Raw genomic sequence first — 56,254 nt, forward strand, 5'->3', positions numbered from 1 at the left:
GTCGCAATCCACACCGAACCCGGAAGGCCCTCACCCGTTCAAGACGCCTCAGCCGAGACCTGCATCACCCGTCCACAACCTCCCGGGGCAATACACCTAGGCCGGGTCCGCGGGGCCCGCGGCCGGGCCCCGGGAGGTCCCGGCCGCGAGGCCTAGCGGGGGCCGCCCCAGTGGAAGAGGGTCATCGCGACGCTGGTGGCCAGGTTGTAGCTGGACACCTGCGGCCGCATGGGCAGGGACACCAGGTGATCGGCGCGGGCGCGCAGCTCGGGCGAGATGCCGTGGCGTTCCGAGCCGAAGGCGAGCAGGGCGTCGTCCGGGAGGGTGAGGGCACGGATGTCCTCGCCCTCCGGGTCGAGCGCGTACAGCGGGCCGGGCGGCAGCGTGTCCAGGGTGACCCGGTCCACGGTGGTGGCGTAGTGCAGCCCGGCGCCGGCGCGGACCACGTTGGGGTGCCAGGGGTCGAGGTCGCCCCGGGTCACCACGCCGGTCGCGCCGAAGCCGGCGGCGAGACGGACGACGGCGCCGACATTGCCGAGGTTGCGCGGGTTGTCGAGCACCACGACCGGCGAGGTGCGGGGCATCCGCTCCAGCGCCGCCCGCGCGGCCTCCGGGTCGGGGCGTACGGCGAGGGCCGCGACCCCGGTGGGGTGCACCCGGGGCAGCAGCACCTTCAGGTCGCCCGGGAGGAGCAGCCGGGCGAGGGCCTCCTCGACGTCCGGGGCCAGCTCGGCGGCGAGCGCGCGGACGCGCGCGGGGTCGTCGGCGGCCACGATCGTCACGTCCGCACCGAACCGCAGGGCGTGCTTGATCGCGTGGAAGCCGTCCAGCAGCACCAGGCCGCCCTGTTCGGCGCTCTCGCGCCAGCGCCGTACTGTCTCGGCCACCGCCCGGTCCGCATCGCTCATGCGGACGACCCTATGCCGTCTCCGCGGCCGGCTCCTTGGGGGAGCCCACGGCGGGGGACACCGGGCCGGGGCGGGTCCGGGGGCGGGGGATGCCCGGCAGGGCGCGCCGCGGGGCCGCCGCCCGCGCGCCCAGCCACAGCAGGAACGCCGTGGGCAGGAACACCGCGTCGGCCACGATCATCGCCAGTGAGAAGAACGGCAGCCCGAGCAGCACCGCAATGCCCGCGTGCTCCAGCATCATCACGGCGAGCAGGACGTTCTTCACCCGCCGGTTCAGCAGCGTGAACGGGAAGGCGACCTGCACCACCACCGTGCCGTACGAGAGCAGCATCACCAGCGTCCCGCTGCCCGCCAGCAGCGCCGACAGCCCGGGCCACGGCGTGAAGTAGTCCAGCCCCAGCGGGTAGTACAGCGCGGTGCCGTCCTGCCAGCGCGAGCCCTGGATCTTGTACCAGCCCGCCGTCGCGTAGATCAGGCAGACCTCCACCATGATCACCAGCAGTCCGGCGTTGTGGACCACGTTCGCGAGCACGTCCAGGACGGCCCGGCCCTCGCCGTCCGGGTCCTGGCGCTCCACCGCCCACCACAGCCCCTGCACCACCCACAGCGCGGCGAGGAAGGCCAGCCAGCCCGCGGTCAGCAGCCCCGCCATACCCGCGTAGGACAGGACGAGCCCCAGGACGGCCCACAGCACCGGCCCGGCGGCCCCGGTGGCCGCGGAGCCGGTCCGGGCGGCCCGCCGCGCGTCCAGCGACCACACCCGCGCGCACCGGGTGAGGACCAGGTAGAGCGCCATCAGGTGGATGACGTTGTCCCCGCCGTCGCCCATGAAGACGCTGCGGTTCTGCAGTGCCAGCACGCCCACCATGAACAGCACCGACGTCGCCCGGGTCCGCCACCCCAGCAGGAGCAGGACCGCGGCGGTCACCGCGAGCCCGTAGACGATCTCGAACCACAGCGTCGAGTCCGACCACATCAGGACGGTGAAGGCGTTGTTCGTCGCGACGAGCCGCTCGGCGAGGTCGAAGCCCCAGGGGCTGTCCGGCCCGTACAGCTCGCGGCGGTGCGGGAACTCGCGCAGCAGGAAGAACAGCCAGGTCCCGGCGATGCCGATGCGGACCACGGCGCTCTGGTACGGGCCCAGCACCTGCCCGGTGACGCGCGCCAGGCCGCGTGCGGCCGAGGCCCTCACACCGTCCACCACGGAAGCTCCCGGTAGTAGGTCTCGGTGTCGGTCTCCTCGGTGCTCCAGGCGGGGGCCGGCACCGCCGTCGTCGCCGAGCGCAGCTGGACGCGCACCAGGACGTCGCCCGGGGCGCCGGGCGCGAGCCGGCGCACCGCGATCCGCTGCAGGTAGGCCTCCGACAGCGCGCCGCGCTCGCCGTCGGCCTTGTTGTCCTCGTCGTGGGAGCCGGTGAAGAAGTCCCAGGCGCGGCGCAGCTCGTTCTGCTGGGTGTGGCTGGGCAGCGGGTTGTGGCGGATGGCCGCGGCGTCCTCGGCGGAGAGGTCGCGCCAGCCGGTCGTGATCAGGTCGCCACCCGCGGTGCGCACCTGGGCGCGCGCCTGGACGGCGATGTTCTGCTGGAGCGGGTTGGGGGCGAAGAGCTTCCAGTTCTGTTCGAACTCGGGGTAGATCCAGTCGTCCACAGCCTGTGCGTGCCGCTTGCCGATCGTGTTGGACGGCGCGACGTGCAGGAACACCATGCCCAGGTGCCAGCAGGCGGCGACCGCCACAGCACCCAGCGCCAGGGCCGTGACCACGCGGTACGGGGTGGACAGACCGGCAATCCCGGGGGTCCGGGGGCCCGGGACCGCCCCCTCGTGCTCGTTCGAATCCATCGCGCCCCGCTCATCGGCGATCCACAGAGGTTGACACCCTACGGGCCGCCGTCTCACCATTGAAGAGCATGAACCGAACGATCGGTCGGTCGGGCGGATAAGGAACCTCGTCATCGGCAAGGGGGCCGGGATGGTGGCAGTGACCCCGGAAGCGGGGCAGGACAGGGCCCTGGAGGCCGCCTTCGAGGCCGCCGTGGCGGCCGACGAGCGCGTGGAGCCCCGGGACTGGATGCCCGAGGAGTACCGCGCCTCGCTGGTCCGCCAGATGGCACAGCACGCCCACTCCGAGATCATCGGCATGCAGCCCGAGGCGAACTGGATCACGCGCGCGCCCAGCCTGCGCCGCAAGGCGATCCTGATGGCCAAGGTGCAGGACGAGGCCGGCCACGGCCTGTACCTGTACAGCGCGGCCGAGACCCTCGGCACCAGCCGGGACGAGCTGCTCGACAAGCTCCACTCCGGCAAGCAGAAGTACTCCTCGATCTTCAACTACCCCACGCTGACCTGGGCCGACGTCGGCGCGATCGGCTGGCTCGTGGACGGCGCGGCGATCACCAACCAGGTGCCGATCTGCCGCTGCTCCTACGGCCCCTACGCCCGCGCCATGGTCCGGATCTGCAAGGAGGAGTCCTTCCACCAGCGCCAGGGCTTCGAGCTGCTGATGGCCCTGTCCAAGGGCACCGAGGCCCAGCACGCGATGGCGCAGGACGCCGTGGACCGCTGGTGGTGGCCCTCGCTGATGATGTTCGGCCCGCCGGACGACGAGTCGGCCCACTCGGCGCAGTCGATGGCCTGGCGGATCAAGCGGCACTCCAACGACGAGCTGCGCCAGCGGTTCGTGGACATCGCCGTCCCGCAGGCCGAGGCACTGGGTCTGACCCTGCCCGACCCGGACATCCGGTGGAACGAGGAGCGCGGGCACCACGACTTCGGCGCCATCGACTGGACCGAGTTCTGGGACGTCCTCAAGGGCAACGGGCCCTGCAACGAACAGCGGATCACCCAGCGCCGCCGTGCCCACGAGGACGGCGCCTGGGTGCGCGACGCGGCCGCGGCCTACGCGGACAAGCACAGCGCGGACAGGCACAGCGCGGAGAAGCACAGCAGCACGACCGGCGAGGAGGCACGGGGATGACGCAGAACTGGCCACTGTGGGAGGTCTTCGTGCGCTCGCGCCGCGGCCTCTCGCACACCCACGCGGGCAGCCTGCACGCCCCCGACGCCGAGATGGCCCTGCGCAACGCCCGCGACCTCTACACGCGGCGCAACGAGGGCGTGTCCATCTGGGTGGTGCCCTCCACCGAGATCACCGCGTCCTCCCCGGACGAGCGGGACCCGTTCTTCGCCCCGTCCGCCGACAAGCCCTACCGGCACCCGACGTTCTACGAGATCCCCGAGGGGGTGCGGCACCTGTGACCGCCACGGTTCCCACCGCCGCCGCCCTCGCCCTCGGCGACGACGCGCTGATCCTCTCCCACCGCCTCGGCGAATGGGCCGGCCACGCTCCGGTCCTGGAGGAGGAGGTGGCGCTGGCCAACATCGCCCTGGACCTGCTGGGCCAGGCCCGCCTGCTGCTGTCCATGGCCGGCGACGAGGACGAGCTCGCGTTCCTGCGCGAGGAGCGCGCCTTCCGCAACCTCCAGCTGGTCGAGCAGCCGAACGGCGACTTCGCCCACACCATCGCCCGCCAGCTCTACTTCTCCCTCCACCAGCACCTGCTGTGGACGGAGCTGGCCGCCGGCGACGGCCCGTTCGCGCCCCTGGCGGCCAAGGCCGTCAAGGAGACCGACTACCACCGCGACCACGCCGTCCAGTGGACGCTGCGCCTGGGCGACGGCACCGAGGAGAGCACCCGCCGGATGCGGGCCGCGCTGGACGCCCTGTGGAAGTTCACCGGCGAGATGTTCCAGCCGGTCGAGGGCGTCGACGTGGACTGGGCGGGGCTGGAGAAGACCTGGCTCGCCGACCTGACCGGCGTCCTGGAGCGCGCGGGCCTGGAGCTGCCCCAGGGGCCGCGCACCGGCGCCTGGGCGGCCGGAGCCGGCCGGCAGGGCCTGCACACCGAACCGTTCGGGCGGATGCTCGCCGAGATGCAGCACCTGCACCGCAGCCACCCGGGGGCGTCATGGTGACCACCACCCGCCTGGAGGAGGAGCTGGCCGCGCTCGCGGGCTCGGTTCCCGACCCCGAGCTGCCCGTGCTCAGCCTGACCGAGCTCGGCGTGCTGCGCGGCGTACGGATGGGCGAGGACGGCGGGGTCGACGTCGACCTCACCCCCACCTACACCGGCTGCCCGGCCATCGAGGCCATGTCCGCCGACATCGAGCGGATCCTGACCGACCACGGCATACCCCGGGTGACCGTGCACACCGTGCTGGCCCCGGCCTGGTCCACCGACGACATCAGCGCCGAGGGCCGCCGCAAGCTGGCCGAGTTCGGCATCGCCCCGCCGCGTCCGCACGCGGCCGGCGGACCGGTCCCGCTCACCCTGTCGGTGCGCTGCCCGCACTGCGGCTCCACCGACACCGAGCTGCTCAGCCGCTTCTCCTCCACCGCGTGCAAGGCGCTGCGCCGCTGCGTGGCCTGCCGCGAACCGTTCGACCACTTCAAGGAGCTGTAGATGGCCGCAGCCCGCCACGGCGCGTTCCACCCGCTGACGGTGGCTGCCGTCGACCGGCTCACCGACGACTCCGTCGCACTGACCCTGGCCGTGCCGCCGGAGCTGCGCGAGGAGTACCGGCACGCCGCCGGCCAGCACCTGACCCTGCGCCGGATCACCCCCGAGGGCGCCGAGATCCGCCGCACCTACTCGATCTGCTCGCCCGCGCCGGACTCCGGCGGCCCCGGGCCCGCGCACCTGCGGGTCGGCGTGCGGATGGTGGAGGGCGGGGAGTTCTCCACCTTCGCGCACAAGGAGGTCGCGGCCGGGGACGTCCTGGACGTGATGGTCCCGGCCGGCCGTTTCGTCCTGGAGCCGGCCGCCGCGGCGCCCCGCGCGCACTACGCGGCGATCGTGGGCGGCAGCGGCATCACCCCGCTGCTGTCCATCGCCGCGACCCTGCTCGCGGCCCGCGCCGACACCCGGTTCTGCCTGGTGCGCAGCGACCGCAGCGCGGCCTCGACGATGTTCCTGGAGGAGGTCGCCGACCTCAAGGACCGCTATCCCGACCGGTTCCAGCTGGTCACGGTGCTCTCCCGGGAGGAGCAGGAGGCCGGGCTGCCGACCGGGCGCCTGGACCAGGAGCGGCTGACGGCGCTGCTGCCCTCGCTGCTGCCGGTGACGGACGTGGCGGGCTGGTTCCTGTGCGGGCCCCATGGGCTGGTGCAGGGCGCCGAGCGGGCGCTGCGCGGCCTGGACGTGCCGCGCACGCGGATCCACGAGGAGATCTTCCACGTCGAGGACACCCCGCGACCGGCGCCCGGCCCCGGTGCGGCCGTCGCCGCGCACGGCCGGGTCACCGCACGCCTGGACGGCCGTTCGGGCACCTGGCCGGTGCAGGACGGGGAGTCGCTGCTCGACGCGGTGCTGCGGGGCCGCGCGGACGCGCCGTATGCCTGCAAGGGCGGCGTCTGCGGCACCTGCCGGGCCTTCGTGGTGTCGGGCGAGGTCCGGATGGACCGCAACTTCGCGCTGGAGGCGGAGGAGACCGAGGCCGGGTTCGTCCTGGCCTGCCAGTCGCACCCGGTGACGGAGGAGGTCGAGCTGGACTTCGACCGGTAGCCGGCCCGTCCGGCTCGTGCCGGCGCCCGGCCCCTGTCAAATTTCCAGAACCTGTTCTATCTTGACGCACCGTCAGACCACGGACGTGGCCGGTGCGCGCGGAAGGACAGGCAGTGGACTTCACCTTCACCGAGGAGCAGCAGGCCGCCGTCGAGGCGGCCAGGGCGGTCTTCGCCGGCGTCGCGCCCGACGGCGTGCCCAGTCCCGCGCTCACGCCGGGGGCCGTCGCCGACGACTTCGACCGCCCGCTGTGGGCCAGGCTCGCCGCCGGCGACCTGCTGAGCCTGGTGCTGGCCCCCGAGCACGGCGGCGCGGGCCTGGACGCCATCGCCCTGTGCCTGGTGCTGCGCGAGTCGGCCAAGGTACTGGCCCGGGTGCCGCTGCTGGAGCACTGCGCTACCGCCATGGCCGTCCAGGCGCACGGCGGTAACGCGCTGGCCGCCGAACTGCTGCCGGCCGCCGGCCGCGGCGCCCTCGTCCTGACGGCGGCCGCCCACGGCCGCACCGGCCACGACCCGGCCGAACTGGCCGTCACCGCCCGCCGCGCCCCCGGCACGAGCAGGAGCACAAACACCGGCACCGGCACCGGCACCGGCGGCTGGGTCCTGGACGGTGTGCAGACCGCCGTTCCCTGGGCCCACAGCGCCGACTGGGTCGCCGTACCCGCGCACACCGGCGAGGACGGTTCCGGCGCCGTTCTGGCCCTGGTCCCCCGCACCGCCGAAGGGCTCACGCTCGCCGAGCAGTACTCCACCAGCGGCGAGCGGCTCGCCGAACTGACCCTGGACGCCGTACGCGTGCCCGCGCACCGCCTGATCGAGGCCCCCGGCGCCTGGGAGGGCCTGCGCCGTCTCCTCGCGACCGGCACCTGCGCGCTCGCGCTGGGCCTGGGCGAGGGCGTGCTCACCATGACCAGCCAGTACACGTCCAAGCGCGAGCAGTTCGGCTTCCCCGTCGCCACCTTCCAGGCGGTCGCCGTCCAGGCCGCCGACCGCTACATCGACCTGCGCGCCATGGAGGTCACCCTCTGGCAGGCCGCCTGGCGCCTGGAGCACCCCGGCTCCGGCGGACCGCTGCCGGCCGCCGGTGATGTCGCGGTGGCCAAGATCTGGGCCGCCGAGGGGGTGCGCCGGGTCGTCCAGACCGCGCAGCACCTGCACGGCGGCTTCGGTGCCGACACCGACTACCCGCTGCACCGCTACCACGCCTGGGCCAAGCAGCTGGAGCTCCAGCTCGGCCCGGCCGCGGCCCATGAGGAGGCCCTGGGCGACCTGCTGGCCGCCCACCCCCTCACCTAGGCCGTCGACCGGGGGTCACAGCACGAAGGCCGGGTTCCCGCTGTCCGTCACCATCGGGCGCCCGGCGCCGTCCCAGGCCTGCATCCCGCCGTCGACGTTCACCGCGTCGATGCCGTTGCGCACCAGGTACTGCGTGACCTGCGCCGACCGTCCGCCGACCCGGCACATCACGTGCACGCGGCGGCCGTCCTCGGCCGCCTCCGTCAGCTCGCCGAAGCGCGCCACGAAATCGCTCATCGGAATGTGCAGCGCACCCTCGACATGGCCGGCCGCCCATTCGTCGTCCTCACGGACGTCCAGGACGAAGCCTTCGGAGGGCACTGCGGTGGCGGCCACCGAGGGCAGCGGTCCGAAGTTCATACGTTTCGCCTTCTCTCGTACGTAACAGGTGCGACCGAACCTATCCGACCGGCCCGCCCGTGTACGCCGCCAGCTCCGACTCGCGCTCCTCGACCTGCGCGAGCAGCTGCTCGGCGATCTCCTCCAGCAGCCGGTCCGGGTCGTCCGGAGCCATCCGAAGCATCGACCCGATCGCCGATTCCTCCAGCTCACGGGCGACCACCGAGAGCAGCTCCTTGCGCCGCGACAGCCACTCCAGGCGGGCGTAGAGCTCCTCGCTCTCGCTGGGCCGGGCCTCCGGCGATACGGGCCCCGCGGCCCACTCCCGCCCCAGCTCGCGCAGCAGCGCCTCGTCGCCGCGCCCGTAGGCCGCGTTCACCTTCGCGATGAAGTCGTCGCGGCGGGCGCGCTCGGCCTCGTCCTGCGCGAGGTCGGGGTGCGCCCGGCGGACCAGCTCGCGGTAGAGCCGGCGGACCTCCTCGCTGGGGCGCACGCGCTCCGGCGGCCGCACCGGACGGTCGGTGAGCATCGCCCCGGCGTCGTCGGAGATGCCGTCCGAACCCAGCCAGTCGTGGAACAGCTCGTCCACCCCGGGCATCGGCATGACCAGCGCCCGGGCGTCCTGGGCCCGCCGCAGGTCCTCGGGGTCGCCGGTGCGCGCGGCCCGCGCCTCCGCGATCAGCGCGTCCAGCTCGTCCAGGCGCGCGTACATCGGCCCGAGCTTCTGGTGGTGCAGCCGGGAGAAGTTCTCGACCTCGACCCGGAAGGTCTCCACCGCGATCTCGAACTCGATCAGCGCCTGCTCGGCCGCCCGCACGGCCCGCTCCAGCCGCGCGACACCCTCGTCGGCACCGCCCGGGCCGGCAACGCCCGCGTCAGCGGCGCCGCCCGCGTCGGCGACGCCCGCGGCGCCCGTGGCCTGGTCGGTGGGGGCTGAGGGGTCCCCGGCAGTCTGCTCGCTCACCCGTCCACCCTACGGCGCCACCGGTCCCCCGCCTACACGCCTTCCTCAGCCGCGATCCGGCCCGCCCGCACCGCCGCCACCAGGTCCGCGTGATCGGCCTCGGTACGGTCCGCGTAGGCAACCGCGAACGACGCCACCGCCTCGTCCAGCTCCTCGTTCTTGCCGCAGTAGCCGGCCAGCAGCCGCGGATCGGCACTGTGCGCGTGGGCCCGCGCCAGCAGCGCGCCCGTCATCCGCCCGTAGTCGTCGATCTGGTCGGCGGTCAGCGCCGCCGGGTCCACACTGCCCTTGCGGTTGCGGAACTGCCGTACCTGGAACGGCCGGCCCTGCACCGTCGTCCAGCCCAGCAGGATGTCCGAGACGACCTGCATCCGCTTCTGCCCGGCCACCACCCGGCGCCCCTCGTGCTCCTCCTCCGGCGGCTGGAAGCCCACCGCCGGCAGGTGCGGGATCAGCACCGAGGGACGGGCCTCCTTCACCTGGAGCACCAGCGCCTCGCCCCGGTGGTCCAGCAGCAGCACCACGTACGAGCGGGTGCCGACGCTTCCGGTGCCGACCACGCGGAACGCCACGTCGTGGATCGCGTACCGGCCCAGCAGCGGCAGCCGGTCGCCCTGCAGCGTCCCCAGGTACGGGCCGAGCGAGGCCGCGACGGCCGCCGCCTCCTCGTCCCCGACCCTGCGCAGCACGGGCAGCGCGTCGACGAAGCGCCGCCCGCCCTCGCCGTCGGCCACGGTGGACTTCGCCGCGAACCGGGCACTGGTGTTGTTGCGGGCCTTCTCCGAGACCCGCTCCAGCGTGCCCAGCAGGTCACGGGCGTCGGTGTGGGAGACCAGCTCCTCGTCGGCGATCGCGTTCCACGCGTCCAGCGCGGGCAGCTTCGCCAGCAGCCGCACGGTGCGCCGGTAGGCGCCGACCGCGTCCCGCGCCGCCGCCCGGCAGGTGTCCTCGTCCGCGCCCGCGACCCGGCCGGCCAGCACCAGCGACGTCGCCAGCCGCTTGACGTCCCACTCCCAGGGGCCGAAGACGGTCTCGTCGAAGTCGTTGAGGTCGATCACCAGACCGCCGCGCGCGTCCCCGTACAGGCCGAAGTTGGCCGCGTGCGCGTCACCGCAGATCTGCGCGCCCACGCCGGTCACCGGAGTGCCCGCCAGGTCGTACGCCATCAGCCCGGCCGCCCCGCGCAGGAACGCGAACGGGTTGGCGGCCATCCGCCCCACCCGTATCGGCGTCAGCTCCGCCACCCGCCCCGCGTTGGACTCCTCCACCGCGCGCACCGCGTCCGGCCGCCCCGGCAGGTACGTCAGGAGCGCGTGCGAGGACCGCGGCACGAACGTGCGCAGCGCCTTGCCCTCGTCCTTCGGCGACCCCTGGCTCCCGCGCGGCGCGAAGCCCGCGACCGCCGGTATCCGCTCCGCTGCCATGCGCCCGCCCCCGTATCGATCTTTGTTCGGAGGCACGACCGTACCGACCGGACACCGCCCCCGTCACCCCACCCCCACCGGGGCCGCGGCAGCGGCCCGACCTACAGCCCCGCGTCCCTGGCCAGCAGCGCCGCCTGCACCCGGTTGTCGCACTCCAGCTTCGCCAGGATCCGGCTCACGTACGTCTTCACGGTCGCCTCGCTCATGTGCAGCCGGCGGCCCGCCTCCGCGTTCGACAGGCCCTCCCCGAGCAGCGCCAGCACGCCCCGCTCCCGCTCGCTCAGCGCGTCCACCCGCCGGCGCGCGTCCTCGCCGCGCGCCACCGCCTGCCCCGAGGTCAGCTGGTCCACCACGTGCCGGGTCGCGCCGGGCGACAGGTACGCGTCACCCGCCGCGGCCGCCCGGACCGCCCCGATCAGCTCGCCCGGCGCCGTGTCCTTGAGCAGGAAGCCCGCCCCGCCCTCCGCCAGCGCCCGCATGACGTTCTCCCGCTCCCCGAACGTCGTCAGGATCAGCGCCCGCGCCTGCGGGGCCGCCCGGCGCAGCTCCGCCAGCGCGCTCAGCCCGTCCAGCACCGGCATCTGGATGTCCAGCAGCACCACGTCCGGGTGGTGGGCGCGCGCCAGCTCGACCGCCTGCCGCCCGTCGGGCGCCTCCGCGACCACCTCGATCCCCGGATCGGAGGTCAGGATCATCCGGATCCCGGCACGGATCAGCGGCTCGTCGTCGGCGATCACCACCTTGATGACCTTGCTCGTCACGCGACCGGCTCCCACTTCACTCTGATCGGCCTTCAGTTCTGACCGGCTAGCCCTGATCGACCTGGTACGCCTGCTTCTCGACGAGCTTGCCGTCGCGGAAGCAGAACCGGAAAACCCGGTCCGAGGTCAGATTGTCCGGCTGATCGGTGGCCAGCAGCGCCAGGCACTGCGCGCCGGCCGGCTTCGGGGGTCCCTTGCGGTCCAGCCCCCCGGTCATGACCGAGTCCCCGCTGGGCAGCGCCCCGCGCACCTCCGCCTCGGACTGCCCCACGCTCACGCGGTCGTACTCCTCCTGGCTCAGGAACGCGTTGTCCGCCGAGCCCGCCACCAGCGCCACCATCGCCACCACCACGATCAGCAGCAGCACCACCGCCGCGAACGCGATCCCGCAGCCCAGCGCCACGCCGCCGGCCGGCCCCGACCGCCGCACGCCGGCGGCCAGCTCCCGGTCCACCGCCGCCCAGTCCATCGGCGCCGTCGCGCCCGACGGCCGCGCGGCCAGCTGCCCGAAGTCGTCGCCCGGTCCGCGCCCCGGCGCCCCGGCCGGCTCCGCGTCGTACGGGAGCACGCCCGCCACCCGGAACCCGCCGCCCTCGGCCGGGCCCGCGTGCACCATCCCGCCGACCAGCCGGGCCCGCTCGCGCAGCCCCGTCAGGCCCTGCCCGCCGGAGACCACGTCGCCGGGCCCGGGGCCCGCCGCGGGCCCGTTGGCGATCTCCACGACCAGCGAATCGTCCTCGTAGCGCAGCTCCACGGTGATCGCCGCGCCCGGCGCGTGCTTGTACGCGTTCGTCAGCGCCTCCTGCACGATCCGGTACGCCGCGTGGTCGCAGGCCGGGGCCAGCGGCCGCGGCTGCCCCGCCGCCGTCAGCGCCACCCGCGTCCCGGCCGCCCGTGCCGCGTCCACCACCGCGCCGATCCCGGCCACCCCGCGCGCCGACGGCTGCGCGGACTCCTCCACCGAGACGGGCGCCTCCACCCCGTCGCGCAGGATCCCGACGACCTCGCGCAGCTCGTGCATCGCGCCCACGGACGCCTGCCGCAGCACGCCGACCACCTCGCGCTGACGGTCGGTCAGAACAGGGTCGACCTCCAGCGCCCCGGTGTGCACCGAGATCAGCGCCAGCTGGTGGCCCAGGCTGTCGTGCATGTCCTGTGCGATCCGCTGGCGCTCGCGCAGCCGCGCCTGACCGGCGATCATCACCCGTTCCCGCAGCAGCTGCGCATTGCGCTCCTGGAGGGCGTGCAGCAGCGTCCGGCGCTGGTACCAGTACCGGCTGGCCAGGCCGGGCATCAGCGTCGTGGCCAGGAACACCAGCGTGACGAAGACCGCCACCCACAGCGGCCGCGTGGTCGACCACTCGCTGGCCACCACGACCCCGACCTCCAGGGCGAACGCCAGCGTGAACGCGACCACGGCCCGGGTCACCCCGACGATCCGGCGGCCCGCCGACCAGGCCAGCAGGAGCGTCACAAGGAAGGCGCCCGCCAGCACTCCGGTGATCGCCGCCCCCGCGACCAGCGTCGTCGCCGGCAGCCGGCGCCGCAGGAGTGTGAGCAGTACCACGGCCGTGACGGACAGCACGTGCAGCCACCACGCCCCGTTCTCCAGCTCCTGCAGGGGCGTGCCCAGCAGCGCGAGCACGGCGGCCATGGCGCAGTCCTTGACCAGGGCGGCACGGGTCCACCGCTCCGGCCCCTTCAGCCACTCCCAGCCCGCACGCACCCGCGAAGTCACATCCACGGCTCCGACCCTAGACACCGCCGCGCCTCCGCGGCTGCCCTCTTTCGTCGCACCCCGCCCGACGAAAGTCGCCCCGCGCCGCAACCGGAACCGGAACCGGAACCGTTCGGGCACGACGCACACGCAACGACACGACGGCACAACGAAAGAAGCCCCGCGGATCATTGATCCGCGGGGCTTCTCACTGTGGGCGAGGGGGGATTTGAACCCCCACGTCCCGAAGGACACTGGCACCTGAAGCCAGCGCGTCTGCCGTTCCGCCACTCGCCCGAGCGGCGCCCCAGTGGTCTTCCCTTTCGGGCCGTTCCCCTGGCGACATCGGAACATTAGCACGTCAGAAGGGGCGGGTTGAAATCGCTTTTCCCCACGCACCGATCTCCGTCCCGACTGCCCCTCCCGCAGTGCCCGCCCGGTGCGGGACACTGTCCCTCGGCCACCCCTACGATCCCTTGTGAGGACCAACACTCCTCACCACCGGGACGTAGGGGAACCAGCCGAATCCCCCACGCGTGGATACGATCAGTAAGCAGTACAGGGCGACAACGACGGAGGAGGTGCCCCATGGGAGTCCTGAAGCGTTTCGAGCAGCGACTCGAAGGTCTGGTGAACGGCACCTTCGCCAAGGTGTTCAAGTCCGAGGTCCAGCCGGTCGAGATCGCGGGCGCGCTGCAGCGCGAGTGCGACAACAACGCGACCATCTGGAACCGCGAGCGCACCGTCGTCCCCAACGACTTCATCGTCGAGCTCTCCGCCGGCGACTACGAGCGTCTGAGCCCGTACTCCGGCCAGCTCGGCGACGAGCTCGCGGGCCTGGTCCGCGACTACGCCAAGCAGCAGCGGTACACCTTCATGGGGCCGATCAAGGTCCACCTGGAGAAGGCCGACGACCTCGACACCGGCCTGTACCGGGTGCGCAGCCGCACCCTGGCCTCCAGCACCTCCCAGCCGCAGGCGGGGCCGGGCCAGCAGGGCCAGCAGGGCCAGCAGGGCCAGCAGGGACAGCAGCGCCAGGGCGGGTACGGCTACCCGCCGGTCGCCGCCCCGCCCATGCCCAGCGGCCCGCCGCCCGGCGGCCAGCGCCAGCCGGCACCCGGCGGCCACGTGGCCCCCGTACCCGGCCGCGGCGGCTCCGCCACGCGCCACTGGATCGAGATCAACGGCACCCGCCACCAGATCTCGCGCCCCACCCTCGTCCTCGGTCGCAGCACCGAGGCCGACGTAAGGATCGACGACCCCGGCGTCTCGCGCCGGCACTGTGAGATCCGGACCGGAACGCCCTCGACGATCCAGGATCTCGGGTCCACCAACGGCATCGTGGTGGACGGGCAGCACACCACCCGCGCTACGCTCCGCGACGGCTCGCGGATCGTCGTGGGCAGCACCACCATCATTTACCGGCAAGCCGAAGGGTGAAGCGGGGGCAATGTCAGAGCTGACCCTGACGGTCATGCGGCTGGGTTTCCTGGCCGTTCTGTGGCTGTTCGTCATCGTGGCCGTCCAGGTCATCCGCAGCGACCTGTTCGGCACCAGAGTCACCCAGCGCGGCTCCCGCCGGGGCGGGAACTCCGGCCAGCCGGCGCAGGGCGGCGGCGGGCGCCAGGCCGCGCCCCCGCAGCAGCGCCAGCGCCGCGGTGCGCCCACCAAGCTGGTGGTCTCCGAGGGCACCCTCACCGGCACCACGGTCGCCCTCCAGGGCCAGACCATCACGCTCGGCCGCGCCCACGACTCCACGATCGTGCTGGACGACGACTACGCCTCCAGCCGGCATGCCAGGATCTATCCCGACCGGGACGGCCAGTGGATCGTCGAGGATCTCGGGTCCACCAACGGCACGTATCTGGACCGGACCCGTCTGACCACCCCGACGCCCATTCCGCCGGGCGCCCCGATCCGCATCGGCAAGACCGTCATCGAGCTGCGGAAGTAGTACGAGAATGAGCGAGCGGAGCGAGCGAGCCGTGTCGGCCCGTCCCATCCAGGGCACGGACCCGAGCACGCTCCCGACCGGAGGGTGGGCAGTGTGGCTCGAGACCGGTTGTACCCGGAAGGCTTGTCGACAGGGCAGGTGCGCATGAGTCTGTCCCTGCGGTTCGCCGCCGGATCGCACAAGGGCATGATCCGCGAGGGCAACGAGGATTCCGGCTACGCCGGTCCCCGCCTCCTCGCCGTCGCGGACGGCATGGGCGGCCAGGCAGCCGGCGAGGTCGCCAGCTCCGAGGTCATCTCCTCCCTCGTCCAGCTCGACGACGACGTCCCCGGCTCCGACATCCTCACCGCGCTCGGCATCGCCGTGCAGCGGGCCAACGACCAGCTGCGCGTCATGGTCGAGGAGGACGCCCAGCTCGAAGGCATGGGCACCACCCTCACCGCGCTGCTGTGGACCGGCCAGCGCCTGGGCCTGGTGCACGTCGGCGACAGCCGCGCGTACCTGCTGCGCGACGGCGCCCTGACGCAGATCACCCAGGACCACACCTGGGTGCAGCGCCTGGTCGACGAGGGCCGGATCACCGAAGAGGAAGCCACCACCCACCCGCAGCGCTCCCTGCTCATGCGCGCGCTGGGCAGCGGCGAGCACGTCGATCCCGACCTCTCCATCCGCGAGGTCCGGGCCGGCGACCGCTACCTCATCTGCTCCGACGGGCTCTCCGGCGTCGTCTCCCACCAGACCCTGGAGGAGACCCTCGCCGACTACCACGGCCCGCACGAGACGGTCCAGGCGCTCATCCAGCTCGCGCTGCGCGGCGGCGGCCCGGACAACATCACCTGCATCGTCGCCGACGTCCTCGACACCGACAGCGGCGACACCCTCGCCGCCCAGGTCAACGACTCCCCGGTCGTGGTCGGCGCCGTCGCCGAGAACCCGCACCAGCTCTTCGACCCCAGCGGCGCCATGCAGACCCCGGCCGGCCGGGCCTCGGGCCTGGGCCGCCAGGCCCAGCCCCCGCACGGCGCCTTCGGCCCCCCCGGCAGCGGTGAGGCCCCGGGCTACGGCGCGGCCCCCGACGGCGGCTACGGCGGCGGTGGCTACGGCACCTTCGGCGAGCCCGAGGCGTACGACGGCGCTCACCCGGGCGACACGTACGACTCGTACGACCACCCCCGCAGGCGCCGTGGCAAAGGGCGCAAGTGGATCGGACGTACCCTGACCCTGCTCGTCGTCGCCGGTGTCATCGGCGGCGGCCTCTACGCCGGCCACCGGTGGACGCAGACGCAGTACTTCGTCGGGGTCAAGGACCAGCACATCGCCCTCTACCGGGGGATCAGCCAGGACCTGGGCCCGATCAAGCTCTCCACGGTCGAGACGGACTTCCCCGACTTCGAACTGAAGTACCTGCCGCCCTTCAAGCGCAAGCAGGTCGAGGGCAGTATCAGCGAAGGCAGCCTCGCCGGCGCCAAGGAGAAGATCGACGAGCTCGGCCTGCAGGTCACCGCCTGCAAGAAGGACGAAGCCCGCCGCAGTGCCGAGGCCAACAACCAGACGCCGCCCGCAGACACCGCGCTGACCGCCGAGGAGCAGAAGCTCGTCGGCCTGTGCGGGAAGCAGTAGCAGTACACGCAGTAGCACGCGGGCACAGGGGGCCTGCCACACCATGAGCGTTGTCACCAATACGACCACCATCGGCGCCATCGAGCTGCCGAGCCGGCGCAACACCGAGCTGATGCTGCTCGGTTTCGCCGTGGTCATCCCGATCTTCGCCTACGCCAACGTCGGGCTCGCCATCCACGGCAAGCTGCCCCCCGGCATGGTCGTCTACGGCCTCGGCCTGGCCGTCATGGCCGGCGTGGCCCACCTCGTCGTGCGCCGCTTCGCCAAGTACGCCGACCCGCTGCTGCTGCCCCTGGGCACCCTCCTGAACGGCCTCGGGCTCGTCCTCATCTGGCGTCTGGACCAGTCCGAGCGGCTGCAGAACCTGGCCAAGCGCGCCTACGGCCAGTTCTCGGAGTCCACGCCCAACCAGATGCTCTACACGGCGATGGGCATCGTCCTGTTCTGCGGCGTGCTGCTGGTCCTCAAGGACCACCGCACGCTCCAGCGCTTCACGTACATCTCGATGGCCGCCGCGCTGATCCTGCTGATCCTGCCGATGATCCCGGGCCTGGGCGCCGACGTCTTCGGCGCCAAGATCTGGATCAGCGTCGCCGGATTCTCGATCCAGCCCGGTGAGTTCGCCAAGATCGTCATCGCGGTCTTCTTCGCCGGCTACCTCATGGTCAAGCGCGACGCCCTGGCCCTGGCCAGCCGCCGCTTCATGGGCCTGTACCTGCCGCGTGGCCGCGACCTCGGCCCGATCCTGATGATCTGGGCGATGAGCCTGCTCGTCCTGATCTTCGAGAACGACCTCGGCACCTCGCTGCTCTTCTTCGGCATGTTCGTGATCATGCTGTACGTCGCCACCGAGCGGACCAGCTGGATCGTGATCGGCCTGCTGATGTCCATGGCGGGCGCCGTGGTCGTCGGCACCACCGCCAGCCACGTCGAGGCCCGTGTGAACGCCTGGCTCGACCCCTTCGGCTGCTACGCCACCTCCGGCGCCTGCGAGCAGGTCGGCCAGTCGATCATGAGCTTCGGTTCCGGCGGGGTCCTCGGCACCGGCTGGGGCCAGGGCAACTCCGACCTCATCGGCTTCGCCGCCAACTCCGACTTCATCTTCTCCACCGTCGGCGAGGAGCTGGGGCTCGCCGGGGTCATGGCCTTCCTCCTGCTCTACGGCCTGATCATCGAGCGCGGCGCGCGCACCGCCCTCGCCGCCCGCGACCCCTTCGGCAAGCTCTTCGCCATCGGTCTCTCCGGCGCCTTCGCCCTGCAGATCTTCGTCGTCGCCGGCGGTGTCATGGGTCTCATCCCGCTCACCGGCATGACCATGCCCTTCCTCGCCTCCGGCGGCTCCTCCGTCCTGGCGAACTGGGCCCTCATCGGCATCCTCATCCGGATCAGCGACACCGCACGCCGCCCGGCCCCGGCCCCCGCCCCGTCCCCCGACTCCGAGATGACCCAGGTGGTCCGCCCGTCATGAACAAGCCCCTGCGCCGGATCGCCATCTTCTGCGGGCTCCTCGTTCTCGCCCTGCTGGTCCGCACCAACTGGCTGCAGTACGTGCAGGCCCAGGAGCTGAGCACCCGCAAGGAGAACCGCCGGGTCCAGATCGCCGCGTACGCCACCGAGCGCGGCAACATCATCATCGCGGGCGGGCAGCCGATCACCGGCTCCACGGTGACCAACGGCAGCGACTTCAAGTTCAAGCGCACCTACACCGACGGCCCCCTGTGGGCCCCGGTCACCGGCTTCGCCTCCCAGGCCTTCGGCTCCACCCAGCTGGAGTCCCTGGAGGACGGCATCCTCACCGGCAACGACGACCGGCTGTTCTTCGACCGGACCATCGGCATGTTCACCGGGGAGAAGAAGCAGGGCGGCAACGTCATCACCACCCTGAACGGCGACGCCCAGCGGGCCGCCTTCAAGGCGCTCGACAACCGCAAGGGCGCGGTCGCCGCGATCGACCCGCGCACCGGCGCCATCCTGGCCCTGGTCAGCACCCCCTCGTACGACCCGTCCAGCTTCGCCGGCAACTCCAAGGACGACGAGAAGGCCTGGGTCGCCCTCAAGGACAGCCCGGACAAGAACCTGGTCAACCGCGCCCTGCGCGAGACCTACCCGCCCGGCTCCACCTTCAAGGTGGTCACCTCGGCCGCGGCCCTGGAGCACGGCGTCGTCAAGAACATCGACGACCCCACGGACACCACCGAGCCGTACTTCCTGCCGACCACCAGGACGCCGATGGTCAACCATGCCAAGGGCTGCGAGAAGGCGACCTTGAACTTCGCCCTCCAGGTCTCCTGCAACTCCGTCTTCGCCAACCTCGCCGACAAGGTGACCCGCGACAAGATGGTGGAGACGTCCCAGAAGTTCGGCTTCAACAACGAGAAGATCGACACCCCGGTCCGCGCGTTCGCCAGCGTCTACGACAAGACCATGGACCGGCCGAGCAACTCCCTCTCGGCGATCGGCCAGTACAACACCGCCGCCACCCCGCTCCAGATGGCCATGGTCGCCGCCGCGATCGCCAACGACGGCAAGCTGATGAAGCCGTACATGGTCGACCAGCTCACGGCCCCCAACCTCGACGTGATCGAGAAGCACGAGCCGCAGGAGATGAGCCGGCCGCTGAGCGCCGCCAACGCGCAGAAGGTCCAGCAGATGATGGTGAACGTCGTCGAGAGCCCGTTCGGCACCGGCGGCAAGGCCAAGATCCCCGGCGTCCAGGTCGGCGGCAAGACCGGTACCGCCCAGCACGGCGAGAAGAACGCCAAGCGCCCGTACGCCTGGTTCATCTCCTACGCCAAGACCGACAAGGGCTCGCCCGTCGCCGTCGCCGTCGTGATCGAGGACAGCGAGGCCGACCGCGAGGACATCAGCGGTGGCGGGCTGGCCGCTCCGGTCGCCAAGGCCGTCATGGAGGCCGTACTCAAGAGCAAGGGCTGACCGGGAGATGGTCCGGACCTCGGCGGCGCACGGTACCGGTCCTGTATCAGCCTGTGGTCGCCACCCGATCACCGACGATCGGCCGGTAGCCTTTGCGCGAGCACCACACCGCCGGACCACACACGGGTGCGGTCGGGACTGACGGAGAGGGCTGGAAGACATGGAAGAGCCGCGTCGCCTCGGCGGCCGGTACGAGCTGAGCCACGTGCTCGGCCGCGGTGGCATGGCCGAGGTCTACCTCGCCCACGACACCCGGCTCGGCCGTACCGTCGCCGTCAAGACCCTGCGCGCCGATCTAGCCCGCGACCCGTCCTTCCAGGCACGGTTCCGGCGCGAGGCGCAGTCGGCGGCCTCGCTCAACCACCCCGCGATCGTCGCCGTCTACGACACCGGCGAGGACTACGTCGACAACATCTCCATCCCCTACATCGTGATGGAGTACGTCGACGGCTCGACCCTGCGCGAGCTGCTGCACTCCGGCCGCAAGCTGCTGCCCGAGCGCACGCTGGAGATGACCATCGGCATCCTCCAGGCCCTGGAGTACTCGCACCGCGCCGGCATCGTCCACCGCGACATCAAGCCGGCCAACGTCATGCTGACGCGCACCGGCCAGGTCAAGGTCATGGACTTCGGCATCGCCCGCGCCATGGGCGACTCCGGCATGACCATGACGCAGACCGCCGCGGTCATCGGCACCGCCCAGTACCTCTCCCCGGAGCAGGCCAAGGGCGAGCAGGTCGACGCCCGTTCCGACCTGTACTCCACCGGCTGCCTGCTCTACGAGCTGCTCACGGTCCGGCCCCCCTTCATCGGCGACTCCCCCGTGGCGGTCGCCTACCAGCACGTACGGGAAGAGCCGCAGCCGCCGAGCAACTTCGACGGCGAGATCACGCCCGAGATGGACGCGATCGTCCTGAAGGCCCTGGTCAAGGACCCCGACTACCGCTACCAGAGCGCCGACGAGATGCGCGCCGACATCGAGGCCTGCCTCGACGGCCAGCCCGTCGCCGCCGCGGCCGCGCTGGGCGGGGGCGGCTACGGCTACCCCGACCAGGGCGGCTACGGACACCAGGGCTACGACCAGCCCACCACCGCGCTGCGCGCCGCCGAGGCCGGCCAGACCTCGATGATGCCGCCCATGCCGCCCGGCGACGGCGGGTACTACCCCGACCAGGGTCACGGCGGCTACGACCAGGGTCCCCGGCGTCGCCAGAAGAAGAGCCGCGCCTCCACGTACCTGCTGGTCGCGGCCGGTGTACTGGTCCTGGTCGGCGCGATCCTCATCGGCCGCGCCCTCTTCGGCCCCCAGGCCGACAACCGGCCCGCCGTGCCCACGCTCGCCGGCTCCACGCTGGAGGACGCGACGAGGAGCGCCCAGAACGTCGGGCTGAAGGTCGAGAAGACGGGCGACGAGGCCTGCGAGAACCAGCCCAAGGGCACGGTCTGCAAGCAGCAGCCGGCGGCCGGGACCAAGGTCGACAAGGACTTCGTCGTCAAGGTCACGATCTCCACGGGCGCGCCCAGGATCACCATGCCGAACCTCGCCGACCTGGAGTTCGCGGCCGCCGAGAAGAAGCTGCGCGACCTCGGCTTCGACCGCATCGACCGCAAGGACGTCGAGTCCGAGCGCAAGGCCGGGGTGGTCATCCGCCAGACGCCCAAGGCCGACGAGCAGGTCGAGAAGGGCACCGCGATCACGCTCGAGGTGGCCAAGGCGGTCAGCAAGTCGGTGGTTCCGGAGCTGCGCGGCAAGAGCAAGGACGACGCGGTCAAGGCCCTCACCGAGGCCAAGCTGAAGCTCGGCAGCGTCACCGAGGCCGACGGTGCGGGCGTCGCGCCGAAGACGGTCATCAACCAGCAGTACCCCGCGGGGGAGCAGCTGGCGCCGAACACCCCGGTCAACATCACCATCGCCAGGGACGCGGCGGTCGTCCCGACGCAGGTGCCGCAGCTGTTCACGAAGACGCTCGGCCAGGCCAAGGCCGAGCTCGCCGCACGCGGCCTGGTCTTCGGCAAGGTGATCAACGGTCCGACGGACGACAACGCCATCGTGCTGACGTCCAACCCGCCGGCGGGCAGCCAGGTCCAGACGGGCCAGGTGGTCGACGTCACGACCGCCGCGGGCGGCCAGCAGCCGAACGGCGGCCGTGACGGCAGCAACGGCGGCGACCGCGGCGGCTGGTTCGGCCTGGGCGGCTGACGCCCACCCGCCCGCTCGCCCTGTACGCCACGTGTGACGCGTGAAGGCCGGGTCCCCCTCACCGGGGGCCCGGCCTTCGGCGTTCGGGGCGACAGGGCCCCTTCCAGGGCCTTCTCGGATCGTCGCAGCTCGGCGGGGATCAGCTCAGTGCGGCGCGGATCAGCGCAGCTCGGCGGGCGGGGTCCGCTTCGCGTCCACCTTCTCCGTACGCACCAGCTCGCCCCACACCACGTAGCGGTACTTCGAGGTGTAGACCGGGGTGCAGGTCGTCAGCGTGATGTAGCGGCCGGCCGCGGTCCTGCCCGATTCCTTGGGGACGGGCGTGATCACGTCCACGTTGTACTTCGAGGTCTGCCGCAGCTCCGCGAAGACCTTGTAGACGTACCAGGTGTCGCGGGTCTCGAAGACGATCGCGTCGCCGCCGCGCAGCTTGTCGATGTTGTGGAACTTCGCGCCGTGCCCGTCGCGGTGGGCGGCCAGCGTGAAGTTGCCCGAGGCGTCCCACGGCAGAGCAGACTTCACCGGCTCCGTGTAGTAGCCGGCCACGCCGTCGTTGAGGACCCCCGGGGTGGTGCCCTTCTTGACCAGCACCTCGCCGTTCTTCATCGCCGGCACGTGCAGGAAACCGATCCCGCCCTGGGTGTCCAGCGCTCCCGGTTCGGCCGGCTGCGCGGGGCCCGCCTGCCACTGCTGGCGGACGGCGTCACCTCGGCGGTCGGCCTGCCGGTCGGCGAGCACGTTCGTCCACCACAGCGAGTACGCGACGAACAGGCCCAGCACCAGGCCGACGGTGATCAGCAGCTCACCGAGCAGGCTCAGGAACGCGGCGACCCCATTGCGGCCGGGCTGGGCCGCGCGACGGTCACGAGACACGGGTATTTCATCCTCTGAGAGCGGGGGGCGCACCCTGGCTGCGGGGGCGTTCGTCGACCATCCTGCCCCATACGATCATCCGATAGGTGCTCGTGAACTCCGGAGTGCACGTGGTGAGCGTGATGTAGCGGCCCGGGGCGGTGAATCCCGAACCCACCGGCACCGGTTTGATCACCGAGACGTTCGTCGGCGGCGTCTGCGGCAGCAGGCTCGTCATCTCGTACGTGTAGTACGCGTCCCGGGTCTCGACCACGATCGGGTCGCCCGGCTGCAGCCGGTTGATGAAGCGGAACGGTTCGCCGTGGGTGTTGCGGTGCCCGGCCACCGCGAAGTTGCCCTGCTTGTCGGAGGGCATCGCCGTCTTCAGCGCACCCTCCGCGTAGTGCCCGACCATGCCCCGGTCCAGCACCTTCGGCTTGCTGATCCCCTCCGCCACCGGCACCTTCACGTCCAGCTTCGGGATGTACATGATCGCGAAGCCCTGGCCGGGCTCGAACGCGGCCACCGGCGGGGCGCCGGCGCCCCCGGCGTCCCAGTCCTGGCGCAGCGAGCCGGCGGCCCCGTTCGCCTCCCGCTCCGCCAGCACGTTCGTGTACCAGAGCTGGTAGGTCACGAACAGCAGCATCACCAGGCCGACGGTGATGAACAGCTCCCCGGCCGCCCGGCTGGCGATCACCAGCGGACCACCCCTGCGCCGTCGCCGGGCCCGCTTCGCGGCCTCCTGGGCGGCCCTGCGCCGCGCGGCCCGGCCCCCGGTGGGCGCGGACGGCGCGAGCGCGGTCACGCGACGGCCTTGCCCACCACCGGCGCCAGCCCCGCCGAGCGCTCGACCGCGCCGCTGTCACCGCAGCGCACCAGCCAGTTCGCCAGCATCCGGTGGCCCCACTCGGTCAGCACCGACTCCGGGTGGAACTGCACGCCCTCGACGTCGTGCTCGCGGTGGCGCAGGCCCATGATGATCCCGTCCTCGGTGCGCGCGGTGACCTCCAGCGCGTCGGGGAGGGTCTGCGGCTCGGCGGCCAGCGAGTGGTAGCGGGTCGCGGTGAACGGGGAGGGCAGACCGGCGAAGACGCCCTGCCCCTCGTGGACCACCGGCGAGGTCTTGCCGTGCAGCAGCTCGGGCGCCCGGCCGACGACACCGCCGTACGCCACCGCCATCGACTGCATGCCCAGGCACACCCCGAACACCGGCACGCCGGTCGCGGCGCAGTGGCGGACCATGTCCACGCAGACGCCGGCCTCCTCGGGGGTGCCGGGGCCGGGGGAGAGCAGGACGCCGTCGAAGCCGTCCTGCGCGTGGGCGAGCTCGACCTCGTCGTTGCGCAGCACCTCGCATTCGGCGCCGAGCTGGTACAGGTACTGGACCAGGTTGAAGACAAAGCTGTCGTAGTTGTCCACAACCAGAATGCGCGCGCTCACCGGGTGGCTCCCGCTCCCTCGTCGACGGTCACATCGTTGAACGGAAGCAGCGGCTCGGCCCACGGGAAGACGTACTGGAACAGCACGAACACCACCGCGAGCACCAGCACGAGAGAGATCAGCGTGCGGACAAACGCGTTGCCGGGCAGGTGCCGCCAGATCCAGCCGTACATGCCGTCCCTTCCGTTACGTGTTCCGCAACAGACTACGGGCTGCCCCGCAGCACGGACCGGGTCTCGGTCAGTTCCGCCCAGACGATGAGACGGTGGCTGTGTCCCCACTCCGGATCGCAGGTCGTGAGCGTCAGATAGCGGCCGGGCGCGGTGAACGGGGAGCGCCCGGGGACCGGGTCCACGACGCCCACCTCGGTCGGCAGCGTCCGCAGCGGGCGGGCCCGGACCGTGTACGTGTAGCTGGTGCGCGCGTCCTTCACGACGACCGTGTCCCCGGGCCGCAGCAGCGGCATGTCCTTGAAGGGATCGCCGTACGTGCGCCGGTGGCCGGCGACCGCGAAGTTGCCGGTGCCGCCCGGGGCGGCCGTGCCGCGGTAGTGGCCCAGGCCCTTCTTCAGCAGCTCGGTGCCGGTGCCCTCCAGGACGGGCTTGACCCAGTCCGCTCCGAAGCGGGGGATGTACATCTCGGCGAACGCCGCGCCGGGGGCGGGGGCCATCTCCGGGGCCGTGTCCGAGGCGGGGGACGCGCCCGGGGACGTGTCCGGAGCCGGGGACACGCCCGGGGCCGGTGCCGGGGCCGCCGGTTCCTGCCCGGGCGGGGGCGCGGGGGTGCTCGCGGCGGGGGCCGCCGACCAGCTCGCGCGCAGCCGGTCGCGTTCGCCCGCCATGGCCGCGTCCGCCTTCACGCCGGTCCACAGCAGCACGTAGACGACGAACAGCACGATCACCGTGCCGGCCGTCAGGCACACCTCGCTGAGGGTGCGCACCACCAGCCGCAGGGCCGCCTCAGGGCGTACCGCTCTCCACGGGCTTCGCATAGTGGAGGTCCACTGTGCCCGAGTACCCGGGAAGTGTCACCGCCTTGTGCTCGTCGACTTTCCAGCCCAGCCCGTAGGCGTTGACGTACTGCTGGTAGTTCTGGATCGCCGGGGAGGCGGCCAGGGCCTTGCGCAGCGCCGCCGGGTCGCCGACCGCCGTCACCTTGTACGGGGGCGAGTAGACGCGGCCCTGGAGAATCAGCGTGTTGCCGACGCAGCGCACGGCGCTGGTGGAGATCAGCCGCTGGTCCATGACCTGGATGCCCTGGGCGCCGCCCTGCCACAGGGCGTTCACCACGGCCTGGAGGTCCTGCTGGTGGATCACCAGGTCGTTGGGCTGCGGCTCGGGCACGTTGGGGATACGGGCGGTGGCACCGGGCGGGGCGTCGTTGAGGGTGACCGTGAGCCCCTTGCCGGCGAGCTCCTCGGTGCCGGCGGCGGAGCGCAGCACGGCGAGCTTGGCGTCCTCGGCCCGGCTGCGGCCGTCGTCACGGTCGGCGAGGGTGTCGACCTGGCGGCGCAGCGCGGCGGTGCCCGTCTCCAGCTCGGCGTTGTTCTGGCTGCGCTCGTGGATGAGGTCGGACAGCTTCAGGAGTGAAGTGTCGGTCCGGATGTTCGTACCCTTGGAGGTGTTGAAGCTGGTGACGAAGATGAGACCGGCGAGAGCGAATACGGCGGCCGTCAGCAGCCGGACCACTCTGGTCCGGCGACGGGGACCCGCGGAGGAGTCGTCGGAATTGCTCAACGTACCCTTCTCCTTCGACGCCACAGAACCACTACGCTAACGGACGCCCGGGGGAGGCAAGGTCCCCAGCGCATCGACAGGAGAGACCCTCGTGCCGAAGTCACGCATCCGCAAGAAGGATGACTACACGCCGCCGCCGGCCAAGCAGGCGCAGACGATCAGGCTGACGAACCGCAGCTGGGTCGCCCCGGTGATGCTGGCGTTGTTCTTCATCGGGCTGGCCTGGATCGTCGTCTTTTACGTGACCGACACCCAGATGCCGATCGAATCCCTGGGCAATTGGAACATTGTAGTCGGTTTCGGCTTCATTGCCGCGGGCTTCGGTGTCTCCACCCAGTGGAAGTAGTCATTCCCGAAAGTTATCCACAGGTCCGTCCACAGCTGAGGACAAAACTGTGAAGATCTGTGGATAAGTATGAGGGTGGCGCCCCGTTGACGCCGATGTGATCAGGTGAGCGCGGCCGTCCGCAGCACGATGAGGGCGACGGCCGCCAGGAAGACCAGGGCGCAGGTCCCCCACTGGATCAGGGACCGGTGACGGGTGGAAGCGGGCAGCATCATGCCGGCGCCGATCACGGCGCCGGCGATCAGCCCGCCCAGGTGGGCCTGCCAGGACACACCCTGGAAGGCGAAGGTCGTCACCAGCATCAGCACGACCATCACGATCACCGGTCGCATGTCGTACCGCATCCGCCGGAACTGCACGGCAGTGGCCCCGAGCAGGCCGATCACGGCGCCGGAGGCCCCGAGCGTGGCCAGGTTCGGCGGAGTCAGCCAGTACACGAAGGCGCTGCCCGCGAAGCCGGACAGCAGGTAGAGCGTCAGATAGCGGGCCCGGCCCAGCGCCGCCTCCAGCGGGCCGCCCAGCACCCACAGGCCCAGCATGTTGCTGGCGATGTGCCACCACTCCTCGTGCAGGAACACCGAGGTCAGCAGCCGGTAGTACTCGCCGGTGGACACCCCTTCGAGCGGTGCGCCGATGTACTCCACGTACCGGCCGAGCAGCTCCATCGGAACCAGGATCGCCGGGACGAGCAGGCCGGCGAAGAACACGGCCACGTTGATCCCGATCAGGATCTTGGTGACCAGATGCGGGTCCCCGGCCGTCATCACGCCGCCCGCGATGTTCCGCGTGGGCACCGAGGCCCCGCGCACACACTGCGGGCACTGGAACCCGACCGCCGCGTCGATCATGCAGTCGGTGCAGATCGGGCGCTCGCAGCGGGTACAGCGCAGCGGCCCCTCGCGGTCGGGGTGGCGGTAGCAGCCCGGCTGGCGGTCGGTGTCCATCGGTCCCCTCGGTCGGCGGCGACGTACCCAGAACGGACAGACGGGCCCGGGGGGTTCCCGGGCCGGGACTTCGGCCGGCGCCGGGGCCGGCGCTGCGGTCAGCGCTTCTCGACGACGACGGACCGGATGATCACGTCGTCGAGCGGACGCTCGGTGCGCGGGTTGGTGGGCAGCGCCGCGATGACGTCGACGACCTGACGGCTCGCCTTGTCGGTGACCTCGCCGAAAATGGTGTGCTTGCGGGTCAGCCAGGCGGTCGGCGCGACGGTGATGAAGAACTGCGAGCCGTTGGTGCCCGGACCCGCGTTCGCCATGGCCACCAGGTACGGCTTGGTGAAGGCCAGGTCGGGGTGGAACTCGTCGGCGAACTGGTAGCCGGGGCCGCCCATGCCGTTGCCGAGCGGGTCGCCGCCCTGGATCATGAAGCCGCTGATGATCCGGTGGAAGACAGTCCCGTCGTACAGCGGGTCGGTCGTCTTCTGGCCGTCCGTGGGCCGCGTCCATTCCCGCTCGCCCTGGGCGAGTTCCACGAAGTTGCGCACCGTCTTGGGGGCGTGGAACGGCAGCAGCTCGATCTCGATGTCGCCGTGGCTGGTCTTCAGGGTGGCGTAGAGCTTCTCGGCCACGAATCTGCCTTCCCTCGTCATCACTGTCGGTTCCCGATCCTCGCACGGAGTGCTGCACCCCGGAGAAATCCCGGAGAAAACGGCCACCCATATGCCCTGTCACGCATGCCACCCGCCGGTATGGCAGGCATGATCCGACAAAGGGTGGAAAGGTGAACTGTGTCCGCCACCGAGAAGGAGGATCCTGTGACCCGCAACGACAGCGTGCGCGCCACGGCGGAAAGCGCGAAGGACACCGTGCGGCACGCAGCGGAAGTGGTGGCGCCGTACGCAGGAACCGCCAAGGAAGCCGCCATGCATTACGCGCACGAGGCGAATGAGCGGCTGGCGCCGATGGTCGCGCAGGCGGCCGGTGAGGCGTCGCGGCACGCGCGCAGTGCGTACGAGTGCCATGTGCACCCCCGGATGAAGGCGGCGCGCTCCCACGTGCCGCCGAACGTGGACCGCGCGGCCACGCTGGCGGTGCAGCAGACCCGCCTGGCGGTGCGGCAGGCCGCCGACTACACGACGCCGAAGCTGGAGAGCGCCCTGGCGGCGGCCCAGCCGGTGGCGGAGGAGGCCGCCTCCCGGTCGGTGGCGGCGCTGGCGGCACTGCGCGGCCAGGTCTCGGCCGACGAGGTGCGCAAGCTGGTACGGCGTCACGAACGCCGGGCGCGGACCCGACGGGTGTTCAAGGGCGTCGCGGTGATCGGTCTCGTGGCCGCCGCCGGGTACGTGCTGTGGCGGTGGTGGGACCAGCAGTCCAACCCGGACTGGCTGGTGGAGCCGCCCGCGGCGACGGAGCTCTCGGCGGCCGACAGCGCGCCGGCGAGCTTCGACGACGAGCTGGCCGCCAAGGAGCGGGAGTCCTCCTCGGAGGCCGACGACCAGCAGCAGACGTAGCGCGAGCGCGTACGAGGGCCCGCGACCGCAGCGGCGGTCGCGGGCCCTCGTACGCGTGCCGGGTCCCTACTGGGGTCCCTACTGGGGCAGGGTGAGCACCTGGCCCGGGTGGAGCACGTCGGGGTTGGCGCCGATCACGCCCCGGTTCATGGCGTACAGCTCGCGCCAGCGGGCCTCGTTGCCGAGCTCGCGGCGGGCGATGTCGGGCAGCGAGTCACCGGCGCGCACGGTGTAGTCGCGCTTCCTCGCCGTCGGGTGGGGCTTGGGCGCGGAGCGCTTGGCCGCGCCCGGCGGCAGCTCGTCGTGCATCACGGGCCTGGGTGCGGCTGCGCCCGGCAGCGGGGTGTGCAGGGGCGGGGCGGACCGCTTGGCCGCTTCCGGAGGGGTGTGCGTGGTGGGCCCCGGCGGGCCGGCCGGCCGGGGCGGCGCGGCCGACGCGGCCGCGCGGGCCCGGGCGGCCGGCCGGTTGGGGTGCTCCTGGAACTTGGCGTGGGTCTCGATCGCTCCGGTCGCCGACCGCGGCCCGGCCGCCGCCGGGGGCGCCTGTTCGACCTGCTCCTCCGCCTTCTCGGCGGCTCCGTGCGCCGTGTTCCGGCCGGACTTCCGTTCTGGCTTCCGGTCGGATTTCAGGAAGTCGAAGATTCCCATGGTGTGACGCCTCCGGCGTGATTGCCCCCTGGCCCGGCCCCGAGGGCCTCCCTCCACTCTCCGCCACGACGGCGCGGGCGGCCTCGCGGGAACGCCGTACGGGGGATGGCCGTCGGCATCTGCGCCATCGTCAACGCCGGGACGCACGGCTGGTGTTTCACGTGAAACACGAAGTGCCCCCTGACCGCGTAGACGCAGGTCAGGGGGCACTTGGGAGTGGAGCTTAGGGGAGTCGAACCCCTGACATCTGCCATGCAAAGACAGCGCTCTACCAACTGAGCTAAAGCCCCGAGAAACGGATGCGACCCGCCTCCACGAGGGAGCGGCCACTTCCGCAGACCAGAGTACCGGGTGTACCCCCTCATCCCGCAAAATGATAGGGACTCCCTTCACGCGACCACTCTCCGTAAGATGCTCGCGAGGTTCGCACCAGCGAAGGGGAGTAGGACGAGTGGACGCAGTACAGCAAGAGGCTACCGCCAGAGCCAGAGAGCTTCAGCGCAGCTGGTACGGGGAGCCGCTCGGGGCCCTCTTCCGCCGGCTCATAGATGACCTCGGCCTGAACCAGGCCCGCCTGGCCGCCGTCCTCGGGCTGTCGGCGCCCATGCTGTCCCAGCTGATGAGCGGCCAGCGCGCGAAGATCGGCAACCCGGCCGTGGTCCAGCGGGTCCAGGCCCTCCAGGAGCTCGCCGGACTGGTCGCCGACGGCAGTGTCAGCGCCGTCGAGGCCACGGGCCGGATGGACGAGATCAAGAAGACCCAGGGCGGCTCCGTCCTCAGCAACAGCGGTCAGACCACGACCAGTTCCGGTGCTCCCACCGTCAAGCGGGTGGTCCGCGAGATCCAGTCGCTGCTGCGTTCCGTCTCGGCCGCCGGCGACATCATCGACGCGGCGGAGACCCTCGCCCCCACGCATCCGGAACTGGCAGAGTTCCTCCGGGTGTACGGCGCGGGACGCACCGCCGACGCGGTGGCGCACTACGAGGCCCACCAGAACTGATCAGCGCATCACAGCGGACAAAAACGGGGGACGGGCGCAGCAATGGGTGAGATCTTCGCCGGGCGGTACGAGCTGATCGATCCGATCGGCCGGGGCGGAGTCGGAGCGGTCTGGCGGGCATGGGACCACCGGCGGCGCCGGTACGTGGCCGCCAAGGTGCTCCAGCAGAGCGACGCCCACACCCTGCTGCGCTTCGTGCGCGAGCAGGCCCTTCGCATCGACCACCCGCACGTGCTGGCCCCGGCCAGCTGGGCGGCGGACGACGACAAGGTCCTGTTCACGATGGACCTGGTCAGCGGCGGCTCCCTGGGCCATGTCATCGGCGACTACGGGCCCCTGCCGCCGCGTTTCGTGTGCACACTGCTCGACCAACTGCTGTCGGGGCTGGCGGCCGTCCATGCCGAGGGCGTCATCCACCGCGACATCAAACCGGCCAACATCCTGATGGAGGCCACCGGAACCGGACAGCCGCACCTGCGGCTGTCCGACTTCGGGATCTCCATGCGCAAGGGCGAGCCCCGGCTGACCGAGACCAACTACGTCGTGGGCACCCCCGGGTACTTCGCCCCGGAGCAACTCATGGGGGAGGAGCCCGACTTCCCCGCCGACCTCTTCGCCGTCGGCCTCGTCGCCCTGTACCTGCTCCAGGGCCACAAGCCCGACTCCCAGGCCCTGGTGGAGCACTTCCGGGCCCACGGCACTCCCGGCGCCCCGCAGGGCGTCCCCGCGCCGCTGTGGCACGTCATCGCGAACCTCCTGCAGCCCGACCCCGCCGCGCGCTTCAAGACCGCCACAGGGGCGCGCAAGGCCCTTGCCGAGGTCCTGGAGCTGCTGCCGCCGGCCGCCGAGGGCGAGGACCCGGTCGAGGTCTTCGACCAACTGGGCCCGCTTCCGGCAGGGTTCGGCCCCCAGGGGCCCCAGAGCACCGCCGCCGTCACCCCGGACTCCCCGACGGCCGCCGGGGCGACGGTGGCACCTCCCGTACCCGCCCAGCCGGTACGGGAGGCCACCGTGCTCTCCTCGGCCGCGACGGTGGCGGCCGAGCCCACCCGTACCGATCCGCGCGGCACGGCGGGCACGGTGGCGTACAACGCCTCGGAGACGGGGAGTTTCCACCTGCCGCCGCCGACGGGCACCCCCACCGCGCAGAGCGAGTGGCCGGCCGCCGGTCCCGTGCCGCAGCCGTACCAGCCGGCCTACCAGGCGCCGCCGCAGCCCGGGGCGCACTTCGCGGCGCAGCCGCAGGCCGCGGCACGGCCTGCGGCCCGCCGGGGCGGGATCGCCGCGCCGGGCCGCGCGGTCACCGCCGCGGTGCTGATCGCCGCCGCGCTGTGCTTCGCCGTCGGCGTCTGGGCCCTCACCCTGACGTAGCCCCGCGCCGGGCCAGCCAGATCCACCCGCCGAGCCCCAGCAGCAGCACGGCGCCGGTGCCGAAGCCGCCCGCGGCGACGAGCCGCATCAGGGAACGGGTGTCGGCGGCCTCGGCCGCCTCGGGGGCCGTCAGGCCGTCCTTCGCGGCGGCCAGGTCGGCCCCGCCCACACCGAACCCCGCCGCCGTCAGGCTCTCGGCGTACGGCGGCGCGGCCGCCGCCTGCCCCTGCACGCTCACCCGCAGCGTCAGCGGCACCGGCGACGCGTTCTCGGTGAACTCGCCGACCTTCGGGCCCATGGTGACGGCGACGTAGTACCAGCCGGCCACCCGCACCGACCGCGTCCAGGCGTCGTTGGAGAAGCGGTTCTCATACGCCACCGGCGGCGTCAGCCCCAGGCCGACGCTCGCCTGCTTGCCGTCGTAGGTGGTGTCCTTGTCGCCCACCTGGCCCCGGTACGGGCTGTACAGCGTGAGCGCCAGCCCGTCGGAGGCGTACCCGGAGGTCCTGGTCATCTTCGCGCCGGCCAGCTCCGCGCTGACGGCCAGCTGCCGGCCCCAGTCCAGCGGGACCCGGTAGAAGCGGGTCTGCCCGGGGCGGAGTTCGTCGCGCCACACGCCGGCGCCCAGCGCCCGCGCGTCGTTGAACCCGGTGCCGCCCGAGCGGGCCACGGCCTGGTCGGCCGGGGCCGCCGGCGTCGCGGAGGGCCACCCGCTCGGCGCGGCCGTCGGGGCGCTGCCGCTCTTGAGGCCCGGCTCGCGGTGCACCACGAGCTCCACCGGCCACGGCGACTGGTCGCTGTCCTTGAGGGCGTCCCGCGTCACCTTCACGTAGTAGACGCCCGCCTCCTGGCAGTCGGCGTCCTCCTGGAGCCGGCGCATGCCGACGACGCTGACGGTCTGCGGCCGGCCCTGGAAGGAGCCCTGGCCCGGACTGCCGGGGCAGGACTTCCCGTCCGTGGTCATCACGTCGACCTCGACGTCGTCGCTGTAGCCGATCTTCGCGTCCGCGCCCGGCCGTACGACGGCGGAGACGTACACACTCGACTTGGCGTCCAGCTTCAGCTTGTAGAAGCGCTCCCCGGGGGAGACGGTGTCCAGGTACGCCCCGCCCGGCTCGATCAGCGGGGCGTCCGCCGTGCTGGCGGCCCCCGCGACCTTCTTCGCCCCGTCGGCCTCGCGGTACGTCGGCACCGGCTCCGGGGCGGCGTACGCGACCCCCGGCGCGGCCCCCGCCACGCACAGGGCCGCCGCCCCCGCCAGCACCGTTCTCCGTACCTGCCCCATCACGCCCACCCCGAATTTGCTAACGCAAGCCAAAACTTTGCAAAACGTAATTTATCGCCACAGAACAGCACAAAGCCCCGGCCGCAGCGGCAGCCGGGGCTTCATGATCAGCCGTTTTCGGTCTCACACACCGGAACCCGAGGGCACGGAGTCGGTGGCCTCCGTCCACAGGTCCTGCTCGGCGCGGTCCGCCTGGATCTGGCGGTACACGAGGAGCCCGCCGATGGCGGCCAGTGCGACCAGGAGAAGCTTCTTCACCGCGCGACCTCGTCCTTCGTTGACGTTGGGGACTTCTGGCGCCCAAGAATACACACCGATCGATACCGTTCGGTTATCTGGGACGACCTGGGTGGGCCAACCACCCGGGACACGAAGCAGAAAGACCCCGGCCGTCCCGGCCGGGGTCTTTCTCACTGTGGGGCTAACAGGATTTGAACCTGTGGCCTCATCCTTATCAGGGATGCGCTCTAACCAACTGAGCTATAGCCCCTCCGCGCTGCGCGCTGACCTCTGAAGATTAGCGCACAGACCCGGGAGTTCCCAAATCGCAGGTCACGGCGTTGCCGCCGGCCCCGGAGCGGGACTACTCGTCCTCCGCGAGCGTCAGCTCCACACCGCCGACGAAGCCCGCCGACAGGTTGTAGATGAACGCCCCCAGCGTCGCCAGAGCGGTCGCCAGCACCACGTCGATGACCGCGATCACCGACGTGAAGATCAGCACGCGCGGCAGCGAGAGGAAGGACTGGAGGTCGAAACCGTTGGACTCGTTCGAGCCCGTCGCCTCGCTGATGGTCCCGCCGACGGTCGAGAAGACGCCCATGGCGTCCATGACCATCCACAGCACCGCCGCCGCCACGATCGTGCAGATGCCCAGCGCGATCGACAGCAGGAAGCTGACCTTCATCACCGACCAGGGGTCGGCCTTCGCCACCCGCAGCCGCGCCTTGCGCGTCCTGGGTGTCGTCCTGACCACCGGCCGCTGGCCCCGCTGGGCCGCCGGCGCCGCCGCCGGGGCCTGGTAGGCCTGCGGCGGGTGGTACGGCTGCGCCTGCGCGGCCGGCTTCTTGCCCTCGGCCTTCGACTTCGCCGGCTTCGGTTCTCGGGTGTCCGTCACGGTTGTCGCCCCCTGCGAGGAGTCCGCGGCGGGGCCACGGGCACCGTCGTCCCCGGTTGCCGCTCCGGCGCCCGTGGCTCCACTCACGCTTACTCCTCGTGCTCCCCGGCCGAGGGCTCCGTGCCCTCGGCGGCCTCGGTGACCAGTCCTTCGGCCGTCTCGGGCTCGTCGCCCTCCTCGGCCTCCTGACCGGCCTCGGCGTTGCGCGCGATACCCACGACGGCATCCCGCTTGCCCAGGTTGATCAGCTGGACGCCCATGGTGTCACGGCCGGTCTCCCTGACTTCGTTGACGCGCGTGCGGATCACACCACCGCCGAGGGTGATGGCGAGGATCTCGTCGCTCTCGTCGACCACCAGTGCTCCGACGAGGGACCCACGGTCCTCGACGATCTTGGCGGCCTTGATGCCCAGACCACCGCGGCCCTGGACGCGGTACTCGTCCACCGGCGTGCGCTTGGCGTAGCCGCCGTCGGTCGCGGTGAAGACGAACGTACCGGGCCGGACCACGCTCATGGACAGCAGCTCGTCGCCCTCGCGGAAGCTCATGCCCTTCACGCCCGACGTCGCACGGCCCATCGGGCGCAGCGCGTCGTCGGTCGCGGTGAAGCGGATGGACTGCGCCTTCTTGCTGATGAGCAGCAGGTCGTCCTCGGCCGACACCAGCTCCGCGCCGATCAGTTCGTCGTCGCCACCGTCGGCGGTCTCCCGCAGGTTGATCGCGATGACGCCACCCGATCGGGGCGAGTCGTAGTCCTTGAGCGCGGTCTTCTTCACCAGACCGGCCTTGGTGGCCAGGATCAGGTACGGGGCCGCCTCGTAGTCGCGGATCGCCAGGATCTGCGCGATCTGCTCGTCCGGCTGGAAGGCCAGCAGGTTGGCCACGTGCTGGCCGCGCGCGTCCCGGCCGGCGTCGGGCAGCTCGTACGCCTTCGCCCGGTAGACCCGGCCCTTGTTGGTGAAGAACAGCAGCCAGTGGTGGGTGGTCGAGACGAAGAAGTGGTCGACGATGTCGTCCTGCTTCAGCTTCGTCCCGCGGACGCCCTTGCCGCCGCGCTTCTGCGAGCGGTAGTCCTCGGTCTTGGTGCGCTTGACGTAGCCGCCGTTGGTGATCGTGACGACGATGTCCTCTTCGGCGATCAGGTCCTCGATGGACATGTCACCGTCGAACGGCACCAGCTTCGAGCGCCGGTCGTCGCCGAACTTCTCGACGATCGCCGCCAGTTCCTCGCTGACGATCGAACGCTGCTTCTCCGGCGAGGCCAGGATCGCGTTGTACTCGTTGATCTTCGCCTGGAGCTCGTCGTGCTCGGCGACGATCTTCTGCCGCTCCAGGGCCGCCAGGCGGCGGAGCTGCATCTCCAGGATCGCGTTGGCCTGGATCTCGTCGATCTCCAGGAGGCCCATCAGGCCCTCACGGGCGATCTCGACCGTCTGGCTGCGCCGGATGAGGGCGATGACCTCGTCGATCGCGTCCAGCGCCTTGAGCAGGCCGCGCAGGATGTGCGCGCGCTCCTCGGCCTTGCGCAGCCGGAACCTCGTCCGCCGGACGATGACCTCGATCTGGTGGTGCACCCAGTGGCGGATGAACGCGTCCAGCGACAGCGTGCGCGGCACGCCGTCCACCAGCGCGAGCATGTTCGCGCCGAAGTTGGTCTGGAGATCGGTGTGCTTGTACAGGTTGTTGAGCACGACCTTGGCGACGGCGTCGCGCTTGAGCACGATCACCAGGCGCTGGCCGGTGCGCGAGGACGTCTCGTCGCGGACGTCGGCGATGCCGCCGATCTTGCCGTCCTTGACCAGGTCGGCGATCTTCTGCGCGAGGTTGTCCGGGTTCACCTGGTACGGAAGCTCCGTGACCACCAGGCACTGGCGGTTCTGGATCTCCTCGACCTCGACCACCGCGCGCATCGTGATGGAGCCGCGGCCGGTCCGGTACGCCTCCTCGATGCCCTTGCGGCCCACGACGAGCGCGCCGGTCGGGAAGTCCGGGCCCTTGATGCGCTCGATCAGCGCGTCCAGCAGTTCGTCGTGCGAGGCCTCGGGGTTGGCCAGGTACCACTGCGCACCCTCCGCGACCTCGCGGAGGTTGTGCGGCGGGATGTTGGTGGCCATACCGACGGCGATACCGGCGGAACCGTTGATGAGCAGGTTCGGGAACCGGGCCGGCAGGACCGTCGGCTCCTGGTTGCGGCCGTCGTAGTTGTCCTGGAAGTCGACGGTCTCCTCGTCGATGTCCCGGAGCATCTCCATGGCCAGCGGCATCAGCTTGCACTCGGTGTAGCGCATCGCGGCCGCCGGGTCGTTGCCCGGGGAGCCGAAGTTGCCGTTGGAGTCCACCAGCGGCATGCGCATCGACCACGGCTGGGCCAGGCGGACCAGGGCGTCGTAGATCGAGGAGTCGCCGTGCGGGTGGTACGTACCCATGACGTCACCGACGACGCGGGCGCACTTGTAGAAGCCCTTCTCGGGCCGGTAGCCGCCGTCGTACATCGCGTACAGCACGCGGCGGTGCACCGGCTTGAGACCGTCGCGCACGTCCGGCAGGGCGCGCGAGACGATGACGGACATCGCGTAGTCGAGGTAGGAGCGCTGCATCTCCGTCTCGAGCCCGACGGGCTCGATGCGCACCTGCGGCTGCTCCTCCGCGGCGTTCTCCGCGTTCTCGGCAGTGGGGGTGGTTTCGTCGGCCATTGCTGGTCAGAAATCCTTTCGGGCGGCCGTGAAGAGCCGACTCAGATGTCGAGGAAGCGGACGTCCTTGGCGTTGCGCTGGATGAAGGAGCGCCGGGCCTCGACGTCCTCACCCATCAGCACCGAGAACAGGTCGTCGGCCTGCGCCGCGTCGTCGAGCGTGACCTGGCCGAGCACGCGGTGGTCCACGTCCATGGTGGTCACGCGCAGCTCCTCGGCGTTCATCTCGCCCAGACCCTTGAAGCGCTGGATCGAGTCTTCCTTGATCCGCTTGCCGTTCTGCTTGCCCATCTCCACCAGCGCGTCGCGCTCGCGGTCCGAGTACGCGTACTCGAAGTCGTCCCGGCCCCACTTGATCTTGTAGAGCGGCGGGCGGGAGAGATAGACGTGACCGGCCTCGACCAGCGGGCGCATGAAGCGGAAGAGGAAGGTCAGCAGCAGGGTGTTGATGTGCTGGCCGTCGACGTCGGCGTCCGCCATCAGGATGATCTTGTGATAGCGGAGCTTCTCGATGTCGAAGTCCTCGTGCACACCCGTGCCGAAGGCACTGATCAGCGCCTGGACCTCGGTGTTCTGGAGGATCTTGTCGATCCGCGCCTTCTCGACGTTCAGGATCTTGCCGCGGATCGGCAGGATGGCCTGGTACATCGGGTTGCGGCCGGACTTGGCCGAGCCGCCGGCGGAGTCACCCTCGACGATGAAGATCTCGCACTTGGTGGGGTCGTTCGACTGGCAGTCGGACAGCTTGCCCGGCAGCGAGGCGCTCTCCAGCAGGCCCTTGCGGCGGGTCAGGTCACGGGCCTTGCGGGCCGCGACACGGGCCGTGGCCGCCTGGATCGCCTTGCGGACGATGTCCGCCGCCTCGTTGGGGTTGCGGTCGAGCCAGTCGGACAGGTGCTCGTGGACGACCTTCTGCACGAAGGTCTTGGCCTCGGTGTTGCCCAGCTTGGTCTTCGTCTGGCCCTCGAACTGGGGCTCGCCCAGCTTGACCGAGATGATCGCCGTCAGACCCTCGCGGATGTCCTCGCCCGCGAGGTTGTCGTCCTTCTCGCGCAGCAGCTTCTTGTCCCGCGCGTAACGGTTCACCAGACCCGTCAGCGCCGCACGGAAGCCCTCCTCGTGCGTACCGCCCTCGTGGGTGTGGATCGTGTTGGCGAAGGAGTACACACCCTCGCTGTACTGCGAGTTCCACTGCATCGCGATCTCGACCGAGAGCATGCGCTCCTTGTCCTCGGCCTCGACGTCGATGACGGTCGGGTGGATCAGCTCGCCCTTGCGCGAGTTGAGGTACTTCACGAAGTCGACGATGCCGCCCTCGTAGTAGTACTTCACCGTGCGCGCCTGCGGCTCGGCCGTGTCCGCCTCCGGGTCGTCGGCGCCCGCCGTCGCCTTCGCCGACTCGCGCTCGTCCGTCAGCGTCAGGGTCAGGCCCTTGTTCAGGAAGGCCATCTCCTGGAAGCGCCGCGACAGCGTCTCGAAGGAGTACTCGGTCGTCTCGAAGATGTCGCCGTCGGCCCAGAAGGTGACCGAGGTGCCGGTCTCGTCGGTCTCCTCGTTCCTGGCCAGCGGGGCCGTCGGCACGCCCAGCTTGTAGTCCTGGGTCCAGCGGTGCCCGTCCGTCCTGACCTCGACCGCGACCTTGGTCGACAGCGCGTTCACGACGGACACGCCGACGCCGTGCAGACCACCGGAGACGGCGTAGCCGCCGCCGCCGAACTTGCCGCCCGCGTGCAGGACCGTCAGGACGACCTCGAGGGCCGGCTTCCCCTCGGACGGAACGATGCCGACCGGGATACCACGGCCGTTGTCGACCACCCGCACCCCGCCGTCGGCGAGGATCGTCACGTCGATGGTGTCCGCGTGCCCGGCCAGCGCCTCGTCGACCGAGTTGTCGACGACCTCGTAGACGAGGTGGTGCAGACCACGCTCGCCCGTCGAGCCGATGTACATACCCGGCCGCTTGCGGACCGCGTCCAGGCCCTCGAGGACCTGAATCGCACTGGCGTCGTAATTCTTCTCGTTGGAGTCGCCGGAATCGGCCACGAAGCGCCCTTTCTGGCACAGCGCAGCCCGTATCCCGGACCAGCGAGTGCGCCGGCGGGAGCGGCCGCGTCGATCTGCGTTGTCTGTGTTGCTCGGCGGATCCCGCAAGCGGGCGGGACTTACCACCAGTCTACCGGTAGCGCTGACATGAATGGGGGTTTGCCGGTGCCTGAGTCCGCATGTGCCGCCCTGAACCTCCCTCGCCCGACTCCCCATATTCAGGCCGGGGCTCAAAGTGGCTCACACGGGCACCCAGCGCTTCGGCCTGTCAACCGCCCGCAACCGTGAGGGACACCACTGACGAACCCGTGTCCGGGCCCGGGAACGCGGGGTCCGGCCGGGCTGAAAGGGACCCGGCGAGGGTCGTAGGTAAGGACCGCCGGGGCCCCGGGGCTTACCGGCGGCAGCCAGGACCCGTACGCCTTGGACCGACGGGGCCTAGCCCCAGGTGTCGCCCGGGCCCGTGCTGCCCGGGGCGCGCAGGGGGCCGTACGACCGCGGCCGGCCACCGGGGCCCTGCACCTTGATCAGCCGGACCGTGCCCTGGCCCAGCTCCTTGTTCAGCCGCGCCACCAGCTGCGGCGCCAGCAGCTTCAGCTGCGCCGCCCACGCCGAGGAGTCGCAGCGCACGGCCAGCTCCCGGTCCTCGTACCGCTCCGGCACGCAGTGCGCGGCGATCTCCGGGCCCACGATGTCCGGCCAGCGCTCCATCACGCCCGCCACCGCCATCGGCATCTCCCAGCCGCGCTCCGTGCGCAGCCGGTCCAGCGCCGCCATCAGCGGCATCGGGTCCCGGCCGTCGGCCCGCGCGCCCGAGCGGAGGCCCTGCTGCGGCTGCCGCTTCTTCCCGCCCACGGCGGTGCCCCGCGCCCGCGCCTGCTCGCGCGCCGCGGCCAGCGCCTGCCGCGCCAGGTCCACGCCCGAGGGCTCGGGTGTCCTGCGCGGCTCCGGGCTCCCGCCCTTGTCGCGGTCGCCGTCGTTCACAGCCGGGTCACCTCACCGCCGGACACCCCGAAGCGCGCCCCCTCCAACACATCCGGAACGTCATCGTCCACCGCCGCCGTCACCAGCACCTGCTCGCCCGGAGCCACCAGCTCCGCCAGCCGCTCGCGGCGTCGGGCGTCCAGTTCCGCGAACACGTCGTCGAGGATCAGCACCGGCTCGCTGCCCTCCGAGCGCAGCAGCTCGTACGAGGCCAGCCGCAGCGCCAGCGCGTACGACCAGGACTCGCCGTGGCTCGCGTACCCCTTCGCCGGCAGCTCCCCCAGCCGCAGCACGAGATCGTCGCGGTGCGGGCCCACCAGGGTCACGCCCCGCTCGATCTCCTGCTTGCGGGCCTCCGCGAGCGCCGCCAGCAGCACGTCGTAGAGCGCCTCGCGCGTCTGCGCGGACCCGGAGTCCACGGGCTCGCCCGCCGAGCTGCGGTACGCCAGGCCCAGCGGACCGCCGCCGGGCGCCAGCTGCTCGTACGCCTTGTCCGCCAGCGGCAGCAGCGTGGCGATCAGATCCAGCCGCCGCGCCAGCAGCTCCGCGCCCGCCCGCGCCAGGTGCTGGTCCCAGACGTCCAGCGTCGACATGTCCATGGACCGCCCGCCGTGCCGGCGGGCCATGGCGGCGGACTTCAGCAGCGTGTTGCGCTGCTTGAGCACGCGCTCGTAGTCGGAGCGCACCGCGGCCATCCGCGGCGAGCGCGCCGTGATCAGCTCGTCCAGGAACCGCCGCCGCTCGCCGGGGTCGCCCTTCACCAGGGCCAGGTCCTCGGGGGCGAACAGCACCGTCCGCACGATCCCCAGGACGTCACGGGGCCTGACCTGCGACGACCTGTTGATACGGGCCCGGTTCGCCCGGCCGGGGTTCAGCTCCAGCTCCACCAGCTGCTGGCGCTCGCCCTGGGTCACCGCCGCCCGGACGATGGCGCGGTCCGCCCCCATCCGGACCAGCGGGGCGTCCGAGGAGACCCGGTGGCTGCCCAGCGTCGCCAGATAGCCGACGGCCTCCACCAGGTTCGTCTTGCCCTGGCCGTTGGGGCCCACGAAAGCCGTGACGCCCGGGTCGAGGGGAACCTCGGCCCGGGCGTACGAGCGGAAGTCGGCCAGCGACAGATGCGAAACGTGCATGACGGCGCCGACCTCCCCCGGCTGCTCTTCCTTCGTCCTACTACTACTTCTTGGTCTCGACCGCGTGGCCACCGAACTGGTTGCGCAGCGCGGCGATCATCTTCATCTGCGGCGAGTCGTCCTGGCGCGAGGCGAAACGCGCGAACAGCGACGCGGTGATCGCCGGCAGCGGCACGGCGTGGTCGATCGCGGCCTCCACCGTCCAGCGGCCCTCGCCCGAGTCCTGGGCGAAGCCCTTGAGCTTCTCGAGGTGCTCGTCCTCGTCCAGCGCGTTGACGGCCAGGTCCAGCAGCCAGGAACGGATGACCGTCCCCTCCTGCCAGGACCGGAACACCTCGCGCACGTCGGTGACCGAGTCCACCTTCTCCAGCAGCTCCCAGCCCTCGGCGTAGGCCTGCATCATGGCGTACTCGATGCCGTTGTGGACCATCTTCGCGAAGTGGCCCGCGCCGACCTTGCCGGCGTGCACGGCGCCGAACTCGCCCTCGGGCTTGAGCGCGTCGAAGATCGGCTGGACCCGGGACACGTGGTCCTTCGCGCCGCCGTACATCAGCGCGTAGCCGTTCTCCAGGCCCCACACGCCACCGGAGACTCCGCAGTCGACGAAGCCGATGCCCTTGGCCGCCAGCTCCTCGGCGTGCTTCTCGTCGTCCGTCCAACGGGAGTTGCCGCCGTCGACGACGATGTCGCCGATCGAGAGCAGTTCACCGAGCTCGTCGATGGTGGACTGGGTGGCCTCGCCCGCGGGCACCATCACCCACACCACCCGGGGCCCCTTCAGGTTCTCCACAAGCTCATGCAGGCTGTGGACATCGGCGACGTCCGGATTGCGGTCGTATCCGACGACGGTGTGGCCTGCGCGGCGAATGCGCTCGCGCATGTTGCCGCCCATCTTGCCGAGACCGACGAGACCGAGCTCCATCTGGTGGTTCCTTAGGTGTGTGACCAGTTTCGTACCCGCGTCCGAGCCTACGCCCGGACGCGGGTGCACACCCTTCCCCGTGCTCCGCACGGGGGCGCCCGCCGTCAGCCGGACAGGCGTACCGGCATGATCAGGTACTTGTAGGCCTCGTCGGCCTCCGCGTCGACCGCGGGGCGCCCGCTCAGCAGCGCCGGCTTGGTCGAGGTGGTGAAGGACAGCTGCGCGGCCGGGGAGTCGATCGCGCTCAGGCCGTCCAGCAGGAAGGTCGGGTTGAAGGCGATCGAGATGTCGTCGCCCTCCAGGACCGCGTCGACCCTTTCCACAGCCTGTGCGTCGTCGGAGGAACCGGCCTCCAGGATCAGCACGCCCTGCTCGAAGCTCAGGCGCACCGGCGTGTTCCGCTCGGCGACCAGGGCCACGCGCTTGACGGCCTCGACGAACGGGGCGGTCTCGATCACGGCGACGGAGTTGAACTCGGTCGGGAAGAGCGTGCGGTACTTCGGCAGGTCGCCCTCGAGGAGACGGGTGGTCGTCCGGCGTCCGGCGCCCTCGAAACCGATCAGGCCCTCGCCCGCGCCGGAGCCCGACAGCGCCAGGGTGACGGTGTCACCGCTGGTCAGCGACTTGGCGGTGTCCAGGAGCGTCTTCGCGGGCACCAGGGCCACGGCGGAGGCCTCCGGGTTCTCCGGCTTCCACAGGAACTCGCGGACCGCGAAGCGGTAGCGGTCGGTGGAGGCCAGGGTGACGCGGTCGCCCTCGATCTCGATGCGGACGCCGGTCAGCACGGGCAGCGTGTCGTCACGGCCGGCGGCGATGGCGACCTGGGCGGCGGCGGAGGCGAAGACCTCGCCGGGCACGGTGCCGGTCGCGGTCGGCATCTGCGGCAGAGCCGGGTACTCCTCCACAGGCAGGGTGTGGAGTGTGAATCGCGAGGAGCCGCAGACCACGGTCGCCCGTACACCGTCTGTGGAAATCTCCACCGGGCGGTTGGGCAGGGCGCGGCAGATGTCGGCGAGCAGCCGGCCGGAGACGAGGACGGTGCCGTCCTCCTCCACGTCCGCCTCGACCGAGACGCGGGCCGAGACCTCGTAGTCGAAGCCGGAGAGGCTCAGCGTGCCCTCCTCGGCCTTCAGGAGAAGGCCCGCGAGAACGGGCACCGGCGGCCGGGCCGGGAGGCTACGGGCCGCCCACGCCACCGCCTCCGCGAGTACGTCGCGCTCCACCCGGATCTTCACCGGAACCGCCTCCTGCTGATTGCTGGCCTTCGTCGTCGGCTCAATGCCGGAGACCAGTCTGACGTACGGCACCGACACTCGGTGCGGCTGGCCGTCAAGTCGGGAGCGAGGTGTCGGGGAGCGTGCCGACGGACTTGTGCACAGGGCCCGCTTGAAAACGAAGACCGAGCTCACTGTCTATGGGGGTAGTAGTAGGGCCTGTGGAAACGGTGGATAACGTCGTTCTCGCAGGTCAGACCCAGTTTTTTGTCCACTGCCCCTGTGGGTGACACCGGTGGACAACAGGGCAGTGCTGTGGAGAACAGAAACTTCTGCACAGGCCGTCCCCAGGACACCCCTGATCCTCCACAGCTGCATCCCCAGCTTTCCCCCGGTACTCCACAGCCCAAACGTTCCCAGTCGTGTGACGCCTTTCACTCCGGGTGGTGAGAGGGGTCGCGTCGTTGCCGAACAGTGGACAAGGCTGTGGAGGACAGCGCGGTTCCTGTGCACAGCGTCGGGCAACCTGTGGGGAGCCGGTGGACAGAGACGTGGACAGACCTGTGGACGAAATATTTGTCCACAGCCTGTGGATCATCCTTACCAACAGTTCCACACCCCTGTGAGCTGGGCTGATGATCCCTCAACAGGCTTGCCTGTGGACAAATTGTGGGTGAGATCCGCAGTCCCCACCCTGTGGACGGAAGAAAGTCGGGGAATCTGTGGATGAGTTGGCTCCGAAGGGGCGTATTCGAACAGGTCAGGGGCGCGCGGCTGAATGAATGCGCCCCCGGTGCACGGCGTATGACGGTCCCGGATACGCCGAAAAGGCGCTCCCGGAAACGTCCGGGAGCGCCCTCCGACGCTGCTGTGCGCGCGTGCCCTGGGGCCGGCGGCTAGCCGTTCTTGATGCGGTTGGTGAGCTCGGTGACCTGGTTGTAGATGGAGCGGCGCTCGGCCATCAGCGCACGGATCTTGCGGTCCGCGTGCATGACCGTGGTGTGGTCGCGGCCGCCGAACTGGGCGCCGATCTTCGGCAGCGACAGGTCGGTCAGCTCCCGGCACAGGTACATGGCGATCTGGCGGGCCGTGACCAGGACCCGGCTGCGCGAGGAGCCGCACAGGTCGTCCACGGTCAGCCCGAAGTAGTCCGCCGTGGCCGCCATGATGTCCGTCGCCGTGATCTCGGGAGCGCTGTCCTCGCCGCCCGGGATCAGGTTCCTCAGGACGTCCTCGGTCAGTCCCAGGTCCACCGGCTGCCGGTTGAGACTGGCGAAGGCGGTGACCCGGATGAGCGCGCCCTCCAGCTCGCGGATGTTGCGCGAGATGCGGGAGGCGATGAACTCCAGGACCTCCGGCGGGGCGTTGAGCTGCTCCTGGACGGCCTTCTTGCGCAGGATCGCGATACGGGTCTCCAGCTCGGGCGGCTGGACGTCGGTGATCAGGCCCCACTCGAAGCGGTTGCGCAGCCGGTCCTCGAGGGTGACCAGCTGCTTGGGCGGCCGGTCGGATGACAGCACGATCTGCTTGTTCGCGTTGTGGAGCGTATTGAAGGTGTGGAAGAACTCCTCCTGCGTCGACTCCTTGCTCGCGAGGAACTGGATGTCGTCGACCAGCAGGATGTCCATCTCGCGGTAGCGCTTGCGGAACGCGTCGCCCTTGCCGTCGCGGATGGAGTTGATGAACTCGTTGGTGAACTCCTCGGAGCTCACGTAGCGCACGCGGGTGCCCGGGTAGAGGCTGCGGGCGTAGTGCCCGATGGCGTGCAGCAGGTGGGTCTTGCCGAGGCCGGACTCGCCGTAGATGAAGAGCGGGTTGTAGGCCTTGGCCGGGGCTTCGGCGACGGCGACCGCGGCGGCGTGCGCGAAGCGGTTGGAGGCGCCGATGACGAAGGTGTCGAAGAGGTACTTGGGGTTCAGCCGTGCCGTCGGCTCCAGCGGACCGGAGGTGGAGCCGCCCGAGGACGACGGGGGCGGCGCCGAGGGACGGCCGGGGGCGGCCGGCGCGGAGTCGTAGGCCGGGGGCTTGTCGTACGACGGCTTGGCGTACGCGGACTGGTCGTACCCGCCCTGCGGCTCGTACGGCTGGTCGTAGCCGGAAGGTTCCGGCTGCTGGAGGTAACCGGGCTGCGGGGAGGCGTACGGGTCGCGCTCGGGGAAGCCGCCGAGCCGGGGCTGCTGCCAGCCGTAGTCGTCCTGCTGGCCGCCGCGCGGCCAGGCGCCGGGCTCCGGGCGCGGCTGCTGGTAGTCCGGGTACGCCGGACGGGCGGTCGGCAGCTGGTCGTCGCCAGGGCCGTTGTGACCGTTGTGACCGGTGCGACCGCGCTGGCCGCCGTACGGCTCGTAGGCGTCGCGCTGCGGGGCCGAGGGCGGTACGGGGGGCGCGGGCTCGCCGGCGGAGTCGTCGACGGTGATCGCGATCCGGATGGGGCGGCCGCACTCCCGGCTGAGGGCGTCGCTGATCAGCGGGGCCAGCCGGCCTTCGAGGACGCGCTTGCCCCATTCATTGGGGACCGCGAGCAGGGCGGTGTCGGCGACGAGGGCCAGGGGCTGACAGCGCTCGATCCACTGCTTGTCCTTGGGCTCGATGCCCTGCTGACCTTCCCCGAGGAGCTTCTCGAGCACGCGTGGCCACACTGCGGCAAGATCGGCAGGTACGTCAGCCACAGAGCACGCTCTCTCACAGGGGTCCCACGAATGTGTGGTTCTTTGGGACGGTCGGGACAAAAAATCCGGGGTCGAGCAACGGTAGTCAGCGCGACGGGTGCGGTTCAAGTCGTTGTCCACAGCCTGTGCACAGTGTGGGGCACGGTCGGCTCGGTTTGACCGGATGGCGTAGCCGCGCGTACCGTAACGAGGTCGAGTTGTCGATGGCTGCTGCCGCCTGCCTACCGATGGGCGAAGATCACTGCACGTGATCGTTTAGCGGTGTCCACTCGGGCGATCACGCGAGTTCCTCGTGGGCGCACGGTGACAGCCAGGCGATGTAACCGCCACAACGATTCATTCTCTGGAGCCCCCGAGTGAGCAAGCGCACCTTCCAGCCGAACAACCGTCGTCGCGCCAAGACCCACGGTTTCCGCCTGCGGATGCGGACCCGCGCCGGTCGCGCGATCCTCGCCGCCCGCCGTGGCAAGGGCCGCGCCACCCTGTCCGCCTGATCAGACAGGTCATGACGTCGTGCTGTCTCCCGAAAATCGGCTGAGGCGGCGCGAGGACTTCGCGGACGCGGTACGTCGAGGCCGCCGGGCTGGTCGCCCGCTCCTCGTCGTCCACCTACGTACAAGCGGTTCAACGGACCCGCACGAGCCGGGGGGCATAGTTCCCTCGACGCGTGCGGGTTTCGTCGTCAGCAAGGCCGTAGGTGTTGCGGTCGTCCGTAACCGGGTGAAGCGGCGGTTGCGCCATTTGGTGCGGGAGCGGCTCTCCCAGCTGCCCGCCGGTAGCCTGGTGGTGGTACGTGCGTTGCCCGGTGCGGGCGACGCCGGCCATGACGACCTGGCCCGGGACCTGGATGCCGCCCTGACGCGGCTGCTGGGAGGCGTGGCTCGATGAAGTACCCGCTGCTCGCTTTGATCAAGCTGTACCAGTGGACGATCAGTCCGCTGCTCGGGCCGGTGTGCCGCTACTACCCCTCGTGTTCGCACTACGGGTACACGGCCATCGACCGGCATGGTGCGGTGAAAGGGACGGCGCTGACCGCCTGGCGGATCCTGCGGTGCAATCCGTGGTCCCCGGGTGGTGTGGATCATGTCCCACCCCGTAAACGCCCGCGTTGGCACGAGCAGCTGCGCAGTGCGTTGCGTAGATCTCGCAATGCTCAAGGAGCCTGATTAGTGGACACGATTGCCAGTCTGTTCAGCTTTATCACCACACCCGTCTCGTGGATCATCGTCCAGTTCCACAAGCTGTACGGCGCGATCTTCGGAGCGGACAGTGGGTGGGCCTGGGGCCTGTCCATCGTGTCCCTGGTGGTCCTGATCCGTATCTGCCTGATCCCGCTCTTCGTGAAGCAGATCAAGGCAACGCGTGGCATGCAGGCGCTCCAGCCGAAGATGAAGGCGATCCAGGAGCGCTACAAGAACGACAAGCAGCGTCAGTCCGAAGAGATGATGAAGCTGTACAAGGAGACGGGTACCAACCCGCTCTCCTCGTGCCTTCCCATCCTGGCGCAGTCGCCGTTCTTCTTCGCGCTGTACCACGTGCTCGCGAACATCGCCAACGGCAAGACCATCGGTGTGCTGAACCAGCAGCTGGTCGACAGTGCCCGTGAGGCCAAGATCTTCGGCGCGCCGATCGCCGCCAAGTTCACGGACAGCCCGGAGAAGGTCGAGGCGCTGGGCGCCTCGCTGACCGACGTCCGGATCGTGACCGCGGTCATGATCGTCCTGATGTCGCTGTCGCAGTTCTACACCCAGCGTCAGCTGATGCAGAAGAACGTCGACCTGTCGGTCAAGACGCCGTTCATGCAGCAGCAGAAGATGCTGATGTACATCTTCCCCGTGATCTTCGCGGTCATGGGCATCAACTTCCCCGTCGGTGTCCTCGTGTACTGGCTGACCACCAACGTCTGGACCATGGGTCAGCAGATGTACGTGATCAACCAGAACCCGACGCCGGGCAGCAAGGCGCAGGACCAGTACCTGACGCGTCTGCTCAAGCACGTCACCTCGCACGGTGAGGTCAAGAGCCGGGGCAAGAAGAAGGTCGTCGCCGCGATCGTGGCCAAGGGCCCGGACCGCAACGACAACGAGCGCAAGTTCATCACGGCGCTGACCAAGCAGGGCCTGGCCGCGCAGGCGGACGGTTCTGTGATCAAGAGCGCCGAGGCCACGGCGGATTCGGATGCGGCGAGTGGCGGTGCCGCCAAGCGGCAGCAGCCGAAGCGGCAGTCGAAGTCGCAGCGCCAGACTCCCACCAAGCCCTCGTCCAAGAAGTAAGAAGGAGTCCATCCCGTGACGGAAGGCACCACCTCCGCCGCTGCTGAGGGTGGCGACACCCTGACCCGCCTGGAGCAGGAGGGTGAGATCGCGGCCGACTACCTCGAGGGTCTGCTGGACATCGCCGATCTGGACGGCGACATCGACATGGATGTCGAGGCCGACCGGGCCGCGGTGTCGATCATCAGCGACTCGTCGAGCCGCGAGCTGCAGAAGCTCGTGGGCCGTGATGGCGAGGTCCTGGAAGCTCTGCAGGAGCTGACGCGGCTGGCCGTCCACCGGGAGACCGGGGACCGCAGCCGGCTGATGCTGGACATCGCCGGGTTCCGTGCCAAGAAGCGTGAGGAGCTTGCGGCCCTGGGCGCCAAGGCCGCGGCCGACGTCAAGGCGTCGGGCGAGCCGATGAAGCTGGCGCCGATGACCCCGTTCGAGCGCAAGGTCGTCCACGACGCCGTGGCCGCCGCCGGTCTGCGCAGCGAGTCGGAGGGCGAGGAGCCGCAGCGCTTCGTCGTCGTGCTCCCGGCCTGACCGGGAAAACGTGTGGTCGGCCCCGCCTGTGTCGCAGGCGGGGCCGAAGTTTGTCAGCCTGGCCCTAGCAACTGAGTCGTTACAGTGCGGTACGGAAGGACGGTCCCCGTGACGGAGGCAGCAGCAGAGCTTCCCCCGGCGCCCGAGGAGGCGCGCGCGGTATTCGGTGAGCATTTCCCGGAAGCTGTCCGGTACGCGGAGCTGCTGGCGGACGCCGGGGTCAAGCGCGGCCTGATCGGCCCGCGCGAGGTGCCCCGGCTGTGGGAGCGGCACCTGCTGAACTGTGCGGTGCTGGCGGAGGCGGTCCCCCAGGGGGTCACCGTGTGCGACGTCGGCTCCGGCGCCGGCCTGCCGGGCATCCCGCTGGCCCTGGTGCGCCCGGATCTGAAGATCACGCTCTTGGAACCGCTGCTGCGGCGTACCACCTTCCTCCAGGAAGCGGTCGAGCTGCTGGGCCTGGACCACGTGACCGTGGTGCGCGGCAGGGCCGAGGAGATGCTGGGCAAGCTCCAGCCCGTTCATGTGGTGACCGCACGTGCCGTGGCTCCGCTGGACCGGCTGGCAGGCTGGGGTGTGCCGCTGCTGCGTCCCTACGGCGAGATGCTGGCGCTGAAGGGGGACACCGCCGAGGAGGAGCTGGTCGCGGCGAAGGTCGCGCTGGCGAAGCTCGGTGTGGTGAAGACCTCGGTGCTCCAGGTCGGTGAAGGGGTGGTGGACCCGCTGTCGACGCTGGTGCGGGTCGAGGTCGGGGAGAGCCCCGGTGGGGTGAGGTTCGCCGCCAAGCGGGCTAAGGCGGCCCGGGTGGGACGTTCGCGCCGTCGCCGTTGATCCGATGCGCCCCTATAGGTATGGATTTCGGAGTGTCGTAGCGGGCTGAAGACGGTGCCCGTGCATCGTGTTTCACGTGAAACATCGCTCCCTGCTGCATGGAATCATCAGCCGCGGTCGTGCGGCTGCGTCCCCGCGTCACCGCAAGGAAGCGGGGGGCACAGAGTTGTCCACATCGGTGGATTCATCCACAGGAGTACGGGCCCCGCTGGTTCGCGACCCCAAAGGCATGGCAGGCTCTGTTCAGCGCGAGCCCGATGTCGAGGAGAGTGAATCCGTGCGGTCCGACGCCAACCTTGCGGGGCCCATGGCCGATCCGGTCCCCGGCCCCCGCTCCGAGCCGACGGGCGAGGATGTTTCACGTGAAACACCGCCCCCGGTGGACAACGACACCCCTATCGGCCGGGCTGCCCAGCTGGCGGTAGAGGCGCTGGGCCGTGCAGGTGAGGGTCTGCCGCGCCCCGCCCAGACCCGGATCATGGTCGTGGCCAACCAGAAGGGCGGCGTCGGCAAGACGACGACGACCGTGAACGTGGCGGCCTCGCTGGCTCTGCACGGCGCACGCGTGCTGGTGATCGACCTCGATCCGCAGGGCAACGCCTCTACCGCTCTGGGCATCGACCATCACGCCGAGGTCCCGTCGATCTATGACGTGCTCGTGGAGAGCCGACCGCTGCTGGAGGTCGTCCAGCCGGTGCCGGACGTCGAGGGTCTCTTCTGTGCACCGGCCACCATCGATCTGGCCGGCGCGGAGATCGAGCTCGTCTCCCTGGTGGCCCGCGAGAGCAGGCTCCAGCGGGCGATCCAGGCCTATGAGCAGCCGCTCGACTACATCCTGATCGACTGCCCGCCGTCCCTGGGCCTGCTGACGGTCAACGCTCTGGTGGCGGGCGCGGAGGTGCTGATCCCCATCCAGTGCGAGTACTACGCCCTGGAGGGCCTGGGCCAGCTGCTGCGCAACGTGGATCTGGTGCGGGCCCATCTGAACCCCGCTCTGCATGTGTCGACGATTCTGCTGACCATGTACGACGGCCGGACCCGGCTGGCCTCGCAGGTCGCCGAGGAGGTGCGCAGCCACTTCGGGGACGAGGTGCTGCGGACGAGCATCCCGCGCTCGGTGCGTATCTCGGAGGCTCCGAGCTACGGGCAGACGGTGCTCACCTATGACCCGGGCTCCAGCGGCTCCCTCTCCTACCTGGAGGCGGCGCGTGAGATCGCGCTGCGCGGGGCCGGAATCCAGTACGACGCTCGGAACGCCCATCAGGGCGCGGGCATGAACAGCACGCAGAGCATGGCGGAGGGGATCCAGTGAGTGAGCGACGTAGGGGTCTGGGGCGGGGGCTCGGCGCGCTGATCCCCGCTGCTCCCCAGGAACAGACACCTCCGGTGGTGGGCGCGGGTTCGACGTCTCCGTCGGCGGTACCGGTACTGACCTCGGAGCGTGGGATCGCGGCAGCGAAGCTGGCTTCGCTGGCGCAGGCCGATGTTTCACGTGAAACGGAGTACGCGGCGGTCGCCGCGGAGCCCGAGGCCGCGGCGGAGACGAACACGGTGGCGGGGGCGACCTTCGCCGAGCTGCCGATGGACGCGATCACGCCGAACCCGCGGCAGCCGCGTGAGGTGTTCGACGAGGACGCGCTCGCGGAGCTCGTCACCTCCATCCAGGAGGTGGGTCTCCTGCAACCGGTGGTGGTGCGGCAGACGAGCGCCGACCGCTACGAGCTCATCATGGGCGAGCGTCGGTGGCGGGCATGCCGGGAGGCCGGCCTGGAGCGGATTCCGGCGATCATCCGGGCGACGGACGACGAGAAGCTGCTGCTGGACGCACTCCTGGAGAACCTGCACCGGGCTCAGCTGAACCCGCTGGAGGAAGCCGCGGCGTACGACCAGCTGCTGCAGGACTTCAACTGCACGCACGACCAGCTGGCCGACCGGATCGGCCGGTCGCGTCCGCAGGTGTCGAACACCCTGCGGTTGCTGAACCTGTCGGCGCCGGTCCAGCGCCGAGTTGCCGCGGGTGTGCTGTCGGCGGGTCACGCGCGGGCACTGCTGTCGGTGAAGGACACCGAGGAGCAGGACCGGCTGGCGCACCGGATCGTGGCCGAGGGGCTGTCGGTGCGGGCCGTCGAGGAGATCGTCACGCTGATGGCGGCCGAGACGGGGAGCACAGTGAAGCCGAAGGGTCCGCGGGCGGGTGCCCGGGTGTCCCCGGCGCTGAGCGAGCTGGCCACACGGCTGTCGGACCGGTTCGAGACGCGGGTGAAGGTGGACCTGGGTCAGAAGAAGGGCAAGATCACCGTCGAGTTCGCGTCGATGGAGGATCTGGAGCGCATCCTGGGCACGCTGGCGCCGGGCGAGGGCCGGGTGCTGGAGCAGGGACTCGCCGGAGAGTGAGTTCAGGGTCGTCCCACGGGGCGGGTCGTGCCGGTGGTTGACCGGTGCGGCCCGCCCTTTGCCCTTATACGATGCGTTCATGGGTCGTCGGCTGGTACCACTCACGCTGGACAACCTCCGGGATCTGCCGAGCCGTTGCCGGTCCTGCGTCTTCTGGGAGCTTGACCCGGTCAGCGGCGAGGCCGCCGTGAAGGCGGGCCGGGCCGAGCTGGAGAAGGAGGCGTGGATCTCCGCGGTGCTGCTGGAGTGGGGATCCTGCGGCCGGGTGGTCTACGTCGACGATGTCGCCGTGGGGTTCGTGTTGTATGCACCGCCGGCGTACGTGCCGCGGTCCACGGCGTTCCCGACGAGTCCGGTGTCACCGGACGCCGTTCAGCTGATCACCGCTCTGATCGTGCCGGGGTATCAGGGACAGGGGCTGGGCCGGGTCATGGTGCAGACGGTCGCCAAGGATCTGTTGCGCCGGGGGTTCCGGGCGATCGAGGCTTTCGGAGACGCACGGTGGGACGGGCCGCGATGCCTGCTGCCGGCGGACCACCTCTTGGCGGTGGGGTTCAAGACGGTGCGTCCGCACCCCACGCATCCGCGGCTGAGGCTGGAGCTGCGCTCGACCTTGTCCTGGAAGGAGGACGTCGAGCTGGCGCTGGACCGGCTGCTGGGCGCGGCCCGCAAGGAGCCGGTGCTGCGTCCGCTGTGAGTGCGTCTGCTGTGAGGGTGTCCGCGAGTACGCCTCGGCCATCGGTCTCCGCGTATGCGAACGGGGCCGCTCCCCTCTCGGGGAGCGGCCCCGTTTCACGTGAAACGGTGTGGCGGTCAGGCCTGCTTGAGGGTCACGAAACCGTCGAGGTCACGGAGGATCGCAGCCTTCGGCTTGGCACCGACGATGGTCTTGACGACCTCGCCGCCCTGGTAGACGTTCAGCGTCGGGATGGACATGACGCCGTACTTGGCGGCCGTGTCCGGGTTCTGGTCGATGTTGAGCTTGACGATCTCGATCTCGTCGCCGTAGTCGGCCGCGATGGCCTCCAGGGACGGGGCGATCTGACGGCACGGGCCGCACCACTCGGCCCAGAAGTCCACCAGGACGGGCTTGTCGCTCTTCAGGACGTCCTCGTCGAACGTCGCATCGGTCACGTTCTTCAGGGTGCCGGCCACAGCGGCCTCCTTTTTCTCTACTGCGGGGTGTGGGGTGTGGGGATGGGACGACGGTGCAATCAGACCGTGGCCGTGGCGTGCTCGGCGTCCGTGAGGGCGGCGAGGAAACGCTCGGCGTCGAGAGCGGCGGAGCAGCCGGTACCGGCGGCGGTGATGGCCTGACGGTAGGTGTGGTCGACGACGTCGCCCGCACCGAACACGCCGGTCACGTTGGTACGGGTGGAGGGCGCGTCGACCTTGAGGTAGCCCTCCTCGTCCAGCTCGAGCTGACCCTTGAAGAGCTCGGTGCGCGGGTCGTGGCCGACGGCGATGAACAGACCGGTCACGGCGAGCGGAGAGGTCTCGCCGGTCTTGGTGTTGCGCAGGGTCAGGTGGGAGAGCTTCTGGTCGCCGTGGATCTCGGCGACCTCGCTGTCCCAGGCGAACTTGATCTTCGGGTCGGCGAAGGCGCGGTCCTGCATGGCCTTGGAGGCGCGCAGGCTGTCGCGGCGGTGCACGATGGTGACGGACTTGGCGAACCGCGAGAGGAAGGTGGCCTCCTCCATCGCGGTGTCACCGCCGCCGATGACAGCGATGTCCTGGTCCTTGAAGAAGAAGCCGTCGCAGGTCGCGCACCACGAGACGCCACGGCCGGAGAGCGCGTCCTCGTTGGGAAGACCGAGCTTGCGGTGCTGCGAGCCGGTCGTCACGATGACGGCCTTGGCGCGGTGGACGGTACCGGCGGTGTCGGTGACGGTCTTGATCTCGCCGGCGAGGTCGACGGAGATGACGTCGTCGGGGACCAGCTCGGCGCCGAAGCGCTCGGCCTGGGCGCGCATGTTGTCCATGAGGTCGGGGCCCATGATGCCGTCGCGGAAGCCCGGGAAGTTCTCGACGTCGGTGGTGTTCATCAGCGCGCCACCGGCGGTGACGGCGCCCTCGAAGACCAGGGGCTTGAGCGAAGCGCGTGCGGTGTACAGGGCGGCGGTGTAGCCGGCCGGCCCGGAGCCGATGATGATCACGTTTCGGACGTCGCTCACGGGTTTCTTCCTCGTCTCTGCGGACTGCTGCTGCTTACCGGAGGGGGGCCGGTGCGGACTCTCACCCCACCCAACCGATCCTATGGCGCGCGCATTCCCACGTTGCCCGTGTGATCGCCCGCAGCCCTCAGAGCCGGCTGAAGGTGCGCGTCAGGACGAGCTCCCCGGCGGCGGCCGCAGGGGCGTTTTCGCAGGCGGAGTCCACGAGATAGGCGTCGACGCGGGTGGCGTCACCCGGGTGCGGGAGAACGACGAGGTAGACGTTCACGCCGTTGTACGTCCCCCGTTCGGTGGCCAGCGGTGCCTCCGTACGCCCGGTGCCCTGCTGGATACACCCCGGGATGCCGCCCCCCTGCCGTTCGGTGTCGCCCGGACCGGATTCGGTGGCGCTGAGGCCGTTCTGGGAGTCCGGGGTGCTCTTGCGGCTCTGGGTGGGAGGGCCGAGCAGTTCGCGTACCTGGGCCTCGAGGCCGCCTTCGGAGAACGCCGCGGAGTCCGAGGGGCTGGTGAGGACGGAGGCTGCGGCGTCCTTCGAGCCGCTCTGCTGCTCCTGGCCCCAGGGGAGCTGGAGGAGGAAGACCCCGAGGCTGAGGGCGGCAGCCGCCGTGAGGCCGGCCAGGACGGCCTGGCGCCGCTTCCGGCCGGGCCCGGTGGCAGCACGGGGACGTCCGGCGGGACGGACGGGCGCCGACGTTTCACGTGAAACATGGCGAGCGGGGGCAGGAGCGGGCGCGGTGCCGGGCGTGCCCTCGTCGGTCCGGGGGGACGTGGCGTCCAGGAGGGCTTCGGCGGCCAGGGCGGCATCGATGCGGCCGGCGATGTCGGAGGGCATACGGGCAGGCCCCGGGAGGGTGCCGAGCAAGGACCGGATCTCCTCCAGCGAGGTCCGGACGTCCGCGCACAGCACGCAGTCGGTGAGGTGGCTGCGTACCTCCGCGGAACGGGTCGGGGAGAGCAGGCCTTCGGCGAGGTCGGAGATCTCCGAGACATCCGGGTGCCGGACCGTGCCGGGCGCGCCAGGAGTGGGGCTCACGTTCGTCCACCTCCGCCCTTCACAGCATCTGGGTCCCTGGGTTCTGCCGCTGGTGGGACGGGATTGTCCTGCGACCGGTTCCTTCCCCGCTCCGACATGGACTTATCCCCGGCATTCGTGCGCAGATGAGTGAGCATCGGGACGAGTTTCGCCCGGCCGCGGGCGCATCGGCTCTTGACGGTTCCGGTGGGGACGCCGAGGATGCGCGCGGCTTCGGCGACGGGGTAAGCCTGCATGTCGACCAGGACCAGAGCGGCCCGCTGGTCGGCGGGAAGGGTGCTCAGGGCGGCCAGCAGCTGCCGGTGGAGGTCGTGGCGCTCGACGGGAGCCTCGGCGGACTCATGGGGCTCCAGCAGGCTCTCCAGACGCTCGGTGTCGTCGAGGGGAGAGGTTCTGCGGGAGGCCGCCTTGCGGGCCCGGTCGAGGCAGGCGTTGACGGTGATGCGGTGCAGCCAGGTGGTGACGGCCGATTCACCACGGAAGGTGTGAGCGGCCCGGTAGGCGGAGACCAGGGCGTCCTGGACGGCGTCGGCGGCCTCCTCGGGGTCGCCCAGGGTGCGCAGGGCGACGGCCCACAGTCGGTCGCGGTGCCGGCGTACGAGCTCCCCGAAGGCGTCGGGGTCCCCGGCGACATGCCGGGCGAGCAGATCCCGGTCGCTGTCCTCACCGGTCGTCGCGTCGTGCATCACACCTCCCCCTGACCGAAGTCAGCCGGCTTTGCCGAGGACCTTGATCTCCTTGATGCCGCCGCGGTAGTTGCCGCTTTCCGCAGGGGCCAGTGAGGTGATGTGGATCAGCACATACTGGGTTCTGATCGGGTTGTCCACGGTGGCGTGCAGCTTCTTCTCCTTGGTCCCCAGCTTCATGAGCTCCTGCGGGAACTCGCTGAGGGAATGGGGTGAGGAAGCCTCCGGTGCGGCGGCGCGAACCTGGATCTTTTGCCCGGCGGCGGTCAGCTCCACGTCAAGGCCCATTACCTCCTGGACGCTGCCGAGATCGACGACGATGCCGGTGCCGTCGTCGTAGCCTTCCAGGCGGCCGAAGTCGGGATCGGTGAGGAACGTCTTGGTGGTCCACGACGTGTCGCTCTTGCCGTCGACGGCGTTCCCGGCCTTCGCGGCGTTCATGGCATCCGAGCCGAAGACCGAGGCGTCCTTGATCTTGAGGGCCCCGCCCACTTCCGGCTTCTTCTGGGGCTCTTCGCCGTTCTTCGGGGTCTGCGACGTACTGGTCCCGCCGTCCCCGTTGGCGTGGTCCAGGAGGGCGTCGGCGAGCTGCCAGCTGCCCAGGCCCAGCGCGGCGATGAGCAGGGCTGCGACGCCCCACTTCAGGACGCGGCCGGTACGGCTCTGCAGCGGGGCCGGAGGGGGCTGCACGGGGATCGTCGCGGTGGCGGGAGAGCCGGGACGCGGCGCGGGACGACCGTAGCCCTGCTGGTAGGTGGTGT

General features: G+C 70.7%; 57 protein-coding genes and 3 tRNA genes (1 of these 60 cut by a window edge). 25 read left to right on the forward strand and 35 right to left on the reverse strand.

From position 1 onward, the window contains the following. Positions 1-152: 152 nt before the first annotated feature. Genes ACZ6KO_RS31965 through ACZ6KO_RS31975 form a run of 3 tightly spaced genes read right to left on the reverse strand, consistent with a single transcriptional unit; the run spans position 153 to position 2,747 of the window. A complete protein-coding gene (locus ACZ6KO_RS31965) occupies positions 153-908 on the reverse strand; it encodes a TrmH family RNA methyltransferase (protein ID WP_469307481.1) in 756 nt (251 codons plus the stop codon). Positions 909-918: 10 nt separating this feature from the next. Next, a complete protein-coding gene (locus ACZ6KO_RS31970) occupies positions 919-2,100 on the reverse strand; it encodes an HTTM domain-containing protein (protein WP_469307561.1) in 1,182 nt (393 codons plus the stop codon). Next, positions 2,097-2,747, reverse strand: coding sequence for a DUF5819 family protein (locus tag ACZ6KO_RS31975; RefSeq protein ID WP_469307482.1), 651 nt, complete (start codon positions 2,745-2,747; stop codon positions 2,097-2,099). The genes ACZ6KO_RS31970 and ACZ6KO_RS31975 overlap by 4 nt, the downstream gene beginning before the upstream one ends. Before the next feature lie 130 nt (positions 2,748-2,877). Between ACZ6KO_RS31975 and paaA the strand changes: the two genes are divergently transcribed. The 6 genes from paaA to ACZ6KO_RS32005 all read left to right on the forward strand — a co-directional run bounded on the left by paaA (position 2,878) and on the right by ACZ6KO_RS32005 (position 7,766). Continuing rightward, complete coding sequence (paaA, locus tag ACZ6KO_RS31980) at positions 2,878-3,882, forward strand: 1,2-phenylacetyl-CoA epoxidase subunit PaaA (protein WP_469307483.1); 1,005 nt, start codon at positions 2,878-2,880, stop codon at positions 3,880-3,882. Further along, positions 3,879-4,163 (forward strand): 1,2-phenylacetyl-CoA epoxidase subunit PaaB, encoded by a 285-nt coding sequence (paaB, locus tag ACZ6KO_RS31985; protein WP_125813338.1) that lies wholly within the window; start codon positions 3,879-3,881, stop codon positions 4,161-4,163. The genes paaA and paaB overlap by 4 nt, the downstream gene beginning before the upstream one ends. Beyond that, complete coding sequence (paaC, locus tag ACZ6KO_RS31990) at positions 4,160-4,879, forward strand: 1,2-phenylacetyl-CoA epoxidase subunit PaaC (RefSeq protein ID WP_469307484.1); 720 nt, start codon at positions 4,160-4,162, stop codon at positions 4,877-4,879. The genes paaB and paaC overlap by 4 nt, the downstream gene beginning before the upstream one ends. Beyond that, positions 4,873-5,367 carry a 1,2-phenylacetyl-CoA epoxidase subunit PaaD gene (gene paaD, locus ACZ6KO_RS31995; protein WP_469307485.1) on the forward strand — a complete coding sequence of 165 codons (495 nt, stop codon included), beginning with the start codon at positions 4,873-4,875 and terminating at the stop codon, positions 5,365-5,367. Before paaC ends, paaD begins: the two co-directional genes overlap by 7 nt. Further along, the gene (locus ACZ6KO_RS32000) at positions 5,368-6,468 is read left to right on the forward strand and encodes a 2Fe-2S iron-sulfur cluster-binding protein (RefSeq protein WP_469307486.1); all 1,101 of its coding nucleotides are present in this window, start codon (positions 5,368-5,370) and stop codon (positions 6,466-6,468) included. 113 nt (positions 6,469-6,581) lie between these two features. Further along, positions 6,582-7,766: an acyl-CoA dehydrogenase family protein gene (locus ACZ6KO_RS32005; RefSeq protein WP_469307487.1), complete on the forward strand. Its 1,185-nt coding sequence runs from the start codon at positions 6,582-6,584 to the stop codon at positions 7,764-7,766. A gap of 15 nt (positions 7,767-7,781) precedes the next feature. Here ACZ6KO_RS32005 and ACZ6KO_RS32010 read toward each other — a convergent pair whose 3' ends face one another. The 6 genes from ACZ6KO_RS32010 to ACZ6KO_RS32035 form a co-directional block, all read right to left on the reverse strand. Next, entirely contained in the window at positions 7,782-8,126 is a 345-nt protein-coding gene (locus ACZ6KO_RS32010) for a rhodanese-like domain-containing protein (RefSeq protein ID WP_469307488.1), read from the reverse strand. 40 nt (positions 8,127-8,166) lie between these two features. Next, positions 8,167-9,069, reverse strand: a complete 903-nt coding sequence (locus tag ACZ6KO_RS32015; protein ID WP_469307489.1) for a J domain-containing protein — start codon at positions 9,067-9,069, stop codon at positions 8,167-8,169. Positions 9,070-9,101: 32 nt separating this feature from the next. Beyond that, entirely contained in the window at positions 9,102-10,493 is a 1,392-nt protein-coding gene (locus tag ACZ6KO_RS32020; protein WP_469307490.1) for a DUF2252 domain-containing protein, read from the reverse strand. A 101-nt stretch (positions 10,494-10,594) separates the two neighbouring features. Continuing rightward, positions 10,595-11,254: a response regulator gene (locus ACZ6KO_RS32025; protein ID WP_469307491.1), complete on the reverse strand. Its 660-nt coding sequence runs from the start codon at positions 11,252-11,254 to the stop codon at positions 10,595-10,597. Between the two features lie 46 nt (positions 11,255-11,300). Next, positions 11,301-12,998, reverse strand: a complete 1,698-nt coding sequence (locus ACZ6KO_RS32030) for a sensor histidine kinase (protein ID WP_469307492.1) — start codon at positions 12,996-12,998, stop codon at positions 11,301-11,303. Between the two features lie 187 nt (positions 12,999-13,185). Beyond that, positions 13,186-13,268, reverse strand: a tRNA-Leu gene (locus ACZ6KO_RS32035). A gap of 291 nt (positions 13,269-13,559) precedes the next feature. Between ACZ6KO_RS32035 and ACZ6KO_RS32040 the strand changes: the two genes are divergently transcribed. The 6 genes from ACZ6KO_RS32040 to pknB all read left to right on the forward strand — a co-directional run bounded on the left by ACZ6KO_RS32040 (position 13,560) and on the right by pknB (position 21,679). After that, complete coding sequence (locus tag ACZ6KO_RS32040; protein ID WP_469307493.1) at positions 13,560-14,411, forward strand: FhaA domain-containing protein; 852 nt, start codon at positions 13,560-13,562, stop codon at positions 14,409-14,411. Between the two features lie 10 nt (positions 14,412-14,421). After that, positions 14,422-14,925, forward strand: coding sequence for an FHA domain-containing protein FhaB/FipA (locus tag ACZ6KO_RS32045; RefSeq protein ID WP_401444866.1), 504 nt, complete (start codon positions 14,422-14,424; stop codon positions 14,923-14,925). Between the two features lie 144 nt (positions 14,926-15,069). Beyond that, positions 15,070-16,545: a PP2C family protein-serine/threonine phosphatase gene (locus ACZ6KO_RS32050; protein ID WP_469307494.1), complete on the forward strand. Its 1,476-nt coding sequence runs from the start codon at positions 15,070-15,072 to the stop codon at positions 16,543-16,545. 43 nt (positions 16,546-16,588) lie between these two features. Further along, positions 16,589-18,013 carry an FtsW/RodA/SpoVE family cell cycle protein gene (locus tag ACZ6KO_RS32055; protein ID WP_469307495.1) on the forward strand — a complete coding sequence of 475 codons (1,425 nt, stop codon included), beginning with the start codon at positions 16,589-16,591 and terminating at the stop codon, positions 18,011-18,013. After that, on the forward strand, positions 18,010-19,479 hold the full coding sequence (locus ACZ6KO_RS32060; RefSeq protein WP_469307496.1) for a peptidoglycan D,D-transpeptidase FtsI family protein: 1,470 nt from the start codon (positions 18,010-18,012) through the stop codon (positions 19,477-19,479). The genes ACZ6KO_RS32055 and ACZ6KO_RS32060 overlap by 4 nt, the downstream gene beginning before the upstream one ends. Positions 19,480-19,639: 160 nt before the next feature. Next, the gene (pknB, locus tag ACZ6KO_RS32065) at positions 19,640-21,679 is read left to right on the forward strand and encodes a Stk1 family PASTA domain-containing Ser/Thr kinase (RefSeq protein WP_469307497.1); all 2,040 of its coding nucleotides are present in this window, start codon (positions 19,640-19,642) and stop codon (positions 21,677-21,679) included. Between the two features lie 159 nt (positions 21,680-21,838). On the opposite strand, the gene ACZ6KO_RS32070 is transcribed toward pknB, so the two are convergent. From ACZ6KO_RS32070 to ACZ6KO_RS32095, 6 genes are read right to left on the reverse strand one after another with little or no spacing between them, the layout of a single operon-like run. Then, a complete protein-coding gene (locus tag ACZ6KO_RS32070) occupies positions 21,839-22,552 on the reverse strand; it encodes a class E sortase (protein ID WP_469307498.1) in 714 nt (237 codons plus the stop codon). Between the two features lie 7 nt (positions 22,553-22,559). After that, positions 22,560-23,336 carry a class E sortase gene (locus ACZ6KO_RS32075; RefSeq protein ID WP_469307499.1) on the reverse strand — a complete coding sequence of 259 codons (777 nt, stop codon included), beginning with the start codon at positions 23,334-23,336 and terminating at the stop codon, positions 22,560-22,562. After that, positions 23,333-23,971, reverse strand: a complete 639-nt coding sequence (locus ACZ6KO_RS32080; protein ID WP_401444851.1) for an aminodeoxychorismate/anthranilate synthase component II — start codon at positions 23,969-23,971, stop codon at positions 23,333-23,335. Before ACZ6KO_RS32080 ends, ACZ6KO_RS32075 begins: the two co-directional genes overlap by 4 nt. Further along, positions 23,968-24,144 (reverse strand): hypothetical protein, encoded by a 177-nt coding sequence (locus ACZ6KO_RS32085; RefSeq protein WP_469307500.1) that lies wholly within the window; start codon positions 24,142-24,144, stop codon positions 23,968-23,970. Before ACZ6KO_RS32085 ends, ACZ6KO_RS32080 begins: the two co-directional genes overlap by 4 nt. A 32-nt stretch (positions 24,145-24,176) precedes the next feature. After that, positions 24,177-24,962 (reverse strand): class E sortase, encoded by a 786-nt coding sequence (locus ACZ6KO_RS32090; RefSeq protein WP_469307501.1) that lies wholly within the window; start codon positions 24,960-24,962, stop codon positions 24,177-24,179. Beyond that, positions 24,931-25,707: a DUF881 domain-containing protein gene (locus tag ACZ6KO_RS32095; RefSeq protein WP_469307502.1), complete on the reverse strand. Its 777-nt coding sequence runs from the start codon at positions 25,705-25,707 to the stop codon at positions 24,931-24,933. The genes ACZ6KO_RS32090 and ACZ6KO_RS32095 overlap by 32 nt, the downstream gene beginning before the upstream one ends. Before the next feature lie 91 nt (positions 25,708-25,798). Between ACZ6KO_RS32095 and crgA the strand changes: the two genes are divergently transcribed. Then, positions 25,799-26,053 (forward strand): cell division protein CrgA, encoded by a 255-nt coding sequence (crgA, locus tag ACZ6KO_RS32100; RefSeq protein WP_401444843.1) that lies wholly within the window; start codon positions 25,799-25,801, stop codon positions 26,051-26,053. Positions 26,054-26,154: 101 nt separating this feature from the next. Here crgA and ACZ6KO_RS32105 read toward each other — a convergent pair whose 3' ends face one another. Both ACZ6KO_RS32105 and ACZ6KO_RS32110 read right to left on the reverse strand, forming a co-directional pair. Continuing rightward, positions 26,155-26,997, reverse strand: a complete 843-nt coding sequence (locus ACZ6KO_RS32105) for a rhomboid family intramembrane serine protease (RefSeq protein WP_469307503.1) — start codon at positions 26,995-26,997, stop codon at positions 26,155-26,157. Between the two features lie 98 nt (positions 26,998-27,095). Further along, positions 27,096-27,623 carry a peptidylprolyl isomerase gene (locus ACZ6KO_RS32110; protein WP_469307504.1) on the reverse strand — a complete coding sequence of 176 codons (528 nt, stop codon included), beginning with the start codon at positions 27,621-27,623 and terminating at the stop codon, positions 27,096-27,098. Positions 27,624-27,809: 186 nt separating this feature from the next. Here ACZ6KO_RS32110 and ACZ6KO_RS32115 point away from each other — a divergent pair, with 186 nt between their 5' ends. Then, positions 27,810-28,505: a DUF5324 family protein gene (locus ACZ6KO_RS32115; protein WP_469307505.1), complete on the forward strand. Its 696-nt coding sequence runs from the start codon at positions 27,810-27,812 to the stop codon at positions 28,503-28,505. Positions 28,506-28,583: 78 nt separating this feature from the next. On the opposite strand, the gene ACZ6KO_RS32120 is transcribed toward ACZ6KO_RS32115, so the two are convergent. Further along, complete coding sequence (locus ACZ6KO_RS32120) at positions 28,584-29,153, reverse strand: LysM peptidoglycan-binding domain-containing protein (protein ID WP_469307506.1); 570 nt, start codon at positions 29,151-29,153, stop codon at positions 28,584-28,586. 217 nt (positions 29,154-29,370) lie between these two features. Continuing rightward, a tRNA-Ala gene (locus tag ACZ6KO_RS32125) sits at positions 29,371-29,443 on the reverse strand. A 161-nt stretch (positions 29,444-29,604) separates the two neighbouring features. Between ACZ6KO_RS32125 and ACZ6KO_RS32130 the strand changes: the two genes are divergently transcribed. Both ACZ6KO_RS32130 and ACZ6KO_RS32135 read left to right on the forward strand, forming a co-directional pair. Continuing rightward, positions 29,605-30,153 (forward strand): helix-turn-helix domain-containing protein, encoded by a 549-nt coding sequence (locus ACZ6KO_RS32130; protein WP_401444818.1) that lies wholly within the window; start codon positions 29,605-29,607, stop codon positions 30,151-30,153. Positions 30,154-30,195: 42 nt separating this feature from the next. After that, positions 30,196-31,524 carry a serine/threonine protein kinase gene (locus ACZ6KO_RS32135; protein WP_469307507.1) on the forward strand — a complete coding sequence of 443 codons (1,329 nt, stop codon included), beginning with the start codon at positions 30,196-30,198 and terminating at the stop codon, positions 31,522-31,524. Here ACZ6KO_RS32135 and ACZ6KO_RS32140 read toward each other — a convergent pair. The 11 genes from ACZ6KO_RS32140 to dnaA form a co-directional block, all read right to left on the reverse strand. Then, positions 31,511-32,809, reverse strand: a complete 1,299-nt coding sequence (locus ACZ6KO_RS32140) for a hypothetical protein (RefSeq protein WP_469307508.1) — start codon at positions 32,807-32,809, stop codon at positions 31,511-31,513. The genes ACZ6KO_RS32135 and ACZ6KO_RS32140 overlap by 14 nt on opposite strands. Positions 32,810-32,932: 123 nt before the next feature. Next, positions 32,933-33,067, reverse strand: a complete 135-nt coding sequence (locus tag ACZ6KO_RS32145; RefSeq protein ID WP_208809277.1) for a DLW-39 family protein — start codon at positions 33,065-33,067, stop codon at positions 32,933-32,935. Between the two features lie 158 nt (positions 33,068-33,225). Continuing rightward, positions 33,226-33,299, reverse strand: a tRNA-Ile gene (locus ACZ6KO_RS32150). Between the two features lie 93 nt (positions 33,300-33,392). Beyond that, a complete protein-coding gene (locus ACZ6KO_RS32155) occupies positions 33,393-34,010 on the reverse strand; it encodes a DUF3566 domain-containing protein (protein WP_469307509.1) in 618 nt (205 codons plus the stop codon). A 2-nt stretch (positions 34,011-34,012) separates the two neighbouring features. Further along, the gene (gene gyrA / locus ACZ6KO_RS32160; protein ID WP_469307510.1) at positions 34,013-36,616 is read right to left on the reverse strand and encodes a DNA gyrase subunit A; all 2,604 of its coding nucleotides are present in this window, start codon (positions 36,614-36,616) and stop codon (positions 34,013-34,015) included. Between the two features lie 41 nt (positions 36,617-36,657). Next, the gene (gene gyrB / locus ACZ6KO_RS32165; protein WP_469307562.1) at positions 36,658-38,679 is read right to left on the reverse strand and encodes a DNA topoisomerase (ATP-hydrolyzing) subunit B; all 2,022 of its coding nucleotides are present in this window, start codon (positions 38,677-38,679) and stop codon (positions 36,658-36,660) included. Between the two features lie 417 nt (positions 38,680-39,096). Continuing rightward, on the reverse strand, positions 39,097-39,642 hold the full coding sequence (locus ACZ6KO_RS32170) for a DciA family protein (protein ID WP_469307511.1): 546 nt from the start codon (positions 39,640-39,642) through the stop codon (positions 39,097-39,099). Then, complete coding sequence (recF, locus tag ACZ6KO_RS32175) at positions 39,639-40,775, reverse strand: DNA replication/repair protein RecF (protein ID WP_469307512.1); 1,137 nt, start codon at positions 40,773-40,775, stop codon at positions 39,639-39,641. The genes ACZ6KO_RS32170 and recF overlap by 4 nt, the downstream gene beginning before the upstream one ends. A 43-nt stretch (positions 40,776-40,818) precedes the next feature. Then, entirely contained in the window at positions 40,819-41,724 is a 906-nt protein-coding gene (gene gnd / locus ACZ6KO_RS32180) for a phosphogluconate dehydrogenase (NAD(+)-dependent, decarboxylating) (RefSeq protein WP_469307563.1), read from the reverse strand. Positions 41,725-41,801: 77 nt separating this feature from the next. Then, positions 41,802-42,932, reverse strand: coding sequence for a DNA polymerase III subunit beta (gene dnaN / locus ACZ6KO_RS32185; RefSeq protein WP_401445816.1), 1,131 nt, complete (start codon positions 42,930-42,932; stop codon positions 41,802-41,804). A gap of 875 nt (positions 42,933-43,807) precedes the next feature. Continuing rightward, entirely contained in the window at positions 43,808-45,697 is a 1,890-nt protein-coding gene (dnaA, locus tag ACZ6KO_RS32190; RefSeq protein WP_469307513.1) for a chromosomal replication initiator protein DnaA, read from the reverse strand. Between the two features lie 236 nt (positions 45,698-45,933). Here dnaA and rpmH point away from each other — a divergent pair, with 236 nt between their 5' ends. The 9 genes from rpmH (at position 45,934) to ACZ6KO_RS32235 (ending at position 52,297) form a co-directional block, all read left to right on the forward strand. Then, positions 45,934-46,071, forward strand: a complete 138-nt coding sequence (gene rpmH / locus ACZ6KO_RS32195; RefSeq protein ID WP_351310997.1) for a 50S ribosomal protein L34 — start codon at positions 45,934-45,936, stop codon at positions 46,069-46,071. Between the two features lie 19 nt (positions 46,072-46,090). Then, complete coding sequence (gene rnpA, locus ACZ6KO_RS32200) at positions 46,091-46,465, forward strand: ribonuclease P protein component (RefSeq protein WP_469307514.1); 375 nt, start codon at positions 46,091-46,093, stop codon at positions 46,463-46,465. Continuing rightward, positions 46,462-46,743, forward strand: coding sequence for a membrane protein insertion efficiency factor YidD (gene yidD, locus ACZ6KO_RS32205; protein WP_076043740.1), 282 nt, complete (start codon positions 46,462-46,464; stop codon positions 46,741-46,743). Before rnpA ends, yidD begins: the two co-directional genes overlap by 4 nt. 3 nt (positions 46,744-46,746) lie before the next feature. Further along, entirely contained in the window at positions 46,747-47,850 is a 1,104-nt protein-coding gene (yidC, locus tag ACZ6KO_RS32210; protein ID WP_469307515.1) for a membrane protein insertase YidC, read from the forward strand. 15 nt (positions 47,851-47,865) lie between these two features. Beyond that, positions 47,866-48,378 carry a Jag family protein gene (locus tag ACZ6KO_RS32215; RefSeq protein ID WP_219664618.1) on the forward strand — a complete coding sequence of 171 codons (513 nt, stop codon included), beginning with the start codon at positions 47,866-47,868 and terminating at the stop codon, positions 48,376-48,378. Between the two features lie 84 nt (positions 48,379-48,462). Beyond that, positions 48,463-49,206, forward strand: coding sequence for a 16S rRNA (guanine(527)-N(7))-methyltransferase RsmG (gene rsmG, locus ACZ6KO_RS32220; protein WP_469307516.1), 744 nt, complete (start codon positions 48,463-48,465; stop codon positions 49,204-49,206). A gap of 229 nt (positions 49,207-49,435) precedes the next feature. Then, entirely contained in the window at positions 49,436-50,518 is a 1,083-nt protein-coding gene (locus tag ACZ6KO_RS32225) for a ParA family protein (RefSeq protein WP_469307517.1), read from the forward strand. Next, positions 50,515-51,600, forward strand: a complete 1,086-nt coding sequence (locus ACZ6KO_RS32230; protein ID WP_469307518.1) for a ParB/RepB/Spo0J family partition protein — start codon at positions 50,515-50,517, stop codon at positions 51,598-51,600. The genes ACZ6KO_RS32225 and ACZ6KO_RS32230 overlap by 4 nt, the downstream gene beginning before the upstream one ends. 79 nt (positions 51,601-51,679) lie before the next feature. Then, positions 51,680-52,297 (forward strand): GNAT family N-acetyltransferase, encoded by a 618-nt coding sequence (locus ACZ6KO_RS32235; protein ID WP_401444783.1) that lies wholly within the window; start codon positions 51,680-51,682, stop codon positions 52,295-52,297. 116 nt (positions 52,298-52,413) lie between these two features. Here the strand turns inward: ACZ6KO_RS32235 and trxA are convergent, their stop codons facing one another. The 5 genes from trxA to ACZ6KO_RS32260 all read right to left on the reverse strand — a co-directional run. After that, the gene (gene trxA / locus ACZ6KO_RS32240) at positions 52,414-52,755 is read right to left on the reverse strand and encodes a thioredoxin (RefSeq protein ID WP_401444780.1); all 342 of its coding nucleotides are present in this window, start codon (positions 52,753-52,755) and stop codon (positions 52,414-52,416) included. Between the two features lie 59 nt (positions 52,756-52,814). Then, a complete protein-coding gene (gene trxB / locus ACZ6KO_RS32245) occupies positions 52,815-53,774 on the reverse strand; it encodes a thioredoxin-disulfide reductase (RefSeq protein WP_469307519.1) in 960 nt (319 codons plus the stop codon). Between the two features lie 127 nt (positions 53,775-53,901). Beyond that, a complete protein-coding gene (locus ACZ6KO_RS32250) occupies positions 53,902-54,807 on the reverse strand; it encodes an anti-sigma factor (protein WP_469307520.1) in 906 nt (301 codons plus the stop codon). After that, positions 54,804-55,493 (reverse strand): RNA polymerase sigma factor SigM, encoded by a 690-nt coding sequence (gene sigM / locus ACZ6KO_RS32255; protein ID WP_469307521.1) that lies wholly within the window; start codon positions 55,491-55,493, stop codon positions 54,804-54,806. Before sigM ends, ACZ6KO_RS32250 begins: the two co-directional genes overlap by 4 nt. A gap of 21 nt (positions 55,494-55,514) precedes the next feature. After that, a protein-coding gene (locus ACZ6KO_RS32260) for a protein kinase family protein (RefSeq protein ID WP_469307522.1) crosses the window boundary here: on the reverse strand, positions 55,515-56,254 show its final stretch. The gene runs 985 nt beyond the window's last position; 740 of the gene's 1,725 nt are visible here — the last part of the coding sequence; its start codon lies off the right edge, out of view — the gene reads right to left on this strand; it ends in the stop codon at positions 55,515-55,517.

It is taken from the genome of Streptomyces sp. NPDC042102, assembly GCF_055582305.1.

Coding starts and splice junctions, on each gene's coding strand:
- ACZ6KO_RS32090 (WP_469307501.1), bottom strand. CDS start 24,962: ATGCGAAGCCCGTGGAGAGCGGTACGCCCTGAGGCGGCCCTGCGGCTG.
- recF (WP_469307512.1), bottom strand. CDS start 40,775: ATGCACGTTTCGCATCTGTCGCTGGCCGACTTCCGCTCGTACGCCCGG.
- ACZ6KO_RS32020 (WP_469307490.1), bottom strand. CDS start 10,493: ATGGCAGCGGAGCGGATACCGGCGGTCGCGGGCTTCGCGCCGCGCGGG.
- ACZ6KO_RS32105 (WP_469307503.1), bottom strand. CDS start 26,997: ATGGACACCGACCGCCAGCCGGGCTGCTACCGCCACCCCGACCGCGAG.
- ACZ6KO_RS32010 (WP_469307488.1), bottom strand. CDS start 8,126: ATGAACTTCGGACCGCTGCCCTCGGTGGCCGCCACCGCAGTGCCCTCC.
- paaA (WP_469307483.1), top strand. CDS start 2,878: ATGGTGGCAGTGACCCCGGAAGCGGGGCAGGACAGGGCCCTGGAGGCC.
- ACZ6KO_RS32000 (WP_469307486.1), top strand. CDS start 5,368: ATGGCCGCAGCCCGCCACGGCGCGTTCCACCCGCTGACGGTGGCTGCC.
- paaB (WP_125813338.1), top strand. CDS start 3,879: ATGACGCAGAACTGGCCACTGTGGGAGGTCTTCGTGCGCTCGCGCCGC.
- ACZ6KO_RS32045 (WP_401444866.1), top strand. CDS start 14,422: ATGTCAGAGCTGACCCTGACGGTCATGCGGCTGGGTTTCCTGGCCGTT.
- ACZ6KO_RS32225 (WP_469307517.1), top strand. CDS start 49,436: ATGGCAGGCTCTGTTCAGCGCGAGCCCGATGTCGAGGAGAGTGAATCC.
- ACZ6KO_RS32050 (WP_469307494.1), top strand. CDS start 15,070: ATGAGTCTGTCCCTGCGGTTCGCCGCCGGATCGCACAAGGGCATGATC.
- ACZ6KO_RS31975 (WP_469307482.1), bottom strand. CDS start 2,747: ATGGATTCGAACGAGCACGAGGGGGCGGTCCCGGGCCCCCGGACCCCC.
- ACZ6KO_RS32060 (WP_469307496.1), top strand. CDS start 18,010: ATGAACAAGCCCCTGCGCCGGATCGCCATCTTCTGCGGGCTCCTCGTT.
- ACZ6KO_RS32135 (WP_469307507.1), top strand. CDS start 30,196: ATGGGTGAGATCTTCGCCGGGCGGTACGAGCTGATCGATCCGATCGGC.
- ACZ6KO_RS32140 (WP_469307508.1), bottom strand. CDS start 32,809: ATGGGGCAGGTACGGAGAACGGTGCTGGCGGGGGCGGCGGCCCTGTGC.
- sigM (WP_469307521.1), bottom strand. CDS start 55,493: ATGCACGACGCGACGACCGGTGAGGACAGCGACCGGGATCTGCTCGCC.
- ACZ6KO_RS32235 (WP_401444783.1), top strand. CDS start 51,680: ATGGGTCGTCGGCTGGTACCACTCACGCTGGACAACCTCCGGGATCTG.
- ACZ6KO_RS31965 (WP_469307481.1), bottom strand. CDS start 908: ATGAGCGATGCGGACCGGGCGGTGGCCGAGACAGTACGGCGCTGGCGC.
- yidD (WP_076043740.1), top strand. CDS start 46,462: ATGAAGTACCCGCTGCTCGCTTTGATCAAGCTGTACCAGTGGACGATC.
- ACZ6KO_RS32040 (WP_469307493.1), top strand. CDS start 13,560: ATGGGAGTCCTGAAGCGTTTCGAGCAGCGACTCGAAGGTCTGGTGAAC.
- pknB (WP_469307497.1), top strand. CDS start 19,640: ATGGAAGAGCCGCGTCGCCTCGGCGGCCGGTACGAGCTGAGCCACGTG.
- paaD (WP_469307485.1), top strand. CDS start 4,873: ATGGTGACCACCACCCGCCTGGAGGAGGAGCTGGCCGCGCTCGCGGGC.
- ACZ6KO_RS32120 (WP_469307506.1), bottom strand. CDS start 29,153: ATGGGAATCTTCGACTTCCTGAAATCCGACCGGAAGCCAGAACGGAAG.
- gyrA (WP_469307510.1), bottom strand. CDS start 36,616: ATGGCCGACGAAACCACCCCCACTGCCGAGAACGCGGAGAACGCCGCG.
- ACZ6KO_RS32055 (WP_469307495.1), top strand. CDS start 16,589: ATGAGCGTTGTCACCAATACGACCACCATCGGCGCCATCGAGCTGCCG.
- ACZ6KO_RS32085 (WP_469307500.1), bottom strand. CDS start 24,144: ATGTACGGCTGGATCTGGCGGCACCTGCCCGGCAACGCGTTTGTCCGC.